Annotated in this window: 58 protein-coding genes and 4 pseudogenes (1 of these 62 running past the window's edge); 2 read left to right on the top strand and 60 right to left on the bottom strand. The window is 46.2% G+C overall.

The window, feature by feature from the left end:
* The 14 genes and pseudogenes from ltrA to BQ2683_RS06980 all read right to left on the bottom strand — a co-directional run.
* Positions 1–1,475: the 5' portion of a group II intron reverse transcriptase/maturase gene (gene ltrA / locus BQ2683_RS07035; protein ID WP_002610947.1), read on the bottom strand. It extends 343 nt beyond the left edge of the window; only the first 1,475 of its 1,818 coding nucleotides appear in the window; the start codon lies at positions 1,473–1,475; its stop codon lies off the left edge, out of view.
* A gap of 171 nt (positions 1,476–1,646) precedes the next feature.
* Positions 1,647–1,904: a hypothetical protein gene (locus tag BQ2683_RS13215; RefSeq protein WP_147625741.1), complete on the bottom strand. Its 258-nt coding sequence runs from the start codon at positions 1,902–1,904 to the stop codon at positions 1,647–1,649.
* 124 nt (positions 1,905–2,028) lie between these two features.
* A pseudogene (locus BQ2683_RS07030) lies at positions 2,029–2,409 on the bottom strand (relaxase/mobilization nuclease domain-containing protein); the annotation flags it as partial.
* A gap of 74 nt (positions 2,410–2,483) precedes the next feature.
* On the bottom strand, positions 2,484–2,882 hold the full coding sequence (locus BQ2683_RS07025; RefSeq protein ID WP_069988303.1) for a hypothetical protein: 399 nt from the start codon (positions 2,880–2,882) through the stop codon (positions 2,484–2,486).
* Between the two features lie 80 nt (positions 2,883–2,962).
* Positions 2,963–3,307 carry a plasmid mobilization protein gene (locus BQ2683_RS07020; RefSeq protein ID WP_069988302.1) on the bottom strand — a complete coding sequence of 115 codons (345 nt, stop codon included), beginning with the start codon at positions 3,305–3,307 and terminating at the stop codon, positions 2,963–2,965.
* Complete coding sequence (locus tag BQ2683_RS07015) at positions 3,304–4,011, bottom strand: hypothetical protein (protein ID WP_069988301.1); 708 nt, start codon at positions 4,009–4,011, stop codon at positions 3,304–3,306. Before BQ2683_RS07015 ends, BQ2683_RS07020 begins: the two co-directional genes overlap by 4 nt.
* A gap of 3 nt (positions 4,012–4,014) precedes the next feature.
* Positions 4,015–4,944 (bottom strand): DUF4316 domain-containing protein, encoded by a 930-nt coding sequence (locus tag BQ2683_RS07010; RefSeq protein ID WP_069988300.1) that lies wholly within the window; start codon positions 4,942–4,944, stop codon positions 4,015–4,017.
* 13 nt (positions 4,945–4,957) lie between these two features.
* Positions 4,958–5,584 (bottom strand): hypothetical protein, encoded by a 627-nt coding sequence (locus tag BQ2683_RS07005; RefSeq protein WP_069988299.1) that lies wholly within the window; start codon positions 5,582–5,584, stop codon positions 4,958–4,960.
* Between the two features lie 148 nt (positions 5,585–5,732).
* Positions 5,733–6,107 carry a cysteine-rich VLP protein gene (locus tag BQ2683_RS07000; protein ID WP_069988298.1) on the bottom strand — a complete coding sequence of 125 codons (375 nt, stop codon included), beginning with the start codon at positions 6,105–6,107 and terminating at the stop codon, positions 5,733–5,735.
* Positions 6,104–8,212 (bottom strand): DNA topoisomerase 3, encoded by a 2,109-nt coding sequence (locus tag BQ2683_RS06995; RefSeq protein WP_069988297.1) that lies wholly within the window; start codon positions 8,210–8,212, stop codon positions 6,104–6,106. Before BQ2683_RS06995 ends, BQ2683_RS07000 begins: the two co-directional genes overlap by 4 nt.
* The gene (locus BQ2683_RS12895; RefSeq protein ID WP_076939141.1) at positions 8,209–8,343 is read right to left on the bottom strand and encodes a DUF3789 domain-containing protein; all 135 of its coding nucleotides are present in this window, start codon (positions 8,341–8,343) and stop codon (positions 8,209–8,211) included. Before BQ2683_RS12895 ends, BQ2683_RS06995 begins: the two co-directional genes overlap by 4 nt.
* A gap of 152 nt (positions 8,344–8,495) precedes the next feature.
* Positions 8,496–8,702 carry a glycine zipper 2TM domain-containing protein gene (locus tag BQ2683_RS06990; protein WP_069988296.1) on the bottom strand — a complete coding sequence of 69 codons (207 nt, stop codon included), beginning with the start codon at positions 8,700–8,702 and terminating at the stop codon, positions 8,496–8,498.
* 34 nt (positions 8,703–8,736) lie between these two features.
* On the bottom strand, positions 8,737–9,654 hold the full coding sequence (locus BQ2683_RS06985) for a BRO family protein (RefSeq protein WP_069988295.1): 918 nt from the start codon (positions 9,652–9,654) through the stop codon (positions 8,737–8,739).
* 153 nt (positions 9,655–9,807) lie between these two features.
* Complete coding sequence (locus BQ2683_RS06980) at positions 9,808–10,284, bottom strand: SLOG family protein (protein ID WP_235843898.1); 477 nt, start codon at positions 10,282–10,284, stop codon at positions 9,808–9,810.
* A gap of 146 nt (positions 10,285–10,430) precedes the next feature.
* Here BQ2683_RS06980 and BQ2683_RS06975 point away from each other — a divergent pair, with 146 nt between their 5' ends.
* Positions 10,431–10,745 (top strand): helix-turn-helix domain-containing protein, encoded by a 315-nt coding sequence (locus tag BQ2683_RS06975; protein ID WP_069989474.1) that lies wholly within the window; start codon positions 10,431–10,433, stop codon positions 10,743–10,745.
* Between the two features lie 70 nt (positions 10,746–10,815).
* Here BQ2683_RS06975 and BQ2683_RS06970 read toward each other — a convergent pair whose 3' ends face one another.
* The 46 genes and pseudogenes from BQ2683_RS06970 to BQ2683_RS06755 form a co-directional block, all read right to left on the bottom strand.
* Positions 10,816–11,235, bottom strand: a complete 420-nt coding sequence (locus BQ2683_RS06970; RefSeq protein WP_476703388.1) for a dUTP diphosphatase — start codon at positions 11,233–11,235, stop codon at positions 10,816–10,818.
* Positions 11,226–11,954, bottom strand: coding sequence for an FAD-dependent thymidylate synthase (locus tag BQ2683_RS06965; RefSeq protein ID WP_476703387.1), 729 nt, complete (start codon positions 11,952–11,954; stop codon positions 11,226–11,228). Before BQ2683_RS06965 ends, BQ2683_RS06970 begins: the two co-directional genes overlap by 10 nt.
* Positions 11,955–11,979: 25 nt before the next feature.
* Positions 11,980–12,315: a hypothetical protein gene (locus BQ2683_RS06960; RefSeq protein WP_235843897.1), complete on the bottom strand. Its 336-nt coding sequence runs from the start codon at positions 12,313–12,315 to the stop codon at positions 11,980–11,982.
* Positions 12,316–12,386: 71 nt separating this feature from the next.
* On the bottom strand, positions 12,387–12,599 hold the full coding sequence (locus BQ2683_RS06955; RefSeq protein ID WP_069988292.1) for a DUF3791 domain-containing protein: 213 nt from the start codon (positions 12,597–12,599) through the stop codon (positions 12,387–12,389).
* Positions 12,600–12,601: 2 nt separating this feature from the next.
* Complete coding sequence (locus BQ2683_RS06950; protein WP_069988291.1) at positions 12,602–12,841, bottom strand: hypothetical protein; 240 nt, start codon at positions 12,839–12,841, stop codon at positions 12,602–12,604.
* Positions 12,841–13,332 (bottom strand): DUF3990 domain-containing protein, encoded by a 492-nt coding sequence (locus BQ2683_RS06945; protein WP_069988290.1) that lies wholly within the window; start codon positions 13,330–13,332, stop codon positions 12,841–12,843. Before BQ2683_RS06945 ends, BQ2683_RS06950 begins: the two co-directional genes overlap by 1 nt.
* Positions 13,329–13,631, bottom strand: a complete 303-nt coding sequence (locus BQ2683_RS06940; protein WP_069988289.1) for a DUF6788 family protein — start codon at positions 13,629–13,631, stop codon at positions 13,329–13,331. Before BQ2683_RS06940 ends, BQ2683_RS06945 begins: the two co-directional genes overlap by 4 nt.
* Before the next feature lie 110 nt (positions 13,632–13,741).
* Positions 13,742–14,224 carry a hypothetical protein gene (locus BQ2683_RS06935; RefSeq protein ID WP_069988288.1) on the bottom strand — a complete coding sequence of 161 codons (483 nt, stop codon included), beginning with the start codon at positions 14,222–14,224 and terminating at the stop codon, positions 13,742–13,744.
* Positions 14,225–14,285: 61 nt separating this feature from the next.
* A complete protein-coding gene (srtB, locus tag BQ2683_RS06930; protein ID WP_069988287.1) occupies positions 14,286–19,142 on the bottom strand; it encodes a class B sortase in 4,857 nt (1,618 codons plus the stop codon).
* A 50-nt stretch (positions 19,143–19,192) separates the two neighbouring features.
* The gene (locus BQ2683_RS06925) at positions 19,193–20,323 is read right to left on the bottom strand and encodes a DUF4366 domain-containing protein (protein ID WP_069988286.1); all 1,131 of its coding nucleotides are present in this window, start codon (positions 20,321–20,323) and stop codon (positions 19,193–19,195) included.
* Entirely contained in the window at positions 20,313–20,570 is a 258-nt protein-coding gene (locus tag BQ2683_RS06920; RefSeq protein ID WP_069988285.1) for a DUF4315 family protein, read from the bottom strand. The genes BQ2683_RS06925 and BQ2683_RS06920 overlap by 11 nt, the downstream gene beginning before the upstream one ends.
* 20 nt (positions 20,571–20,590) lie before the next feature.
* A complete protein-coding gene (locus tag BQ2683_RS06915; RefSeq protein ID WP_476703386.1) occupies positions 20,591–23,089 on the bottom strand; it encodes a CD1108 family mobile element protein in 2,499 nt (832 codons plus the stop codon).
* 33 nt (positions 23,090–23,122) lie between these two features.
* On the bottom strand, positions 23,123–25,600 hold the full coding sequence (locus BQ2683_RS06910) for a VirB4-like conjugal transfer ATPase, CD1110 family (RefSeq protein WP_187118736.1): 2,478 nt from the start codon (positions 25,598–25,600) through the stop codon (positions 23,123–23,125).
* Complete coding sequence (locus tag BQ2683_RS12890) at positions 25,503–25,934, bottom strand: PrgI family protein (protein WP_076939139.1); 432 nt, start codon at positions 25,932–25,934, stop codon at positions 25,503–25,505. The genes BQ2683_RS06910 and BQ2683_RS12890 overlap by 98 nt, the downstream gene beginning before the upstream one ends.
* A 98-nt stretch (positions 25,935–26,032) precedes the next feature.
* On the bottom strand, positions 26,033–26,617 hold the full coding sequence (locus tag BQ2683_RS06905; RefSeq protein ID WP_069988283.1) for an MT-A70 family methyltransferase: 585 nt from the start codon (positions 26,615–26,617) through the stop codon (positions 26,033–26,035).
* Positions 26,617–27,060, bottom strand: coding sequence for a SpoVG family protein (locus tag BQ2683_RS06900; RefSeq protein WP_069988282.1), 444 nt, complete (start codon positions 27,058–27,060; stop codon positions 26,617–26,619). Before BQ2683_RS06900 ends, BQ2683_RS06905 begins: the two co-directional genes overlap by 1 nt.
* Positions 27,061–27,099: 39 nt before the next feature.
* The gene (locus BQ2683_RS06895) at positions 27,100–27,963 is read right to left on the bottom strand and encodes a VirB6/TrbL-like conjugal transfer protein, CD1112 family (protein ID WP_069988281.1); all 864 of its coding nucleotides are present in this window, start codon (positions 27,961–27,963) and stop codon (positions 27,100–27,102) included.
* Positions 27,964–27,969: 6 nt separating this feature from the next.
* Positions 27,970–28,059, bottom strand: a pseudogene (locus BQ2683_RS13810) (Maff2 family mobile element protein); the annotation flags it as partial.
* Positions 28,060–28,148: 89 nt separating this feature from the next.
* Positions 28,149–29,768: a recombinase family protein gene (locus BQ2683_RS06890; protein ID WP_069988280.1), complete on the bottom strand. Its 1,620-nt coding sequence runs from the start codon at positions 29,766–29,768 to the stop codon at positions 28,149–28,151.
* A gap of 111 nt (positions 29,769–29,879) precedes the next feature.
* Positions 29,880–30,068: a transposon-encoded TnpW family protein gene (locus BQ2683_RS06885; RefSeq protein ID WP_069988279.1), complete on the bottom strand. Its 189-nt coding sequence runs from the start codon at positions 30,066–30,068 to the stop codon at positions 29,880–29,882.
* Between the two features lie 14 nt (positions 30,069–30,082).
* On the bottom strand, positions 30,083–30,925 hold the full coding sequence (locus tag BQ2683_RS06880) for an ATP-binding protein (RefSeq protein WP_069988278.1): 843 nt from the start codon (positions 30,923–30,925) through the stop codon (positions 30,083–30,085).
* On the bottom strand, positions 30,922–31,773 hold the full coding sequence (locus BQ2683_RS06875; protein ID WP_476703385.1) for a replication initiator protein A: 852 nt from the start codon (positions 31,771–31,773) through the stop codon (positions 30,922–30,924). Before BQ2683_RS06875 ends, BQ2683_RS06880 begins: the two co-directional genes overlap by 4 nt.
* 15 nt (positions 31,774–31,788) lie before the next feature.
* Positions 31,789–32,154 carry a cysteine-rich VLP domain-containing protein gene (locus BQ2683_RS12880; RefSeq protein ID WP_476703391.1) on the bottom strand — a complete coding sequence of 122 codons (366 nt, stop codon included), beginning with the start codon at positions 32,152–32,154 and terminating at the stop codon, positions 31,789–31,791.
* A gap of 10 nt (positions 32,155–32,164) precedes the next feature.
* Positions 32,165–33,790: a relaxase/mobilization nuclease domain-containing protein gene (locus BQ2683_RS06865; RefSeq protein ID WP_002596230.1), complete on the bottom strand. Its 1,626-nt coding sequence runs from the start codon at positions 33,788–33,790 to the stop codon at positions 32,165–32,167.
* Positions 33,762–34,160, bottom strand: a complete 399-nt coding sequence (locus BQ2683_RS06860; RefSeq protein ID WP_069988275.1) for a plasmid mobilization protein — start codon at positions 34,158–34,160, stop codon at positions 33,762–33,764. Before BQ2683_RS06860 ends, BQ2683_RS06865 begins: the two co-directional genes overlap by 29 nt.
* A 582-nt stretch (positions 34,161–34,742) precedes the next feature.
* The gene (locus BQ2683_RS06850) at positions 34,743–34,955 is read right to left on the bottom strand and encodes a helix-turn-helix domain-containing protein (protein ID WP_002586615.1); all 213 of its coding nucleotides are present in this window, start codon (positions 34,953–34,955) and stop codon (positions 34,743–34,745) included.
* Positions 34,948–35,229, bottom strand: a complete 282-nt coding sequence (locus BQ2683_RS06845; RefSeq protein WP_069988273.1) for a sigma factor-like helix-turn-helix DNA-binding protein — start codon at positions 35,227–35,229, stop codon at positions 34,948–34,950. The genes BQ2683_RS06850 and BQ2683_RS06845 overlap by 8 nt, the downstream gene beginning before the upstream one ends.
* A gap of 421 nt (positions 35,230–35,650) precedes the next feature.
* A pseudogene (tet(40), locus tag BQ2683_RS06840) lies at positions 35,651–36,872 on the bottom strand (tetracycline efflux MFS transporter Tet(40)).
* A gap of 50 nt (positions 36,873–36,922) precedes the next feature.
* Positions 36,923–38,842, bottom strand: a complete 1,920-nt coding sequence (tet(W), locus tag BQ2683_RS06835) for a tetracycline resistance ribosomal protection protein Tet(W) (protein ID WP_069988272.1) — start codon at positions 38,840–38,842, stop codon at positions 36,923–36,925.
* 652 nt (positions 38,843–39,494) lie between these two features.
* Positions 39,495–39,623: pseudogene (locus BQ2683_RS12855) on the bottom strand (Maff2 family mobile element protein); the annotation flags it as partial.
* A gap of 318 nt (positions 39,624–39,941) precedes the next feature.
* Positions 39,942–41,144, bottom strand: coding sequence for an IS110 family RNA-guided transposase (locus BQ2683_RS06830; RefSeq protein WP_069986768.1), 1,203 nt, complete (start codon positions 41,142–41,144; stop codon positions 39,942–39,944).
* Between the two features lie 372 nt (positions 41,145–41,516).
* A complete protein-coding gene (locus BQ2683_RS06825; protein ID WP_069988271.1) occupies positions 41,517–41,897 on the bottom strand; it encodes a hypothetical protein in 381 nt (126 codons plus the stop codon).
* A gap of 79 nt (positions 41,898–41,976) precedes the next feature.
* Entirely contained in the window at positions 41,977–43,818 is a 1,842-nt protein-coding gene (locus BQ2683_RS06820; RefSeq protein ID WP_069988270.1) for a VirD4-like conjugal transfer protein, CD1115 family, read from the bottom strand.
* Positions 43,815–44,285 (bottom strand): PcfB family protein, encoded by a 471-nt coding sequence (locus tag BQ2683_RS06815; protein ID WP_069988269.1) that lies wholly within the window; start codon positions 44,283–44,285, stop codon positions 43,815–43,817. The genes BQ2683_RS06820 and BQ2683_RS06815 overlap by 4 nt, the downstream gene beginning before the upstream one ends.
* 34 nt (positions 44,286–44,319) lie before the next feature.
* On the bottom strand, positions 44,320–45,138 hold the full coding sequence (locus tag BQ2683_RS06810) for a hypothetical protein (RefSeq protein ID WP_069988268.1): 819 nt from the start codon (positions 45,136–45,138) through the stop codon (positions 44,320–44,322).
* A 5-nt stretch (positions 45,139–45,143) separates the two neighbouring features.
* Positions 45,144–46,211, bottom strand: a complete 1,068-nt coding sequence (locus BQ2683_RS06805; RefSeq protein WP_069988267.1) for a DUF3846 domain-containing protein — start codon at positions 46,209–46,211, stop codon at positions 45,144–45,146.
* Positions 46,208–47,017 (bottom strand): hypothetical protein, encoded by an 810-nt coding sequence (locus tag BQ2683_RS06800; RefSeq protein WP_069988266.1) that lies wholly within the window; start codon positions 47,015–47,017, stop codon positions 46,208–46,210. Before BQ2683_RS06800 ends, BQ2683_RS06805 begins: the two co-directional genes overlap by 4 nt.
* Positions 47,018–47,031: 14 nt before the next feature.
* Positions 47,032–47,526: a hypothetical protein gene (locus tag BQ2683_RS06795; RefSeq protein ID WP_069988265.1), complete on the bottom strand. Its 495-nt coding sequence runs from the start codon at positions 47,524–47,526 to the stop codon at positions 47,032–47,034.
* Positions 47,527–47,540: 14 nt separating this feature from the next.
* Positions 47,541–49,508: an LPD1 domain-containing protein gene (locus tag BQ2683_RS06790; RefSeq protein WP_338061263.1), complete on the bottom strand. Its 1,968-nt coding sequence runs from the start codon at positions 49,506–49,508 to the stop codon at positions 47,541–47,543.
* Between the two features lie 105 nt (positions 49,509–49,613).
* Entirely contained in the window at positions 49,614–49,844 is a 231-nt protein-coding gene (locus BQ2683_RS06785; RefSeq protein WP_069988263.1) for a hypothetical protein, read from the bottom strand.
* Between the two features lie 6 nt (positions 49,845–49,850).
* Positions 49,851–50,780, bottom strand: a complete 930-nt coding sequence (locus BQ2683_RS06780) for a hypothetical protein (RefSeq protein WP_069988262.1) — start codon at positions 50,778–50,780, stop codon at positions 49,851–49,853.
* 29 nt (positions 50,781–50,809) lie between these two features.
* The gene (locus tag BQ2683_RS06775; protein WP_083256407.1) at positions 50,810–51,586 is read right to left on the bottom strand and encodes a DUF6674 family protein; all 777 of its coding nucleotides are present in this window, start codon (positions 51,584–51,586) and stop codon (positions 50,810–50,812) included.
* Positions 51,587–51,588: 2 nt separating this feature from the next.
* Entirely contained in the window at positions 51,589–51,867 is a 279-nt protein-coding gene (locus tag BQ2683_RS06770) for a helix-turn-helix domain-containing protein (RefSeq protein ID WP_069988260.1), read from the bottom strand.
* Between the two features lie 11 nt (positions 51,868–51,878).
* Positions 51,879–52,853: a toprim domain-containing protein gene (locus BQ2683_RS06765; protein ID WP_069988259.1), complete on the bottom strand. Its 975-nt coding sequence runs from the start codon at positions 52,851–52,853 to the stop codon at positions 51,879–51,881.
* A gap of 45 nt (positions 52,854–52,898) precedes the next feature.
* The gene (locus tag BQ2683_RS06760; protein ID WP_069988258.1) at positions 52,899–53,789 is read right to left on the bottom strand and encodes a DUF6017 domain-containing protein; all 891 of its coding nucleotides are present in this window, start codon (positions 53,787–53,789) and stop codon (positions 52,899–52,901) included.
* Between the two features lie 38 nt (positions 53,790–53,827).
* On the bottom strand, positions 53,828–54,349 hold the full coding sequence (locus BQ2683_RS06755; RefSeq protein ID WP_069988257.1) for a DUF5720 family protein: 522 nt from the start codon (positions 54,347–54,349) through the stop codon (positions 53,828–53,830).
* 648 nt (positions 54,350–54,997) lie between these two features.
* Between BQ2683_RS06755 and BQ2683_RS06750 the strand changes: the two genes are divergently transcribed.
* Positions 54,998–57,598, top strand: coding sequence for a vWA domain-containing protein (locus BQ2683_RS06750; RefSeq protein WP_069988256.1), 2,601 nt, complete (start codon positions 54,998–55,000; stop codon positions 57,596–57,598).
* Positions 57,599–57,671 lie beyond the last annotated feature (73 nt).

Below are 57,671 nucleotides of genomic sequence, written 5' to 3'. Positions count from 1 at the left end.
TTGCCGATACGATACTGAACAATGATTTTGCGCTTTGTTGTGCGGTATTTACAGGCCAGAGTTTTGTAAAAGCTGTACTCCATGATATAGCGGAACTTGTGTAGCTTGGAGCGATTGTTTGCAATCGCATAATAGTTACAGAATCCTCGTATCTCGCCGTTGTACTGGTCAAGAATACTCAGGTCCGTTCGCCCGACAAGTTTTCCGCGATGGGTGGGCTGCCAAATCTCTGTTCCATTGCGAACATCGATTCTCATGGCTCCCAGTTCCAGCAGCTTCTTCTGAATGGCGGAAGTTGGGACTTCCAGCATGACATGGCCGCTGTAATTTCTGGCCGTAGAACCACTTTTGGTTTTCTTGGTGTGATTGCTCTGCGGTGTAACCCTGATTTCAAATCCTAAGAATTTTGCCCGGTCTGTCGCTTTGGTTACCAGCGTCTTTTCGTCCGACAGTTCCAATTTCAACTGTCCGGCGATATATGTGCCGATTTCCTGTTTCACAGCCTGTGCATCCTCTTTGGCTCCGATGATACCGATAAGAAAGTCATCAGCGTAGCGGACATATTGCAGTCTGCGGAAGTTTTCGTCCATAGGGTCTTTACAGGGGATGGACTTGTGAACCTTGTCCAGTTCCCAGATGCTTTCCAGTAAGGACTGCTTTTCTTCCTCAGTTTTTGCCTTTGCCAGCTTTCTTTTGAGTCGGATTCTCTTATCGCTCAGCTTGCGGTATTCCACATTGACGGCTCGCTTGTTCCCACGGTCAAACCGTTTCTTAAACTCTGCCATATATTTGTCGAACTGGTCGAGATAGATATTGGCGAGAATAGGACTAATGATGCCGCCCTGTGGCGTGCCGCTGTAGCTTTGATGCACTTGGTTATCTTCCATATATCCCGCATTAAGAAATTTACGGATAAGGCGCAGGAAGCGTTCATCTTTGATTCTCTTGCGGAGGATGCCAATCATGACATTATGGTCGATATTGTCAAAGAAGCCTTTAATGTCTCCCTCCACAAACCATTTGCACCGTGTAAAGCGATTTTGAATCATTCTCAAGGCTGTGTGACAGCTTTTATTGGGTCGAAAGCCGTGGGAGGTGTCCTCAAAGCTGTTTTCATAGATGGATTCCAACAGCATACGGACAACTTCCTGTACCAGCTTGTCGTCAATGGACGGGATGCCCAGAGGACGGAGTTTTCCATTCTTTTTGGGAATATATGTCCGTCTGGACGGCTTGGGCTGGTAAGATTCGTCTTTCAGGGCTGCAATAAGCCTGTCAACTCTTTCAAGGCTCATTGCGTCAATGGTTTTCCCGTCTGTGCCTGCGGTCATGTTTCCCTGACTGGCATAGATATTTTGATACGCCTGTAAGAAAAATTCCCGGTTGAACAGATTGCGGTACAATCTGTCATAGACATAGCCGGATTGAGCTGAATGCTCTTGCAGACTGTTCAATACATTTTCTGGATTTCTCATAGTGCCTCACGCACCTTCCTTTCTTTTGCATTGAATCGAATGAACTGCCGCCCTTCGCCATGTGCGTGCCATTAACACGCTCGGACTACTACGGCGGCTCCGTTGCCATATTGGATTTTCAGGGCCTGCACCCATAGCTCTTGCGAGCATTCCAACTTAGGCAATCCCCATTTAGTAACAGAGTAAAAAGCTGTGTTCATTGTCGGATACGGTTTTCGTCCTTTTATGCTGATACATACGGGCTGCACATCGGTTTCGCTCCTGCCAGTCATCTTTTCTGGCGGAGATGCACAGCGCAGCGGATATAGCTGTCTTCCGCTGCGACCACCACAAATGTCCCTCGGACTGCCGTTCAACCAGTGTAGGCTTTATCCTCATATGAACTTTGGTCTTGCTGCTCAGTCGTGGCATGACAACTTGCCAACTCACAGCGTTACGGTCGTGCTATTGTCCCCTTTGGGTTTCCCCATCCAGGTTAGCCGTTGACCACAGGCATGAAACCTCACGCCTGCCGCTTGCTAAGCGGATTTACTCTGCCCCTTATGGGCGCACTAATGATGTGATTATGGACATGGTGCTTATCTATATGTGTACAGACCAGGAAAGCATTGTTTCCTTTTGTCAGTTTCATAGCGAGTTCACGCCCGATCTGATTCGCTTTTTCCGGTGTAACCTCTCCGGGTTTAAATGCCTGTCTCAAATGATAAGCAATCACATCATCGAAACCGCGATTTCTTCCGGTCAAACGGGAATACTGCTGTTTGGACAGAACAAACTCCGCGTCAACAGTACGGGTATCACATTCATATCCGTAAATAAACTTCCCATAGTCGGTTTTCTGCGGATTCTCGGTATAGTCAATAATATCAGCAATCGCAGTAGATACCGTTCTGCCTTTTCCGATATGCAAAGGCATAAGTCTGGTAGTCGCCATCATTCATCACCTCGCTTTCCAAGATACAAAAAAAGAAGGTCCACCTTAAAACGGTGGACCGCAAAATCTGTTCTTTATGCTGTTTTATCCCGCGCCCACAAGTGCAGTCCCAAAACCAAAGCAGCGCCAAGCGCCCATACCGCATAAGTCCAAGCCATATTCTTATCGGTAAATTCATAAGCCATCGTAGCAAAAACGAATCCCCAAAAGACTGACAAAGTAAGACCAATGATCCAGAACCCCGGACGGGTATGCTGTAAAAAGAGAAGCACGATCAGAAGGATAATTCCAATCCCGACAGCCATTGCCGGGTGGACACCAAGGAGACCTTGCGAAAGGAATCCTGCTAAAACGGCCAGCGCAATACTGTCAAATACAATGATATTTCCAAAAAACAATCCGATGATCGTAACAATCAAACCGATAATGATACCGATCAGCAGTTCAAGCCCGACGGCTAGCAAAACACTCATACATCCGCCTCCTTAAAAATATTTTCTATATATGAATTGTACCGTGCCGGTATAGGAAAAAGCAACGGCATTTTTTTAATTTATGGAATGTTTGTAAGTCCGTCCAGCAGCAGGTCGGCAACTTTCCAAAGTTCTTCCAACCGCTCATGGAGATCCTCAATATCCGCCGCATAGATATTTCCTGTTTCGTGGGCTTTTCTCGTGTATTGGTTCAAGTTATTGGAACAGGCCCGCAGCAGTTTTATCAGCTCCCGTACATCGGAAAGATCCAGATTTAAAATATAACCGTCCAATGCCATTTTACGGAGATAAACAGAAAGATTGCTTATGCCGGTCTGCTCCATACGCTCTTTCAGCAGACACAGTTCCCGATCGGATACCAAAAAGTGAAGTTGGATCGTTTTCTTTTCCTTTGGCGGTTTCATCGGTCCGGCTGCTCCTTTATCGCAGATTTGGAAGAAGGGGAACGGACAGCAGGAGCAGTTTCCTTTAAGTACCTGGTAAGAGAAATTTTTTCTCCCGTCATTATTTTATCAGCATGTTTTTCAAAATCTCCCGTTATAAATTTCTGCCTGTTCATTTTCTCTTTTTGAAGAATATCCTTTAACAGCAGCGGATCTTCCGGCTCCAGGCGGAAAGTTTCTGCCTTGCCGAATCTTGCATGTATGGAAAGGCTGTTATTTTTATAATCCGTATAAGAAAATTTCATCGGTTCACTTTGGCCTTCAAAACGGATCGAGACAGAAGCGGCATTTTGCGCGGCACATTCCAAATGCTTTGTAACTTCGCGGTAATCCTGCGTATAGAGGTTTCCCATAATATGACCTTCCGCTGACATACCGGTGATCTCCACCGCATAGGAAAGGATCGTATCACGGCTGTCCTTATAATACTGCCAGGTGTGAAAGGCTTGCGAATCACGGATAAAAAGATCCCGCTCCATGAAACACCATGTACCGGAAGGTCGCGACATCCAGTAGAGAACCGGCTTATTTGCAGCCGGCGCCTGGGCGATATGCTGAAAGGTTCCTACATCAAAATCAAAATCTGATTGATAGTGCTTCGTGTTTTTCTCCATTACAGAGCGCAGACATTTTTCTATATCGACATTTTCAAATTTTAGGTCCAACTGTTAAAACCCCCTTTCCGGTGGATCGGGCTGAAAAAGAGAACTTCTTTTTTCTGTTTTCGCCTCTTTTAATTTTTCCATAATGGACGGCTTTTGATTACTCAACGTTTCCGGCGCCAGTTCTTTGATTTCTTCATAGGTCTGTCCGTCTGTCAGATCCGCACGGGCAGGAGGAGCATTGTTCACAATGCCATCAATCATATTATAGTTTCCCTTTTCGCCTTCCAAGTCCAGTTCCGCATTGCGAAGATAATTTTCCGGGTTCTGAAACGGTTTCCCGGCAAACAGGATTTCCCTGGATATATCGAATTGCTTCAATACACCGTCCTTTAAACAGGCAAATTCCTGATATTGCTCCATCGTAAGACCTCTGCTTAGCATATCTTCCTGAGAATGAGCCCACCCCTCACCATAGAGAAAATAATACATATCCGTCCGGTCAGTGATGAAATACAGGGAACTATCCCGGTTATCGTAGTATCCGATCTGATTGGACTGCTCATAGTAATTTTCTTCCTTACCAAGATAGATCCTGTTATCGGCTCCCAACATTGCGATCATTCCGGCATAATTGCTATGGACAGCAGAACGGATCTCTACCAGCGGATCCGGTTCGGAGGCAATCTGTCTGCCGGTAATTTCATTCTGTTTTTCCGCCGCGTCATTTCGCGGGGTATGATCCGCATGAGCAAGGGCGTCCATATCCGGCTGTTTGGAGACCATTTTTACAGCATTGGGTTCCGGTTCTTTTTCTTTGGCATAGTAATGGGTATTCATTGTGGCAAATATTCTATTTAGTTTCTCCGCATAATTTTTGGCATCCAGCAAGGTTTCAAACTCCAATGGCCTGCCGTTATCTTTACACCATGCCTGATCGGCGCCAAAAATGGACGATGCACTTCGCACGGCCCATACACCATACACTTTTTCCATTTGTATTTCCTCCTTACCGTTCCTGTTGTTTGCAGGGTTTTTCAGCCTTTTCCGGCTGTTCTTTTGGTTTGCTTTTCAACTGCTGCCGTACAGAAGCAGCCGGTTCCTTTACCTGCTCTGTTGAAGTGATATTGACATATTCTCCGATAATGCAGAGCGCTTCCTGGTAACTGCCTGAATCATATACACGTTCACACATTTCTTTTGCCTGTTTCTGCATCCCATGACTTTTTAATGTCCGGGAAGCAATACCGGTCAGATTGAAGATATTTCCGTCCTGACCGATCAAAGGGCAGTCCGGCTTCCTGTTTTCTTCTAAGAACCCTCCAAGCCGGTTCGGAACAAAATCAGACAGCCATGTTCCGCCAAAAATATGATGTGTCTGTAAACGCCACATAGCAAATCGCCCTATTTCCAGCTTTACATCATCAAAAGGGAATAAAAGACATTCCAGATCACCATAAGAAAAAGAGAAAACCTCATTAAACTTTGTTCCTTCCAGCAAAATGTCGCTTTGTGTGAGCAGATCATTCATCCCGTCCACCCATTCCTCCGGTTTACCGCCGCACCCTTGCAGCACAAGACCTTCCTTTTCACACATCCCGCGAAGATCATCCGTTGTAATACGCTTTATTTCCAAATTTTAACCTCCTTCATTCCAGTTGATTTTGTCCGCAACTTATCCGTAGTTTCGTAAGCAGACATAGAAATATATAGCCTACATTCAAACTGACTCCCCAAAGCCTTATAAAACAAGGCCCTGTTTGGATAAGTTGCAGACATATCAGCTATTTTTTTTGCCGTATCCTGCGCTTGCGCATTTTATCTGCTTCCCGCCTGGCCCACGACCGGCAGCTCTCCGAACAATATGCCTGGCTGGTCTTAGGAAGATAAAATTTCCCACAGACAGGACACTGTTTCTGACGCTGAGAAGTATCATTTCCGGTCAGTCTTGCTTCCAGCGATATATCTATGGGAAGGACAGCTTTAGCGAAATAACAGCACAGAGAACCGGTCCACCATTTCTGCAGCATATAACAGGGGCAGTCCAAAGGAAGGCACAGTTTTTCCCGTTCGTCATAATTGGCGCAAAACTTTGTTACCAGCCTTCGGATCGAAGCACGTTCGGATCTTGTCAGTTCACGGGCACATGCCCGGCTCATTTTGATTTCCTCCGCGTCTTAGAAAACTCCAGCTTGAAATTCACATACTTATCTCCGGTATCCTCCATAATTACCATTGCATCATAAGTTTTTCCGGTTTTTTCACTGTAAAGCCCGGAAATAAAAATACGGCCCTCCTTTAAGAGTGCCGCTGCAACCGTCTTTGTGATTGATTTTTTCTTCGTAGTGAAAAAGTGATTGTCTTTCCAAAGCGCAAAAGAGCAGGATGGATTCTCACAGAAAAATCCTTTTTTCCCTTCATAAACAGGATTTCCACAGCGGGGACAAAGCCCGATAACTTTGCGCTCAGCCGATCCGCTTTTTACAAATAAGGAAGCATAAGCCGGATCCGCAGTATGATTTTGTTTTACAAGTTCTTTCGTCAGAGAAAAAATACCGTCCATAAAAGAATCTGCGGATAACTCGCCGCGCTCTACCTGCTTTAGTTTGGATTCCCATTCCGCAGTAAGAGCGGGGGATTTGATTACATCAGGAAGCACCGCGATCAGATGAAAACCTTTCTCAGAAGGCAAAAGCTGTTTTTTCTTACGTTCTGCAAAACCGGAAGCAACCAGTTTTTCTAAAATCGCTGCACGGGTGGCAGAAGTACCAAGACCTTTGCGCTCTGCGTCCTCCGGCATATCCTCTGAACCGGCTGTTTCCATTGCCGCAAGAAGGGAATCCTCTGTATAGTGTTTTGGGGGAGAAGTCTTTCCCTCCCGGATACCTGCAGTAACAGAAGAAAACACCTGTCCTTCTTTTAATTCCGGCAAGCATACGGCAGAATCTTCATCCTCCTGTGTATCTTTCTGTTTCAGACCTGAACGAAAAGCACGTTCAATGCCTTTCCATCCATCCTGCAAAACCGTTTTTCCTTTTGCGGTAAATACATGAGATTCTGATTCCAAAGTAGCTGTGACTGCTTCAAAACAATGAGGCTGAGCAGTAGCGCACAGCAGACGGGCAGCAAGAAGAAGCAGCACGTCTTTTTCTCCGGCCGGAAGGGAAGAAAGGTCTGTATGAGCAATCTCCACGGTTGGAAGTATTGCATGGTGGTCTGTAACCTTGCTGTTATTGATGATCCGTTCCAGTTCCGGCGCCGTATTGCTGCCATCTGAAAACGGCATATTCTGCCACAGCCAAAGAGTGAGAGAACCGACGGTTGCCTGCATATCTTCGGTAATGTACTGGCTGTCCGTTCTCGGATAGGTTGCCAGCTTTTTCTCATACAGACTTTGCAGATAATCAAGTGTCTGCTGCGCGGTAAATCCATACAGACGGTTACATTCCCTTTGTAAAGTCGTCAGGTCATATAAGCGGGGAGGATATACGGTCTTTTTTTGATGTTCCACCTTTTTCACCACAGCAGATTTTCCGTCACAATCTTTCTGTACCTCCTGTGCCTTTTGTATCTCACTGAATTTTTCACCGGAAGCGGTAAAGCCGCCGCAGGTAATTTCCGGGATATAGAAAGGGGTACTCTGAAATGACTTTATATCCAATTCACGCTGAACCAAAAGGGCGAGCGTAGGCGTCATTACACGCCCGACATTTAAAGTGCCTCCATAAAGAACGGAAAAAAGCCGCGTCGCATTGATCCCCACGATCCAATCCGCCCCGGCTCTGCATAAAGCCGAAGCATAAAGCAAGTCATAATCTTCACCCGGCCGCAGGTGCTCAAAGCCATCCCGGATAGCGGCATCCTCCATAGAGCTGATCCAAAGCCTGTAAATCGGCTTTTTACACTTTGCATAGTTATAGACCAATCGGAAGATTAACTCACCTTCACGCCCAGCATCCGTAGCGCATACCACAGCTTCAATGTTGGAATCATTCATCAGTTCCCGAAGAATACGGAATTGCTTTTTCTTATCGCTGCTGATTTCATATTTCCATACTGCCGGGAGAATAGGAAGATCCTCATATCGCCATTTGGCATACTGTTCCCCATAGGATTCCGGCTGAGCCAACTCAATCAAATGACCGACACACCAGGAAACAAGCCAGCCGTTCCCGGATAAATAACCGTCCTTTCGTTCTGTCGCCCCTAAAACCGCAGCCAAAGACTGGGCGACACTGGGCTTTTCAGCAATTACTAATTTCATTCATCTGCACCCCTTTCTATTTCTGAAAAATCTTTATCCGCCTGCTTACCAGCCTGTAACAGACACATGATCGTGACGCCGGTTATCGCCCCAAGCGAGAAAGTTAAAAAATGTGTTACAGCATTCCACATAAGATCGCCTCCTTTTTAAATTTGGGTATCAAAAAAACACGAAAGACGAAATCTCTCGTGTTTATCTGCAAAAGAAAAGCCGCAGACAAACATCTGCGACTTTAAAACATAGTATTTATTTTTACAAACTGTTATTTAACTAACAAACAAACTCATTTTTTGCTCATTAAACACTTTTTAAATATCCAACTTACAGTAGCTCCAATAAGCAAACCTATAATTGCTGTTGTTGAATTACCATTTAAAGTGCCTACCGCAAATCCTACAACAGCACCTACATACCAAGTACTAACAAGCTTAGCTAATGTTAAAGAATCTTCTTCGTCATTTTTATTTTCATTATGATGTTCTTTGTTCACTTATTCGTCACCTCATCTGAAAATTCCAATTTGTCTAATTCTTATTATTTTCTTCCGTATCAACAGAATCAGGTACTTCAACTTCCTGTTTTGATTGTTCCGATACTTCCGCGACTCCTTCAATCATATCCACTACGACAGAATTAAGCTCCGCAGCATTTCTAGAGGTAATGACTGCTTTGCCGGTTTCCGCTTCAAGGGCTTGTCTGGCAATCCCTGCGATCTTACCGCCACGCTTCGCCACTTTCTGATTTTCCGCAAATGTCTCCGGTTTTTCCACCTTGGAAATATCCGTAGTAGAAGTTTCTGCCAGCATATTCAAAACAAGTTCTGTAGTCGTCATATTATCACGAAGATTTTCTTTGGTTAACCCTTTCAGCCTTTTATACTGACGGGTAGTCATGCCGGACCATGCACGGGTAATTTCATCTGTCAGAATCGCAAATTCAATCCCTGCCTGAACGCCCCTGTCTTTCCATTCATCTGTCAGCTCTTTACGAACCTGGATTGCCTGTAAGCGCTGGTTGATCCACTCGCGGGTATATCCTTTTTTTGCATAAGTTTCTAATGCCCGTTCAATCGTCAGTTCAGGATCGATTGTTTCCTCGACACGCTCCCTGCCGACTTCGGCAAGCCACATTTTCAAAGGTTCCGCCTTTGGGGAAGGAATTGACTGTATGATACGGAAAAGCTGCTCCAGATTTGCAACATCGGTCATACGTCGTTTGCCGTCCGCAGCCACCATCTTCAAACCGTGACAATTTGTCACGGTTTCATTTCCTTCCTCTTTCAGACGTTGTTTTAACTTACGCCAGTAGGCAGAAGCATCTTTACTTTCTGTCAGTACCGATACCACATCCACAATGGAAAAATACCATTCTTCCTGTTCTTCATCCCATGCGGTACGGATCTTTTTATCTTCAAATATCTGGACTGCATTATCTTTATCCATATGTATCTTCCTTTCCTTACCGTATCATTTGATAAAAAGGGATTCCTTCAGCATAAATCCCGATTCCGAATGTCTGTCTTATAAGGAAATTTTATCACAAAGATATGAACATATCTACCGACAATCTTCCAGAACCATCCAAGAAAAGGACCATTACTGTATCATAAGACCGACCGGAATTTCCCTCAATTCTTTCCGTTTGCTGTGTGCCAGCCGGATCGTTGCTACTGTGCCGCCGGTTTCCCGTCCGTCATAGACTGCGATCACGCGATTGGACCGATCCACCATGTAGCGGTTGCGCTTCATATAAACATTGGAAGCCAGCTTTTCACTGACAATCTCTACATGACAGCAATTTTCCAGCATGGCTTTTGTATCCTCTGCCTTCATCAGCTTTATATACCGGTTGCGGTATGGAATCGCCGCCTCCAACTGTACTGCCTCATGTTCTTTCTGTTTCTCCAAAACGATCTCTGCAAATAAAAGGTCTGTTCCTTCCGCAAAGCCGGATATGAAATAGGTAAAACCATCCCGGATTGCTTTTTCCACTTCCCGTATAAGACCCTGCCGCACTTGTTCAGTCAGGGATTCGGGTATGTCACGATGACCGGTTACACAACAAATTTTCACGATTTCCACCTCATTGCTAAATTAAAACTATCATATTTCTAATTTTAAAAGCTACAATTCTTTAAGTCAAGCAAAACACCCTTTTAAACCTTTCGGATAGAAAATATCTGTAAGGTACAATCTATTACAGAAGGGTGGTGTGCATGATGTATGAAGATTTTTTCCCACAAAGACTGGCACAGCTTAGAATGAAAAAGGGTATCTCCGCAAGAGATATGTCGTTATCCATCGGACAGGCAAACAATTACATCAATTCCATAGAGAATAAGAAAACCATGCCTTCCATGCAGTCCTTTTTCTATATCTGTGAGTTTTTAAATATCACGCCGCAGGAATTTTTTGATGAAGAAAATAAGAACCCCGAAGAACTCAAAGCGTTCATCGAGGAAGCAAAAAAACTGGACGATACATCATTGAACTATATCCTGGGTATTATGAAAAAAATCAATGATAAGAAGTAGAGCGGTCAGCCGATTGAAGCTGGCCGCTTTAATCTTTTATCAGTATTCCCCAAAAGGATAGAGATTACCCTTATTTTCCCGTACTGCCAAAAGCGCCGGTTCCTCTGGCTTCTCCAAATTCAAGGACAAACTCGGCAATAATTACCGGCATAATGACAAGCTGGCCGATCCGGGAGCCTTTGGAAAGCTGCTGTTTTTGGCTGCCTACATTGCTGACGATTGCATGGATCTGTCCGCGATACCCGGAATCAACAGGCGGCAGTTCGCATACGATCCCCTTAGCCGCAAGGCTGCTTCTTGGGAAAATATATCCCGCATACCCGTCCGGTAGTTCCAGACCAAAGCCTAAAGGGATTTTGGCGACTTCTCCGGGATTTACGGTACAGTCAAAAGGCAGATACACATCAGCGCCCGCGTCATTATCATGGGAGCGGAAGGGAAGATGTTCCTTAGGCAGTCCAAAATCAAGAATCTTTATCTTCAAGGGCATCCTCCTTTCCCAATTCCGGGAAAGTCCTGCAAAAGAAGCTCTGACGGCAGCATATCTTTTGGAACAGGCTGCGTGCAGGACATCTTTTTTTCTTTGCAGCAATCCCTCTGACAGAAAGGACCGGTCTGCTCCGGTGAAAATAGCTGAGGACTCAAATGATACAGGTCATCCCATATTTTTAAGAGTACATACCGGGTTTCCTCTGTATTGCGCCTGCATACCCGCTGTCCGATCATGTGTTTCCACTGATAGGGCGTTGCACTGATAATCAGGATATTGCGAAGGCTCTGCAATGCCAGATAACCGGCTGAATCATTGGAAATCCCCATTGTTTCCAGCTTTTCATAAGCGCTCATTGCTTCCCGGCAGCTTTTCAGATAGAAGTCACGGATTGACGGATCGGCTGTTAAAACCTCATAGGGAACCACAAAGTCCGCATGACCGGCATAATCACTGTACTGCAAAGACGCGCTCATAAATTTAGTCTCATTTTGGTGCCGGGTAATCTGTGCCAGGAAACGTCTGCTGGCGCCGACCACAGCTACGGTGATAACCGCAAATTTCTGTACGGCAGGGTGTGGAAGGGAGCTGATAGTTCTAACCGTTTCCCCGGTATAAGATTTTTGATATAACTCCATAAGATCCTTCATTGACTGGATCTTATGCCCCCGCTGTGTCAGTCTGGCAGTAAATACCATATTTTTTTCTGCTTCCTCCACAGCATAACAGTTTAATACACATGTTTCAATTCGATTGATGGTCGTTTTCCTCCTTTACAATAGCTTTTAATAAAAATAAGTAGTTCAAAGTATCTGTGATTTTTTCATTCCAGACCTCCGTTTCAAAAGAAGCCTCCTGCGAAAAACACATATCATAAATAGAAATGATATGCTTTGCCATCATACCGGCAAGTGCCCGCTGTGGGGTGCTTCCCTGAATGACCGCAGCCGTCTTAAAAGCGCTGAGGCGGTCCGGGTTATCCCCGGTATATTCTTTTGCCTTGCGGTTTAACAGGCGGTCACATTCTCTGACCTGCTCCTGAAAAATGCGATGAAATTCTTTTTGATCGATATACGACACCTCCTTTTAGACATAGAAAAACCCGCTTGTTTAAAACAAACGGGTTAAATAAGCGGATATTGTAATCTGTTTTATGCCATTGCCTGCTGACGTGCCTCAATATACAGGTCAATATCTTCTACGATATAATGATCTCCGGTCGTATGCAGCGCCTCAAAACAAGAGTAAATATAATCCCATACATTGTACTTGGAAAACAGCTCACTGACTTGTTTTCCGGTCAGGTGTTTCGCGGATTTATATTTTTCAATACAGTACGCTAAAAAATTTCCTTCTTTGCTCATAATCATACCTCCTCCGGGATTGTGAAATCTCCGGTCCTTTTTTCCTCGTCAAACATATTGAATAAGGTCAAAGGGCTGAAATGCCACAGTTTTGTATCTTCCTGCTCCAACAGGGCATAAACCTTTGAAGCATAAAACTCTTTATATGCCGTAACTTCATCATAAGGGTAGTTTTCCGTAATCAAATTTACGGTCTTTGGCACGATCAAGGTCAGCATAGCTTCAAATTTCTTTTCATCCATCACCATTCCACCTCCGGTAAAGTTCCTGCAAATTTGAGATAACCCAACGCCTTTTCAGAACCTACGACCAACTGATTATACAGCTTCTTGATCTTTAACGCTTCCAATGTCTGTTCCTTTGTCAGAACACCGGATGTATAGAGGGTAAAGGTTGTATAAACGTCATCGTTTGCAACAGGGCCATAAACAAAATCATATTCCGGGCCTTCATAATTGCCGGATCTGTTATCCGATACAAAATCCAGCCACGATTCATCTGCGGATTCAAAGCGGAGCACCGAACATTCCGAAAAGGCTTTCTGTTCGTCAATCTCATAGACATTGACGATCTTTCCGCCTTCCTTGCGTCTGCGGTACACCTTTTCCGCAAAAGAGACCGCCTGTTTTTTATTGGTAGTCGTATAGAAGCCAAACCCAAAATCCAGAAAGCGGTTCTGCTTAATCAGTTTCGGCTCGGAAACCACCACATTACTTCCGTGATATAAGATCATATCTTTCCCTCCAATACTTTTTTTGCAAGTTTCTGTTCTTCTGTCAGGGATTGGATCATTGCCTCCACATGACGCCGCTTTTCAATCTGTCCGCGTATGGATTCAACATCATTTTTCCCAATATATTTTGACACTACTTTTTTGCCATCCCGGTATTTTAAGTAGCAGTAGGTATTCCCGTTGACTTTCTTTTCAGAGATCGTACCTTTGGGAAGTCCTGCCAGCATTTCCCGGTATTTTTCCAGCATATAATCGATCCGCTGTTTTTCTTTTTTTACGGTACTGATAATTAAGCTCATTGTTCTCACCCATCTATATTATACCCAACATTTCAAGAAATATCAACATAGTGTGGGGTAAGGTGAGAAAAATATATCCCGTACCTTATGTATGATTTCAGACTGACTCTTTAGGCACTCGGCAGATAGATCCAGTCACGCATTAAGCATACGCTCGGTTCATCTTCCTTTGGAACAAGATGGTAGGTACACGCACTGTAAACAGTACGTTTATCTTCAATCTCCATACCATACGCTTTAAAGAAGCGGTATTCCAGATTGCCGATCACACAGCACAGCATTTGCAGAGCTTCCCGCTGAGCAGTAATGATACATTCCCGGTCAATACTTCTTTTTAAAGAGAGCAGCGCTTTGTAAAGCTGTACTTCTGTGCGGTAAGGGCGTTCACAGCGGTGGTCCAGCCACCCGCAGAAGGCCACAGGACCGCTTTCCACCACATGGACCTCCGGGTGATGAAAGCCGTAACTGTCCAGATTTGCAGTATTTAAAAGATAGAGCATTTCCTTTAGCTTAGCGCTCGGCATATCATAAAACCGCAGCATGGAACGGTACAAATGAACATAGCCGGAAATAGGAACAATTCGATTTACCATATATATCCTCCATAAGATAAGGCACGGAAGTTGTAAGCCTCCGTGCCTGTGTTTTTGTTATTTATTCAGTTTCAATCAGTTTCCCCATTACCAGAAAACGGTCGGCGCCGTTATTGGTGCAGGTAGAGAGCGTCAACACCCGGTCGCTGGAAGTGACGGAAGCCTCCGTTTTAACAAGAGATCGTTCCTGCATGGCAGAAAGCCATGTGGTATAAGCTCCGTCATCTTTCCAGGAAAGTTCCCAGGGGGAGGTCTTGTTTCCTGATTCGCCGGGGCTTGCAACAAAGGCAGAGAAAATCTCCATCACATAATTTTTCTTTGGCGTCATCAGGTACATGACCGGGTGTGCGTCATAGTACCCTTGGTCTGCATATTCCCGCAAGGTAGAGAACATGGATCCGTCGCGCATATTATGACCGTAAATAATGTTGTTGCGGTCTGTAAACTCCGGCTTGTTCTCATAATCAAGGAATATACTGCCGGTCTTGTTTGCCGTTCCGTCGTACAAGTGTTTCAGATAATAGTCATTGTCTTTTCCCTGGACGACTGGATAATTGATCGAAGTATCGGGAAGGGCAAGCCACGCCTTTACGTCCGGTCCTTTTTGCAGAAGTTCTTCAAAGTTTACCGAAGGCAGCCTGCTGTCGGAAGCATCTGCGGATTCTTCCGGGCTGCTTTTCGTTTCTGAAACGGCCTCTACATACTGGTGCAGCTCGTTATACGCCTCTTTGCTTTTCTCATACTGGCTGATCTCCCCGGAGAGAAGGAAGGCACTGCCTATGGTTCCGGCGGCAAAAGCCAGAAGAACACTTCCGGCAGCAATGCGGTATTTTTTCCCTTTCCCTTTGCGGACACAGCAGAAAAAGGAAACACCGGTACCGATCATTGCAAGGGCAAATAAGCCGCTCCACAGATACAGGTTGTAATCATCGCCGGTCTGAGGCACTGGTTTTTTCGGTGTGTCAGGGGTGTGCGGTTTGTCCGGTGTATCAGGAGTATCCGGTTCCTCCGGTTTTTCGTTAAAGAACTGTACCACAGCGGTTTCTCCGGTCTTGATCTCTACCGTAGCCCCGTCAGGAATGATATAGTCCTCACTGGCCTTGTTTCGGATCTCCGTTACCGTATAAACGCCGATACGCAAACCGGTAATTTCAATGATTCCGTTTTCAGGAGTGGTAAAGGTCTCACAATAAGTACCGTCTTTACTCTTTACCTCAAAGGCAAAACCGTCTTTTCGCCCGTCACTGGAATCTTTGACGATCTTTAAGTTTCCGCGGTAGGCTTCATTGACAAAGCCGTAACCTGTTTCTCCGTTTTCAATCACAACCACCTGTCCATCTTCGGTGATAGAGAAGTAATAAGCGTTTGGATCGATCTCAAATCCTTCCGGCGCTTTCTTTTCTTTCACAAAATATCCCTTTGCCAGAAGCCCGCTCATTTCATGGAATCCTGCGTCTGTTTCTTCCAGTTCACCGATCAGCTTATCATTTTCGGTCAGTTCCTTATCACCGTCCGTATCCTCATAAAGTTCAAAGACAGCTCCGGCAAGACGGTGCATAAACGGATTGCCGCTTTCTTTTTCTGCCGATTCATCTTCCGTAGTTTTGGAAGGATCCACCGCCTCGGTCTTGATGACCTGCACGGTTCCGTGGATCAAAGTGTTGTCAATCTGAATTTCAATGACCTGACCGTCTGTTCCCACATATACATGGTGCTGTTCCTCACTAATGGAATACAAGCCGGACGGACTGGCAATCTCCGCAATGATCCAATGACCGAACGGTACATTTTCAAAGGAGAAAGTACCGTTTTCCCCGGAAGTAACCGTCATAAGAGCATTTTCTTCGTTAAATTCCTCTGTGTCAGGAGCAAACAGACCAATGACAGCGCCTTCTAAGGTCAGGTCATCACCGCCATCCGGGTTTTCTCCGTATTTGATCCCGTCAATACGGCCTCGGATCAGCTCATTGGCAATCGCATTTCCTTCATTGACTTTGATCGACACAAGCCCGGTTTCCTGTCCGGCGTATTCAAAGACAACCGGATATTTCTGATCGGAGATCACATAGGCATCATTGGTTGTGCGTTCCTGCACATAGAAGCTGCCAAACGGAAGATCCGTCATAAATCCTGCTGAAAACTGCCCCGGTACATCTTCCATAGGAGAGACACCGACAACTTCCAACAGACCGCCTTCAGGAATCACACTACCGTCAAGAGCGGTGATGTCCTCGGAAGCATAGAGGCCAAAGGTAATATCCTTATATTCTTCCCCTAAGCCAAGACCAAAGGTTTCATCTGTTTCCAATCCTTTTAACAGTTCCACGGCCGCTTTCTGCCGTTCGTCATACACACCGACAGCAGCCTGTGTGATCTCTGTTTCCTGTCCGGCATAAGTCAGTTCTGTATAAATCGGTTCGGGATCCAGCACCATGCCATCCGGCGCCTTTCGTTCTTCCAGACGATAGCATCCAAGATAAAGCGGATCGCTTACTGCAGTTCCGTCGTCTCCGGTCGTAAGCGTAGCAACAACGGTATCTTTTGCCACTCTTAACGTACCGTCTCCGGTGTAAATATCTTCATCTGCAATCAGGTCATAGACAGCGCCGGGAAGCCCCATCACTTCATAAACCGGCAGATAGAAGCCGTCATTTTCCTGAACGCTTGCAAAGACTTCACCGGTTTTGGAAATGGTGATCTGTCCTTTCTGCGGTTTGTTATGCTGTACCACCGTTACCACGGCCTCGCTGCCATCCACGGTAAACGGCACCGGTTCTTTAGAAAGAACATAGCCTTCCGGCGCAGCCACCTCATGGAGTTCGTAATTTCCGGTCTTTAAAGGTTCCGGCAGCATCAGCCAGCCTTCATCAGAAGTGTAGAAAATATCAATGGTTTCCGGGTTCGGATAGTAAATTTCCTGGCTGATAAATTCACCGGTCTCCAGATCCTTGATACGGAAGCCCGTACCCGGAATCGGAATGATCTGGTCGGTTTCCGCATCCCTTTTTTCTACACGTACTCTGGAAGTGATCGTTGTGTTATTCAGGATATAAGAATAGGTGTGTCCATCTTCATTGATATAAACGGTAAAATCCGGTACAAAGGCTTTTCCGTCCTCACCTTCGATCTGGTGGACCGTATAACGTCCATACGGAAGCATTTTGGAAGCAGCAAATCCGTCAGAGTCCGTTGTCAGAAGGTCGCGTTCGCTTTCTTTGGCTTCCTCATAGCTGCCGGAATTTGTGAGATAGACTTCAAATACAGCGCCTTCCTCCGGCTTTTCAATGATCCCGGCATTGGCGTCGTCGCTGTGTTCGGAATCGTCCACATCAGGATCCTTTTCATCCGTATGCTTCACGATCTGGATATTTCCGTAGATCACTTTTTCCGTAACATTATTTTCTGTCGTGTTCAGTTCCACTTCATAAAGGGAAGGAGAAGCGCCTACCTCATGGACCGTTTCATCTAACAAGTACCCATTGCTCGGTTCAATCTCACGAAGCGTCCAGTCATCCCCGCAGACATAATATCCGGTCATAAAACTTCCGTCCGGTCCGGTCGTAAAGGTGTCGATCAGCTCGCCGCCTTTATAAAGTCCGTATTTTGCACCGGCCAGGGAAGCGTCTCCCTGTGCTGTTCCGGTATCCGCATCGGCTTTATGTACCAGTACACGGAACTTTTTCAGGATATTGGAAAACTGCACACTGGAAGTCTGGCCGCTTTCAATGGTGACATACTGAGAAGCCGGAGTGACATAGCGGTCCACCGGTTTTTCTGTCACAAGATAGGTACCAGGAAGAAGGTCTTTGCTGATTGTACCGTCTTTTCCGGTCACAACGGTTTCGTCCACGCCGTTCCCTGTGATCTGGAAAGAAATGCCTTCCACGATACCGTCCTCACTGGTCTTGACGATTTTAGCTTTTCCATAGGTTTCCGTTTTGATCTGCATATAGAAAGAAACCGGATCTTTCGCGCCGGTCATCATGGTCTGCCAGCCGGAACGCCCCCAGATCAGCATATTTTCTCCGATCGGAACATTTTTTCTATATTGAACCGCAATCGGTGACACAATCATTTTCTTGCTGGTAAAGGTGTATTTGTTTCCGTTTCTTGTAACGGAAATCCCGCTGTCAGAAAGAGCCTGCAAGTCGATATTCAGGTTATTGGTATCCGTCAGCGTCAGGGTATAGATTTTTTTCTCCGTATCCCATTTCAATTCCTGGACAGGTGCGTTCTGTGCGCTGGTTCCTGTAAAAGAAGGAATTGTAGAGTGGGAAGCTATCTGATCCAGGATCCAGTTATAGGCTTTTTCTGCAGGCCGCCCCTGGACAATGCGGTAAAAAGTGTTTCCTGCAACTTTACCGTGATCGTGACGGCTGTGGGGATCGCTGCGAAGCTGTTGCTGGTATTCCCAAATGATACACTGAGCCGCCATATACCAGTCATCCGCATTGATCCCGCTGATCGGAAGCGGTGCGCCCGGCTGCCATCCATAAAGGGAAGCCATCATAATGCCGCGCTGTGCAGTTGCGGGAAGCTGGTTAAAATAACGGCTGTTTTCCGTATGTTCCGAATAGTAGCCGTCATCCGAATCCCCAAAGCGGATCCCGCTTTCAATACAGTACACCCATCGGAAAGCGCCTCCGTTTTCAGAGAGTACAAAGTGCTGATAGACAACATTGCCGTTGTGGTAAGAATAGCTGTTCGTTCCATCGCTGTGATAGGTCATGGTGTAATAACCGGAAGGGGAGCGGTATGGCTTTCCGTCCGATCCCATCACCGTATCCCCATAAGCAGAACTGGCACGCTGCCCTTCGGAAGCTGCAAATACGCTTGTAGGGAGCATCCCCAATGCAATCAGGACGCAAAGGAACGCTGACAGTATGCGGCTGACGCCGCGCTTGCGAAATGTTTTCATATTCACGCTGTATTCCTCACTTTCATTATTTTTTCAAAAGGAAAGACGGCTTATCTGCCGTCCTCCGTAGTTTCATCCTCGTCCAGATCATCCGGCAAGGTTTCGTGATATTCAGAATCCGGTTCAAATCCTTCCCCATAACCTTCATCCTCATATTCGTCATCCATTGCCGCCTGCTGCTTTGGACGGACGATCTTGAAGTAATATCCAAGACCTCCGGCTGCGGCAAGAGCAAACAGCACAAAGAAGATCATGCCGGTATTGGATTTCTTTTCTTCTTTCGGATCCTGCTGTGAAGCCTCGTCCTGCGCCGGTGCTTCGTCAGACTTTCCTAAGCAGCCGGACATCTTGTTTTTGCAGACCGGACAGTCTGTGTTGACGTTTCCGGCTTCGCATTTTTCAGAACAGTTGCAGATTTCCGTTTCAGGAATTGCACCGGAAGTACCCTGGTCTTTTTCTGCAAGAGCCATCAGATCCGACTCTGTAACACCGTTCAGAAAATACACATTTTCAGAACCGCGCTTGCCGTCGATCACAAGATAGAACACATTTCCTGCCTCTGTCTTAATGGTGTAGAACTGTTTATCATCTTCCTGCTCCGTAGCAGAATCCAGGATCGTTCCGGTACCGTCCGGTGTAAGTGCGCCCTCCGGCAGAGCGCTTTCCGTTTCTTCTTCCTGTGCCGGTGTTTCTGGCTGGTTAGAAGAAGCTCCTGACTGCGGCTTTTTATCACTGCTTTCCTGTGTGCTTCCCGCAGTATTTCCATCGGAAGGAGCAGGGGAAGGAGTATCCGTGCTGGAAGCTGTCTGCTTTCCGGCATCCGGCTCGGTTTTCTGCGGTTCCTTATAATAAGGATTATCCAGCTTGACCGTCTCGGACTGGTTGCCGGAATAATCCACCGCATAAACGCTGACCTGCTTTTCATTCCCCGCATAATCTTTTAAAAGGACAGAACCTTTTCCGTCTGAAAGACTATTAACACGGGTTTTATCCACAAAGACAGCCTCTACACCGGACAGATCATCACTTGCGGTAATGGAAAGTGTATCTTTCTCCAGTTTCACGCTGACCGTAGGCGGCGTGGTATCCGCACCGCCGGAAGCATAAGCAGAGATAGGAAATACAAAAGCGCCCATGCCAAGCATAAGCGCCGTCATCAAAGGCAGTAGTTTATTCTTCATGGCATACCTCCTGTGTTTTCGTCGGCAGACCGCCGCTGTTTGGAAGGACCGCGCCTTGTTTCTGCAGTTTCAAAAATTCCGCCAGCTCTTTCGGTGAGATATTAAAGCTGCGGGCAACCTCGCCGTAATCCAGGTTCTCCAGCTCGGTTTTCTGTTTTTTCAGATCCGCAAGTTTATCCTGCAGCTCTGCAATCTTGTTTTCAGTTTTCTGAATCTCCTTTGCGAGTTTTTCAATTTTAGGATTCAATCTATTACCTCCAATCATAATTAGTTCAGTCGTCCAAATGCGTAAAAATGCTGCTGCCAGTAGGACGTATCAATGCTGGCATACTGGACGGGATCTCCGGCATGGATCATCTGTCCGTTTCCGATATAAATGCCGATATGTGTAACCGGCGTGCCTGCGGAATAGGTTCCGGTAAAGAAGATCAGATCTCCCGGACGGGCATTTTCCCTGGACACCGGCGTGGACATGTTATATAGCCCCTGTGCGGTCGTACGCCCCACATTGGCAACACCGCTTTGATTGAATACATAGCAGACAAAGCCGGAGCAATCAAAGCTGTTCGGACCGGAAGCGCCAAATACATAAGGTTTCCCAAGATGTTTCTGTGCTTCGGCAATCAAAGCCGCATAACTTCCGTCACCCATCGGTTCCCCCGGATAAGCCGGAATTTCAGGACCGCCCGGTGTTCCCGGCGCCATTGTTCCTGCGGTATGGTTTCCTGTATCCGTAAAGTAAAGCGGATTGAAGTATTGTCCGTCCACCAGCACTTCCAAATGTAAGTGCGGTCCGGTGGAGTTTCCGGTACTTCCTACCTTTGCGATCACATCCCCTTGTTTTACCGTTTGTCCGGGAGTGACAAGAAGCTGGGAGCAATGTGCGTATTTTGTTGTCAGCGTCCGGCCGTCTTTCATCGTACCTTCGATCACTACGACCAGACCATAACTGCCGGATTCACCGGCCTGTGTCACCGTTCCGTCGTGGCCTGCTAAAATCTCCGTTCCCAAAGGCATCCCAATATCCACCGCTTTGTGATAATCTTTCCCGCCGCTGATCGGATGGACGCGGTATCCGTAATAACTTGTCACATAAGGAAGCCAGTCAGTATCGCCGAAAATATTAGCGACATACTGCCGGTTGCCTTTTGACATCATCAGGATATTAAAAAGTTCTTTCTGCCCGTTATCCATACGCCCGGCAATCACGTCGGTGAAAGAATTTGCGGTGAGCCTGATATTCAGGATATGCCACTCATAGGGTACTTCTTCTTCGGTGGTTTCTCCGGTAACAGGATCCACACGGGTTTCCGTACGGTAACGGATCTCTGTTTCCGGGATAAATTCAAGGCGGTACTGTTCAGAGAAGATTTCCCTTAACACCGCTTCGATCTGTTCATAGGTAAAGCCGTGATAAGAAGCAGTCAGAAATCCCATCAGCTCAAAAGGGTTATGCCCCACATTGCCGACCTGATAGCGGTATTCGTCATATCCCGGATGTTGTGCTTCGGCATCTTGAATCTGGATCTGCAGGTCCGTTTCCCATTCCGTATAGGAAAGCTCCGCCTGGTTGATGTCCTGATCCTCGGCCACATAGCTTGATGCGGCAACGATTCCAAGACCGCCGGTTCCCATACTGGAACAGGAAGTAAAGACCGAAGAAATCAGAAAGAACAGCAGAAGAAGCAGAGTTGCGATCCCGAAAATAATCGGGTGGCGTTTGACAAAGAACGCCACGCGTCCGGCTATCTTTTCTGTTGTGACCGCTGTTTTCTTTGCGGTCTGTCCTGCACGTCTGGCTTCTCTTGCAGCTTTGGCATACTGCCTTTTGATTTTCTGTTTCTGCCACATCCGTGCAAGCAGATTGCTCTTTAACTTCGGGTTCTCATGGAGTACCTGCTGATAGGCAGCTTTGGCACTGGCTCTTGACGCCTTCTTTTGGAGACGGGAGACTTTACGGTAAGGTGCTGACTTTCGGCGGTGGTTTAGAGCACGCAGACCACCTTCCGCAACAAGCTCGCTGCGGTGCGCCGCCTCGATCCCGATATTCTCATGCTCATTTTCATAAATCTTCTTATGCGCATATCCAATGGCGGCATTAGCGCCTTTTTTCACCGGACGCAGCGGTTTGGCACCTTTCATATGATCCCGCTGTGAAACAACCTCTTTTTCAAATTTCAAGCGCCGTTTTGCCTTACCGGTTTCAACATCCGACTCCACGCTCAAACGAAGTTTGCGCCTTGCAGGAAGATTCTGCTGTGCGGTTTCTAACTTCTGAGAAGTACGTTCCGCCTTACGCCTCGCATTTGTCAGCTTTTTCCCCGGTTCCTGAGGTACTTCATCGGCGGTAAACTGCAGTTTGGATTCTTTCTTTGGAAGTTCCGGTTCTGCAGGTTTGAGATCAGAGGACTCCTGCTCAGTAAATCTCTGCTGATACCTGATACCATGCTGTATCTCTTTTTCTTTCACAGCTTCCGGTTCCTGCGCATATATCTCCGGTTCCTGAGAAGAAACAGCTTCCGGCTGTTGTTCTAAAGAAGCTGCTTCCTGTACCGGTGGTAGCTGTTTCCTTTTGCGACGTGTTTCAGAAGAAAGATCCCGGTTATCCTGCGGCGGCAAATCCTGTGACCGGCGCAGGTCAAAATCTTTTTCCCGCTCACTGATACGGGTTTCCTCTTTGGTTCTGGCATTTTGTTCCACAAGACCATCTTTCGTCATCTTCTGAAATGTCTTATCCCTGGCACGAAATTCACGATCCTTTGGCAAGCACATCACCTCCCAATGCCGTCAGGATCCTGCTTAGGAAGCTGTTTCCGCGACTTCCTCCGGTCTGGTCGTCATAATACGGTACAGGCTGGTATCTTTCGGGAAGTGATCTACGAATGGGATAATGACATTCCCAAAAAACAAAAGCCCTTCACCCGGACCGCTGTGTGTAACATAGGATAACTGGTGAGGACTGATACCAAGCTGTTTTGCCAAAATCTGACGGTCGCCCTGTGCCTGGTTGAGCATATAGATAAAGTCGCTGTTCTCAAAAATATTTTCAATTTCTCTGGATGCCAGAAGGTCCTTTACGTTCTGTGTCAGTCCGCTCGGAATCCCGCCCCATTTACGGAACCTTTTCCAGATCTCCACAGAGAAAGCTCCGGTCTGGCCCTTTAAAAGAAGGTGAAATTCGTCGATATAGAACCAAGTCGTCTTATGTTTTTCACGGTTGGCCGTAACACGGTTCCATACCGCATCCTGCATGATAAGAAGCCCGATCTCTTTGAGCGCCTTTCCGAGAGATTTTAACTGGAAGCACAGAACACGGTGGCTGTCCATATCGATGTTGGAACGGTGATTAAATACATTCAGACTTCCGTTTACATAGATTTCCAAAGCTGTAGCGATATTTTGTGCCTCCGGTTCGCTCTGATTTCGGAGCAGGTCATACAGGTCTCCTAAGATCGGCATATTTTCCGGTTTCGGATCCTGCAGGTATTTGCGGTATACCAGACGGGTACAGCGGTCAATAATAGTTTTCTCAATGGGAGAAAGACCGTCTTTTCCGCCGATAATCAGGTCGCACAAAGAAAGTACAAAATCACTTTTCAGCGTAACCGGATTTTCATCGTCCGAGTAATCCAGGTTAATATCCAGCGGATTGATATAGTTGGAAGAATTAGGGGATAGATCAATGACCTGTCCCTGCTCCCCGAACCTTCGGATCAGAGGACCATATTCATTTTCAGGATCCGCGATGATAATGGAATCGTCGGTCAGAAGAAAGACATTGACGATCTCACGCTTTGCACTGAAAGATTTTCCGCTTCCCGGTGTTCCGAGGAATAAGCCGTTGGGGTTTTTAAGCTGCTTTCGGTCTGCCATAATCAGGTTGTTGGAAAGAGCGTTCAGACCATAGTAGAGCGCCTGCCCCTGCTGGAACAGTTCGCAGGTCGTAAACGGCACAAAGATCGCCGTGCTGCTTGTGGTAAGTCCGCGCTGAATTTCAATCTGGTTGCGCCCCAGGGCAAGAGAGGACATAAGCCCCTGTTCCTGCTGATAGTCCAGACGTTTGAGCGCACAGTTATACTTCTGAGCAATACCGGAAGCAGCGAAAATATCCGTAAACAGTTTTTGACGCTTTGGCGCAATGTTCTGAACCAAAACCGTTACCAAAAACATCCTTTCATTTCTGGATTGAAGATCTTGAAGAAGGCTCTGTGCTTCCTCTCCGTAAGTGGCAAGGTCGGTCGGAATGATGTCCATGTCATATCCTGCGCGGACCGCTTTTTTCTGTTCCTCAATTTTCATTTTCTGCAAATCGCTCATTTTGCGTTTGATGTTGCGGATCGCCTGCGCCTGGTCGATAGATTGGATATGCAGGTTAAGCGTAATCGCATCGTCCAAATCTAAAAGGTCGGCAAGCAGACGGTCCGTAAGCTCCGGCGCCAAAATTTGAAGAAAAGACATTGCACCGGAATATTCTCCGATACGGAAGGTCTTGCCATCCCTTGAAAAAGAAAAACTGGTAGGAGCGATAAAATCTTTTGTGGAAAGTCCTGTTTTGGCAAGATCTGTCCATGCAAAGTGTAATTTCTCCTGACCGTCCGGGTGAAGCTGACCGTGAAGAAGCTCCAGGCGCTCTAATCCGTTTAATGGCAAAGCCTGTACGCCCAAGGTTTTAAAGTTATTTAGAACATCCGTTTCGATTCGTTCCAGACGCATCTTAGCGGAACGAAGGTTGTCAGCTTCGATCCCAAAAGTAATGAACTTTCTTTTTGTGAGACCGTTGTTTCCTTTTTCAAGCTGGCTTTTCAGCATATCCGCATATTCCCGGCGAATATCGTCATATTCATCCCCACGGGACGGGATTGCGATACTTTTTGAAAAATCCTGCATATTGGCACGCTGATTGATAAAGGTAAGCTGCACAGAGATCGTTGAATCAAAGTAATTGAGAAAATCACAGTAACTTTCAAAAATCTGTGCCTTATCATCCGCCTGTGCAAGCTGATAATTTATGTCAAAGAACTGCACCGTTTTGGTGTAGAACCTGTCCGTTACCCGGCAGATCCCATCCCGGTACATTTCTTTATAGGGGATACTCTGCTGAGCGGTCTGCGGAGCATCCTTTTTCATTCCAAGAAAAAAACCGCCCTTCCTGGACGGCTTTGCACTGGACACAGTTTTTTTATCGGCACCCTTTACCTCGGCCCGACTTTTCTTTGCCTGTCTGATGTTTCTTTGCAGACGTTTTTCCTGTGCCTCCTGCTGTTTGTTTTTTGGCAATATGTGATACCTCCTTTTGCGAAATGATCTGATAGAAATTCTGTGTTTTATATGGACGATGTTCCGGCCACATACGGTGACGCAGCATATTTTTCAATATCTTTTCTGCAGGCTGTCCGTCACGTTCATACATTGCCAGAAAGAAAAAGGGCATCATAAGCCCGATCATCAAAAGAACCGCAGCCGTATTTCCGATCACGTTATGGGTAAGGAAATAGACCGGTACGCCGATCACAGCCGCAATACTGAAAAATATAAGCTGTCGTTTTGTAAGATTGAAGGCAACCTTTGTCTTTACCTTTGTGAGATCTTTTGGTACAGGTACATATGGCAATCTATCACCCCTTTCAAAAGTTCTCCCCGCTGCTGTACTTTAAGAGCGGGGAGAGGATTTTCCTGAATTTCAATTTAATTGCCGGAATAGCTTTTGTTTTACTTCATATTAGATAGCGTTGTTTCTCCTTTCATATCAGGCGAGAGAGAAATGTCGCAATCCACCTCATTGCCCCAGGAATCCCATCCGGGTATTTTCTGTCGGGCAAAAAGTTCCACACGGGGAAGATCTCCCATAAGCTGAACGATCTTATCCCGTACAACATCCGGTTTCTTGCTGTGCTGTTCGATATGAGAGATCACAAACTGGTGAATCCCGGCACTTTGACGTTTCGGGTGCCCGCGGGTAGCCAAGAGACAGACTTCGGCATTAGATCTGGTCCAGAATCCCATCCCATAAAACCAGGTATCCGCTTTTCGATTCTGCTTTAACCATAAGAAAGCAAGCGTCTTATATCGGAATCCCCATGCTTCGATCACACGGAAGGCTTCTTTTAGCTGCGGAAATGTCGCCCATAGAAAAAGCGCACTGTCCTTTGCTGCAAGATCGGCAACCGGAAGTGCGCATATTTCCTCTATGCTCATAGTGGGATAATGATTTTCTGCGACGCCTTGCCCTCGTTTCATATCATAACGCCATGGCGGATCCGCATAGATGATCCCGTATTTTTTGGTTTCTGACATTAAAGTTCCGGCTCTTTCTTCGCTGCCGGAGCTTTGGAAGGCTGACTCTTAACCTTACCGGCATTTTCTTTCAGCGCACCGGTAAGGGAAGGCTTTTCCGCCGCGCCTTTTGTGGCTTCAAGCGTTGCCTGCAGGTTTTCGATTGCCTGCCCGTATCCTTCAATCAGCGCATCACAAAGCTGTTTACGAAAATCTGCTGTAACCGGCCAGCACACATCACGCCAGCCGCCTTTTCCGTCCTGTGTGGAAGGCATATTGACATACAGCCCTTTTTCACTGGAACAGATACGGAACCCATCTACCTTAAAGCAGCCGCCAATCGTCACATTGGCATAGGCAAGAAGGTTCCCCATCGGGGCGATCGGGCGAACCCTTACATCCAGTTTCAAAGGTGCAGCTTCCATGTTTTCAGGAACCGTAGTATTTGTATTGTTATTGCTCATAAATAAATCCTCCTTTTATGTGTTTAAAATGATTGCGCACTAATGCGCATTAAAGATACTTTTTGATAACGAACTGGTCTTAAACAAAGCAAAGGCAAGCAGTACCGTATATCCCGCTGTACCCCAGATTGCGCCGTGTATGTCGCTGTTTGACGGAATGGATTGTACCAATACCGCATAAATAGCAACACAGATCAGGATAAGGAAACCCTGAAATCCAAGAGCGAACAGGGAGCGAAAGTAGTTGGTTCCCATCACTCCCCATTCACGATTTACCATCGTGGAAAACGGAATCGGTGCAACGCTCACGGTCAAATAGATTTCAATCATTCTGCCGTAAACAATTACAAAAATCACAATGGACAAGATCCACATACACAGGTAAATAATATTGGTCTCCAGCCAGAGCCCCATCAGTTCCCATACACCCATTGCTTCAAGCTGCGTCTGTAAGTCGTCAAGAGAAGCTGCCACATCCAGATTGCCGTTGATAACTCCGGCGCTGTTTGAAATAGTATGCTGTGCCACATCAAACACCGCCATGACAATCGTGAAACAGTTTGTCAGAAGATAGGTGGCAACAAAAGTCTTGAAAATCCACTTGAAAATATTGAATGTATCGAAGTCGTGCATGTTGTTCTTTTCCAAAATCATCTGAATCAGTTCATACACCAATACGAACGTCAGGATAATTCCGGCAATCGGCAGCACAACCGTTTCCGATAAAGTCTGGATCATTTGGAAAACCCCGCCATTCCAGCCTTGCGGGGTTTGTCCGACCTGACCTGCGACATCATTGACCTGGCTGTTTACTGATTCAAATATACCTGTGTATTGTCCTGTGATAGCGTCAATAAGGCCCTGTTTAATCCAATCCGATATCCAATCAACCAGCCAATCCATAGGTTATTAGAACAAACCAGCCAATAGCGGGATCAGCGTCATACCAACTAATGCGATACCTCCGCCAGCCATAAGCTGTTTCATACCTTGTGATTTTGTTTGTGTGTGATAAAGAAGCATTAGAGGTGTAAAAAATTTTGCCGTTCCTATCCGGCACTTGGCCATTGTGTCGGATAGGTCGGGCGTTAGGCTTCGGGCAAGTCAATCTTGCCGACAAAGCTGTAATAAATCTCAATGTCCTGCCTGCGGATGCCGTTCTCGTCATAGCTGCACTCATGCACGACGATTTTCTCAATCATCTCCCGCAAGAGGGTGGGGGTCAATTCCTCAAAGGCAAGGTGCTTTCGGACGATACCCATAAACTTTTCCGCATTGACGGTGGCGGCCTGCGACTTGGAAAGTTCCTCCTGCAAAGCGGCGGCGCGGTCTTTCAGTTCCCGCTGTTCCTGCTCATAGTCTGCCGACAGTTCCATGAAACGCTCGTCGCTGATTTTGCCGTTCACATTGTCCTCATACAGCCGCTTGATAATGCGGCTCACTTCGGAAATGCGCTCCTGCGCCTGTTCAAGCTGCTTGGTGGCTGCGGCGGTCTTTCTCTTGCCGCCGATCTCGTTCTGCTGGATAAGCAGCTTCACAAAGCGGCTCTCATGCTTGGCGGCATATTCCGTCACTTGCCGGAGATTGGAGAGGACACCGGCGGTCAACAGGTCGGTGCGGATAAAGTGCGCCGTACAGTCACGGGTGCGCTTCTTGTAGCTGCCGCAGATGTAACAGTCCTGCTTACGGGTCTTGTTCTGATACCGCTGCTGGTACATCACATGGCCGCAGTCGGCGCAGAACAGCATACCGGAGAACAGCCCCACTTCATCATAGCGGTTCGGGCGTTTGCGCTGCTTGCGTAACTCCTGCACGCGCTCCCATGTTTCCCGGTCTATGATAGGCTCATGGTGGTTCTCAAAAATGGCCTGCTTCTCGATGGGGTTCTCTACGCTGTGCTTGGTCTTGTAAGAGGGCTTCTCCGTCTTGAAGTTTACCAGACAGCCGGTGTACTCCCGGTTTTCCAACAGGTGGACAACGGTATTTGTCGCCCATTTGCACTCATAGCCGGGGTGGTAGCGGCGGGTGCTGCCCGTCCTGCGGTATTCCAGCGTCCCCGGCGTGGGGATTTGCTGCTCCGTAAGCATACGGGCAATCTTGGTCGGGCCGTTCCCGGCAAGGCAAAGCTGGTATATCTGCCGGACTACCGGCGCGGTTTCCTCGTCAACGATATAATTCTCGTCCTCGTCCATGAGGTAGCCGTACACCGGCTTGCTGGTAACGGGCTTGCCGCTCATGCCTTTTGCTCTCTTAACTGCCTTGATTTTCTTGCTCGTATCTCTCACCAGCCATTCGTTGAACAGATTTCGCAGAGGGGTAAAATCGTTGTCCATGCCGCCGTTTGCGCTGTCCACATTGTCGTTGACAGCGATAAAACGCACGCCCTTTTGAGGGAACAGCATTTCCGTGTAAAACCCTACCTGCAAGTAGTTTCGCCCTAACCGGCTCATGTCCTTGACGATAACTGTACCCACTTTCCCAGCTTCAATGTCTGCAAGCATGGCTTGAAAACCGGGCCTTTGAAAGTTCGCGCCGGAATAGCCGTCGTCGGTGTACCAGCGCAGGTTGGTAAAGCCATTCTGTTTTGCAAAGGCTTCGAGTATCCTTTTTTGATTCGATATGGAATTACTCTCACCTTGCAATTCGTCCTCATGGGACAATCTCGGATAAAGGGCGGTAATGAGGTTTTGGGTGGCTTGTCTTAACATAAAATCCTCCGTTTCCGACAGCCAGCCCCACTATTCCGTGGTTTCATTGTACCACGGAATAGGGCTGGTTGTATAGCGGCAAAAGTGTCAAATCTGCTTCTTTACAGCTTGTCAAATCGCCGGTTTTTGTGTAGCAGCGGCTTCCGCTTCCAGTACCCGCGCCATTTTGTCGGCGGCTGTGGTTGTGGTGTCTTTCTTGAAATAGCCGGACACGACAAGGACGGAATTGCCCATGCGGATTTCCGTCACGCAGTCGGGGCGGCGAGTGGTGCGGTGGTCGTGCTGCTTGTTATCTGCCATAGGCAATACTCCTTTCAGTCGGTAATCAGTTTCTTCATGTTCTCCATTTTCCGCTGCGCGGCTTCCTGCCGGAAGTTGTCGCCGGTAAAGCGCACCGGGACGCACATGGAAAGCAGCCGGTCATAAATCCGGGAATGGGCGGTGTCCTCCGGGTTCCGCAGGTCGTCCAGCGTGAGGTTGGTCGTGACGATCAGCGGCTTGCCGCTGCGGTAACGGCTGTCAATCACATTGAAAACCTGTTCCAGCCCGTATTCCGTCCCGCGCTCCATACCGAAGTCGTCAAGGATAAGCAGCGGATAGCGGCAAAGGCGGGAAATGTACTCGTTGCGCCCCTCAAAGCTGGCGGCAAGGTCGTTGAGGATAAGGGCAAAGTTCGTCATGTGGACGGGGATTTCTTTCTCCATAAGGGCGTTTGCGATACAGCCCGCAAGGTAGCTTTTCCCGGTTCCCACGCCGCCCCAGAACAGGCAGCCGATATTGTCGGTTCGCATATCCTCCCAATGCTCCACATACCGGCGGGCAATCCCGGTCTGCGGGTTCCTGCCGTTGTCGTTCTCAAAAGTCCAGTCCCGCATGGTGGGGTCGGTAAAGCCCCGGCGTTTCAGTTCTTCCACGGTATCAAGGTGCCTGCGCCGCTTCTCGGCGGCCTCCCGTTCCTCACGGGCGGCTCTCTGGCAGTCGCACTCTGCCGGGTGGCGGTCACGGCCAAAGATAGCGGCCTTATCCGGCGCAAAATAGGCTTCTTTCGGCTTGCGGCATTTGCCGCAGTACAGTAAACCGTCCTCGCCGGTGTAGTCCTCCGGCTCCGGGGTGGCAGCCGTCATATTTTCCAAAACAGCGTTGATTTCGTTCTTCATAAACTCTCGCCCTCCTTGCATGAGTAGTCAGGGATGCCCTTTTTCGGGGCGCCCTTTTTGTCGTTCCCCGCCCATATCCGCAGGGCGGCGGCATAATTCTGGTAGCTTTTCCCGCTGGCGGCAAGGTAGCGGCTCATTTCCTCGATGAACCGTTCCAGCCTGTCGGGGTAATCCTCTTTCAGTTCGGCGTATTCTGCTTCTGACAGGAAAATATTCCGGTATCGGCCATAGGGCGCGGGCGGCTCCCCACTCGCTCCCATTGTTTGGCTCTCTGTAAGTTTGTTTATAGTAGTTTGGTTAGGGGACGGTTTTCCGACCATCATAAGGTCGGTTTTCTGACCATCAGTTGGTCGGTTTTCCGGCTCTGTGAGGGTCGGTTTTCCGGCCATCAGTTGGTCGGAAAACTGTACCTGTGGCACACGCGGCACTTTCACATATAGCCGGTTCGGTACGGAGAAGCCGCCCCGTTCCCGTTCCAAAAGCCCCGCCATGTCCAGTTCATTGAGCGCCCCCTTTATGGTGGTGCTGCCTTTATCCAGTATTTCGGCTATCTCCGCGATGGGATAGATAATATAAATCCTGCCCTTGTCGTCCTGCCACTTGTTTTTCTGTGAAAGGGTGGAGCGGTCTAACAGCAGCGAATACAGCAGCTTGGCGGTCTGGGAAATCTCCATTTTCAGCAGAAAACGGGGATAAGGCAGAAAGAAAGGCAGCGGCGTGTCTGCCATGATATAATCAGCGATAATATCACCTCCCTGTGTTCGGGTTGATTTTGGCGGTTTGTCACGCATTAGGACGGCGTTTCCGGGGGAAAAGGATAAATGTATCGCGCACCCTTTGACACCCACGAAAAAAGCCTTGATTTATGCGGGTTTGAAAGGCTCTAAAGCGTGACATTTATGCCTTTGTTTCCGCTTTCGCTCGGCAGCTTTGATTTTCTTTATGCGTCCGGCGCAGTCGGGGCAGTATTTTCCCCGGTTGGATTTGGGGACAAAGGCCGCGCCGCAGACGGCACACCGTTTCCGGCTCCCCCGGTACAAGAGGGCTGCGGCCAGCTCCCCGTCAAGGGGCAGGACAGCCACACGGAACCACCGGCACATGAGGGAAAGGGAAATGCTCTGGACGCACACGCAAGGCTCCCCGTCGTCTAACAGCAGGCAGTTTCCCTCGTCGTAGTTACAGCACTCATGTACCAGCCGCCGCGCCCGCCGGTGCTGGCGGTAGTCCATGTGGGGCAGGTTATCGCTCATGGCTCTGCTCCTTTCTGCGGTGCGGCTCGTCCCGGCGCAAAATCTGGTCGATGTTCCGCTTGACGGTCTGCAACTCCTTGAACCGCTGTTTCTGTTCGTGATAGGTGTTATACAGGCCGTCTTTCTCGGAGATAAGCTGCTCGATCTCGGCCTGCAACGCTTTCCGGGCGGGCAGCTTGGTAATGCCATGCGCCTTGAAATACCGGGCTGCTGCGTCGGCTATGATAAAATCGCTCTCATGGGCCTGCCGGTATGCGGCGCGGGCTTTCTCGGATTTCTGTGCCCGCAGCCCGTCGCGGGCGGCCTTGGTCTGGGCGTAGGCCAACACCTGCCGCTGCAACTTCTTTTTCCCTTGCAGCTTCGTTTCCAGTGCTTTCAGTTCGCCGCTGGTCTGGCGCATTTTCTGATAGGCGGTGTCAACGGCGGCTTCTAACTGCTCCGGGGAAGTAAAGCCGTATTGCTGGTAGACGGACAGCGTTTTGGCGGCCTGCTTCAGATTGTGTATCTTCGCCCAGCGTTCATAGCCCCGGCCTTTGCCCTCGGCCATTTTCTGCTCAATGTCCACAAGCCGCTGCACTCCGTCCTGTTTCGGGGCGGCTATCTCGGCTCTGGCAACCTGCAAGCGGTCTTTTATGGTGCGTGGGGGATCGGGGGATCTGGCTGGCGCTTCGGCTGCTCTGGCGGCGTTTTGCTCTAAAACGGCAAAGACAGCGGCGCGGTCAAAATCGTCGCCCAGCTTCCGGGCGGTAATTGGCTTTGTCCTGTCCGGCGTGAGGTAGGAAAGCCGCCCCCGGCTCTCCTTGACGGTCACACCCTCCTGCAGCAACAGAGAGGAAAACTCGTCAAAGCTGGCGGCGGTGGCAAGGGCTTTCCGTAGGGTCTGCCGCAGCTTCTCCTTGTTCGTTTCAAACTTGGTCTGCCGGGGCGTGATACTATCGGCAATCATGGGGGCGTTCTGCTTGTCCAGCGCGGCCTGTCCCTTTTTCTGCGCCCAATACTCCCGGTCGGTGACGCGGTTCTTGCTGCCGTTCAAGAGGTCGATTTGATAAAGCCCCTCCCGGTGGCACATCTCCATGACTTCGGATTTGAAGTAGCGCAGGGCAGCGTCGGTACATCGGTGCTTGCAGCCGACTTTCGTATCGGCCGGCCTGTCCATGTAGGGCAGGAACGGCACTTCCTCAATCCGCAGGCTGTTTATGACGATATGCACATGAATGTTGCCGCTGTGGTTATGCCCGTCCGGGTGGGTGCAGACAAGGGCCTGGTGGCCGGGAAAATGCTCTTTACAGAATTGTTCCCCCAACGCCTGCGCCCGGTCTACGGTCAGGCCGTTGTCCGGCCCGTCCCGCGGGTCAAAGCTGATGATGTAGTGGTGGCTTTTCACATCTTCCCGCCGCTGGTTTTTCTGATAGCGGAGATTGGCCCGCATACACGCAACGGCAAAATCCTCCCCGTCGCAGTTCAGCGTGGACAGCCGGTAGTCCTCGCGGGGGATAAGCCTGCCGGTTTCATCAAGGACGGGCTTCATGGTAAACTCGTCATGCTCAAAGAGAAGATATTGCTCGGCGGCTCCGTAGTCGGCGTTTTTAGAGTTGATATGCTTGAGTGTTGCCAACCGCGTCACCTACTTTCTTGAGGACTTCATACTTGAGGACGGCAAGGTCGGATATGGCGGCGCGTACCTCGCCGGAAAGGGTGTTGTAGGGTACGCCGTATTCGTTCAGATACCGGGCAATCTGATTGAGGTTGCCGCCGATCCTGCCGTACTCGGCGGCCAGCTTTCCAACAGCGGAAAGCAGTTCATCATTGACCGCTGACACATGGATAACGGGGCGTATGGTCGTGCGCCGTATCGCCTGCCGGAGAAATTCCGACTGGCTGATACCATAGGGCGCAAGCCGCGCTGTGAAGTCGGCGTATTCATCTTCGGACAGCCGGGTTTTCACAACGCGGCTGCGGTGGGGTGTGTTGTATCGCTTCGGCATGGGCTGTAAACCTCCTTTCACTTATCACAAAAAATAGGCTGGTCTGTTAGGTATTTCCGGGGCAGTTCTCGCAAAAAAATGGCCTGCCGGACGGAAATATTTTTGCGGCGCAAGCCGCATAGCAGGGTTTGGGGAAGGCACTCCCCAACAAGTTTCCCGCGAGGGGCAAAACCACAGAATTGCGGATTTTGGCACCGTGGTAGAAACTTGCTCTCCGTGACTGCAAACTTTCTCTCACTTCCGTCCGCCACTTTTTTGGAAAACTGCAACCACAAAAGTTTGTTTCTCTTTTTCTGCTACTACTAATCCTGTAAAGGGCATTCCTGCCCGCTTTCGCTAAAATGACACCGGACGCAGTGGTTTCTACCCGGTGTTGGAGAAATCCTTTCTCTTTGCCCTCTACTACGGGTAAATGCTCCAAATGCCAAACACCAGGGCAGAAAAATTCCCTCCTCGCTTACTACTACAACCGGCAGGGGGCAAAATGGCCGGGAGCGGAGCCGGACAACAAAAAAAGCAGTAAATCTTTTTCAAGACTTACTGCTTTCGCTGGCCGCGTCGGTGGCGGCTGGTATTCAGTTTTTATGACTTGTCCGGTGGTTCGTCAAGCCGGAACTTGAATTGACAGTCAATTAACCGCTGCTTTACATAGTCCTCCACCTCGGCGTTGACCTGCCCGTTCACTTTTGAGAAATAGCGGATATATCCGGCGTAGTGGAGCAGGACAGCGTTCACGGCTTCTGGGTCGCCCTCACGGGCTTTGAGGATTGTTTCATAGGGGAGAAGTCTACTCATACCGGCTCACCCCCATTTCTTCGCGTAGCCGCTGCAAGGCAAGCTGGATATGCCGCCCCGCTGTGCTGCGTGACCGGCCAATACACGCGCCGATCACGCGCTGCGGCTGGCGCAGAAAGTAATAGCGCAGGATTTCTTCCCGCGTCTGCTCCGGCAAAACAGAGATCGCGTCGGCAAGGGCGGCGTTGCAGAGCAGGACGGTCTGACCGCAGACGGTAAATGGGTATTCCTCGTCCGGCTCCGACGCGGCAAACTGGACAAACTTCTCGTTCATCAGATAGTCAAGGGAAACTTGCCGTTTTCAAAAGCTGGTAGGTGTCTTTGCTCCATGCCACCGTTTCTTCCCGGACTTCTCCAGCAAATGTCTTTCCTTTCTCCGGCACATGCAAGCCCTGTTCCCAGCTCTGCTCGTTGCACCGTTCCTTTAAGTCTTTAAGGTCGTGCTTACTCAGAGGGTAATTTAGGGTATAACAAAATAACCCACCCGAATATCGTTTTTTTTATTTGGTGAGTTTGTTCTTTCAAATACGAAACAAATGCTCATGTACGGTAAAGTATCACAAGAAAATTATGTCGAATTGACAGCCGCCTCCGCTATACCGAATAAGGAAATAAAGAGTCCTCAAATTTTGCGCTACTAAATGAAGACGAGCGGAAGTAATCTCCCGCTCGTCAGTAAACTTAACTATGCCATATCAATCCCGCTTCTTTCCCGCCACCGGCACTAAGAACAGCGCGGGCAACAGCAGGAAAGCGGTACAGACCAGCCCCCAGGGTATGGACACCTGCTGGGCTACCAGCCCCACAATAGGCCCGCCGATGATCTGCCCGAAAGAGTCCAGCTGTCCGCTGGTGGAAAAGACTGTGGCGCGCATTTTCTCATCCACATGGTCGTTCATCCAGGCGGCCAGCACAGGCTCCTTGATGGTGCGCATAAGCCCCGCCAGCAGGAACACCAACAACATGAACCAAAAGCTCCGCCCCACCGCGAAGAGAACCAGGCACAGGATATACCCGGCGCTGGTGGACATGACCACACTGGTTCGGCTGACAGTCCCTTTTTTCTCCATGCGGGCGATGAGCAACTGAGAAGCCAGAATACCTAAGCCGCTGCCGATAAGACTGATAACACCGAACCAAGTGACGCTGTTCAGCGGCCCGATAACGGGTATTACCGTGTCATCCAGAAAATGAGCGGTGGAGAGCCGGTCAAAGCCTTCACTGGCAAGTCCCCCGCATAGTGTGATTGCTAAGAGCGCCAGCAACACAGGTGCGCCTTTCACAAAGCCCAGGTTGAGCTTGAACAGGCAGACAAAGTCTTTAAGCAAGCCCTGCCGTTCCTCAATAGCAGGGGAGAAGTTGGTTTCTGGCATGATGCGACCCAACACCAGCCCCAACAACAAGCACAAACTGCCCCCCCAAGATGAGAGGCATTTGCAGGTTTATGTTTCCCAGCAGTGTGCCCAGCACCACGCCCAGAACGCCGCCGATTTGCCCCATTTGACTGCCCCGCAGGAACACCTTGTCTATGGGTTTGTCCTCTTCCTCCGAGGCAATCCACGCCTCCAGAGCGCCGGTGATGAAGGTATCACCGCAACCCCAGACAACCTGGGCCAGCAGAACCGGCGCGAACCACGGTAGCGCACCCTCCATCAGAAAGCCCAGGCCGTAGAGGAACATTCCAATCAGCACCGAGCGCCGACGGCTATACAAATCCGCCACCACACCGGTGGGCATCTCGAACAGAAAGCAGGAGGTCTCCAGAACCGTCCCTACCAGGACAAGCTGGAAAGCATCCAGCTGCACCACCTCCAGGTGGTACACGATGGAAAGCACTGTGGACATAGAAACCGCCAGGGAACAGACAAATCGGAACAGCAGGTAGACAGAATATGCCTTTGAATTTTTAGCAAACATGAAGTTACATTCTCCTTTCAAATCTCATTTTATATGACTTTTGCAAGCTGTTAAGCTAACTTGTGGAACATATGCCGAACCTTATCTATACGGCTATTCGGACGGCGGGGCTGGATGACCGGCTGACCGACAGCGGCCTGATATCCTTTCAGCTCTGTAAGGCATACGCTCCGCCCGTTGGTGTAAAAGGCCAGATCAGTACGGTATGCCTGTATACAGCGGGCGGGAATCTCGCCAGTAAAGACAACTTCATCCTTTTTTACCTGGGCCGTTTCGATGGTGGCACAGTATTTCGGTGCATCATGATAAGCCCTGGAAAGGTATTCCTGGGGCGCATAGAGGATGAAGGAGAGATAAGGTTCCAGCAGCTGCGTCCCCGATTCCTTCAATGCCTGTTCCAATACAATCGGGGCCAATGAGCGGAAGTCCGCCGGCGTGCTGACCGGACTGTAATAAAGCCCGTATTCAAAGCAAATCTTACAGTCCGTTACGTTCCAGCCGAACAAGCCCTGCTCCAGCCCGTAACGGATACCATCCCTGACAGCGTTTTGAAAACTCTGGTTCAAGTATCCCAGCGAAACCCGGCTCTCGTATTGTACACCGGAGCCAAGCGAGAGTGGTGTAACAGACAGTCCTATGGATGCCCAAAACGGGTTGGGCGGCACCTCGATATGGATGGTGTGGCTGGCTGCTTTGAGCGGCCGCTCCATATAAATGACGGAGGGTTCCTTTACCACTGTTTCAAGCTTGTATTTTTCCGACAGCAAAGCGGAAACAACCTCCAACTGCACCCGGCCCAAAAAAGAAAGAATGATCTCATGGGTGATGGAATCCACTTCGCAACGCAAAAGCGGGTCAGTATCCGCAAGTTGCGTAAGAGCGTCCAGCAGCCGTTCTCTTTGCGCTGCCGTTTTCGGCGCAATCGTCGTCCGCAGCATGGGGAGGGGGTCCTCGCGCCACCTTTTACGAGGGAGCCGGGTTTGGTCCCCTAATACATCGTTTAACCTCACGCTGTCGCTGGGAAGGATAACAATTTCACCCTGATAAGCGGTGTCTGTCCGAACAATTTCCCCTTTGGATGGAATACGCATCTCTGTGATTTTCAGCTTTTCTCTCCCGGCCAGGGCCACCGTATCCCGCAGGCGCAGCGTTCCGCTGTATAACCGTAGATAGACACGCCGCTGGCCGCAATCGGTGTACTCAACCTTGAAAACGCTGCCGCATAGGGCGGCGCCCCCCTGTTCCCCAATCGGTTGGAACAGCCCTGTCACCGCATCCATCAACGGTTGAATGCCAAGGCCATTTTTGGCGCTGCCATGATAGACTGGGAACAGGGAGGCGTCTTGAACCCGCTGCTGTTCCTCCCGCGCAAGTTTTTCCCGGCTGATTGGTTCTCCTGCGATATACTTTTCCAATAATTCATCGTTATTTTCGATGACCGCATCCCATGCTTCTATGTCGGTATTTTCCTCCAGGACTATTTCCGGGGACAGCGACACCGTCTGCTTGATGATAATATCGGCGGAGAGCTTATCCCGAACAGACTGAACCACGCTCTGCAAATCAACGCCAGCCTGGTCGATCTTGTTGATAAAGATAACGGTGGGAATGTTCATTTTCCGCAGGGCATGGAACAGAATACGGGTCTGGGCCTGCACGCCATCTTTAGCGGAGATCACCAAGATGGCCCCATCTAAAACAGCCAAAGAGCGGTACACCTCCGCCAAAAAATCCATGTGGCCGGGCGTATCCACAATGTTAACTTTACATCTGTGCCACTGGAAGGAAGTGACTGCCGCTTGAATGGTAATCCCACGCTGCCGCTCCAAAAACATGGTGTCCGTCCTCGTTGTCCCTTTTTCGACGCTCCCCGGTTCTGAAATGGCTCCGCTGGCATATAGCAGGCTCTCCGTCAAGGTCGTCTTTCCAGCGTCTACATGGGCAAGAATTCCAATATTGATTATTTTCATGTGATTGTCCTCCCTTTACAGCCCCAAAGGGCATAAAAATCCCCAGCAGTAAAATACTTTTACCACTGGGGATTATAATTTGCGGACATACACATATACAGCATACACCTGTTTGTGATTGCTGTTTTTCGGATATGTCAAAATTGATAAGGCAAAAGTATTCTTAAATTGGGTACAAAAAACCAAGCCCCCACAAAAGGGACTATCATAATCCTTTGTTCCCACTATTTGATTATAGTTTTATTTAAGAATACCTTGCCGCATATTTTTTACTCCTTTTTTGGAATGATGCTATTATATCACATTAGTTTTAGGAAAGCAAGTACCTAAAAGAAATTTTTCTTCCCCTTATATGTAACAATCATACCGGCTTCCTAGCGTTCAGAATGTTTTCTGCTGTCTGCTGTGGTGTTTGGTTGGAATTGTCCAACCAAAAGCCGATCCGTGGTGTTGTCTGCATTTTACTAAATACAAATTCAATGTATACAGAAAGATATAAGGAGTGGGAAGGATTCCGCCGTAGTCGGCATTGTAGGAAAATCCAAAAGTTTAGATTTTCCCACAATGCTTATCTTTTGGTCTTTGGTTCGGAATAGTGTAGTGCTGGCGGTCTATCTCTTGTTTTCGGTTGCTTGCTTCCTTACCGTACATGAGCATTTGCACCCGGATTGTCGTTTCCGTAACCTTCCAAAAGATTGATAACACCCCAGGCACCAAGACCGGCACCCAAAGCAACAACAAGAATCTGCAATGTATCAATAGCAGAAGCAAAAAAATCCATAAATGACCTCCTTTAATGTATTGTTTAAAATATCCGGTCGTACTTCCGGCCGGAAACAAAGAAAGCCCGCAGTCCTTACAAGATAACTGCGGGCAGTAGGGAGCAGAAATATTTCTGCAATCCGTTTATGAAATTGAAACTGTAGGATCACGGATCCTTACCAAGTACATACCTCCTTTAAAAAAGGGAATAAAAACCTGCTAACAAAAGTCAAGTACTTTTAGGCAGGTTTTAAAAATTACTTCATCAATCTATTTTTGTGTACAACAAAAAGGCTGGCGTTGTTTCCAGCCTGTATAATCACGTAAGATTTTTGCCTTATTGGTAAATTTCCGTTACCCTTGCATAATAAATCCGCAGAAATTTATTCAAACCAGCAATCTTTGCATGTTTCTTACTTTTACCCTCACTTTCCTTTTTCAAAATGTAGTTATACACAGCATCATCTTTCGGCGCGGGATGACTCTTTAGGACTCGCATCACCTCATATCCGACCTTCCTCAGCGTTGAAGACCCTCGTTTCGTTATCTTGCGTTTTGATCCAATAAACTGCCCCGATTCATACGGTGGTGGATCTATTCCAGCCCATGCTATGAGGGCCTTTGCACTGTGCAGCCTTCTCACATCGCCAATCTCTGCAATCAATTTGACTGCAAGGACATCACCAACTCCGCCCATTTCCCTGACCGTTGAATATTCAGGAAGGGACTTCGCAAGCGTCTGCATTCGTGTTAAAATGAGAGACAGAGAACTATCTACAGTTCTCAATGTTGATACTGCTTCCTGTACTAACATTTTGGTCGATGGGGTACCGGACGACAGTGTGGGAATGCCACTTGAAGATAATTCATAGACTGCCTCAGCCTTGGATCTGCTTCGGTGGTATTTCTTTTCTTCTGCCCAGGCAATATATTCCTCTGTGAATTTTTCAAGGCTCATAGATGTAATTAGATCAAAGTGCCAGAATCTTTCCACAAAGTCGCTGAGTTTGTCCTTTCCATTAGCTTCATTCCAACTGTTAAACATCTTCTTGATACCTGGCATCACATAATCTAGGAGATGCGTCAACTCCTGCAAGGCTTTCACATGAAGATCCATATAGTAGCGGTATCTGCGACCCAGAAGTTTAAGTTCCGCATAGGTTTCTTCAGCGCCCTCATATTTTTGTAACTTAAACCATTTCTCGATTCCGTAGTTCGCAATCATCATGGAATCAAGCTTATCGGTTTTTGCCCCTCTGATACTGTTGTCTTTCGCATATTTTTTCATTGCAAATGGATTAACAACAGATACGAAATATCCTTTGTCATGAAGGAATGTCAAAATAGGAAGATGGTAAATTCCAGTAGCCTCCATTACAATTCGTATCTCTCCATCCAATCTTTGAAGCAAACCATGAAATGCTTCCAAATCCTTCTCTACATGCTGCATTTCAAAAGGTCGGCACACTATTTCTCCGTATGGCTTAAGTATGCAGATAGTGCTTTTCCCTTTCGATATATCAATTCCTACACTTATCATCTTGAACCTCCTATAACTGTTTTTCGTAATTGTTCCAGCCGCACTTATTACCATCCAGTTTAGTTGGTTACGCGGGAGCGAATCCCTACCTGCTTAATCGAATGCTTATAATAAGGGGGTTGGTTAACGGTTTTTATGACGGATGCAATGACCCAAATAAGCCCACGTCAGACCAATTACTCCCCTTATTATAAAATAAGTGCAGATGTCAGAGTTAATTACTCTCTAACAACTACACTTTTATGGTACTAAATAAGCCTGCTAAGATGAAAAAATCAAATCAGCAGACTTAAATTAGTCTAATTTCTTATTTAAAATTTCGTTCAACAAACTGGGATTTGGTTGAAGCATATGGTTTTTCCCAATACAATATTATCGCAAGTTCTTTCTAAATAGCATAATCCCATTATAAATAGTAAAGGGAATTACTCCAATTACTCCTGCTAATGTATAAAATGGAAATGTAATGATTCCCATAAAAATTTTAGGAGCAATAGGTGTTAACCATTTTTTAGATATATTCAAATAAAAAATAATTCCTGTAGCTATTCCAGAGAAAAGCCAACCGAATAACGTAATACTCATTGTAATGTCTACGGGTTCTGGAACAGGCATATTATGACTGGCTAAAAGTGCAATAAAATCAGGGTTCTTAAACTGATTTATTTGATTAACAGCGAAAAAATAACCAATTACACAACCAATGATTAAAAAGGCACAAATAAATAAGATTTGTCTTAATTCTTTTTTCATAACTGCCCTCCTCTGCAAATTCCAATTTGTTGTTCTTCTATATTGATATTATACTACATTAAACTCTCCAATGAAATGACTAAGCAATTTCTTCCGCAAGTTCCTTTTGGGAAATCTCATAGTTCAGGAACATTTCATCAGGATTGACCTGCAGGTTGGTGGAAAGATATTTTTCAATATCAAATGTATTCTTTTCGCTGTAATCAGAAAGATACTTATAGTTCGGATGTTTGGTAATGTCATATTTCCGGGAGAGGAAAGGGCGTACCCCGCGTACTTGAAGCAGACATTTTCCGCCGTCCATAACTGCCAGTTCATCCACAGACATCAGCTCTTTACCGAGCTTTTGAAAGTTCTGACCGTGGCTTTCCTGATTACCTTTGGTAATACTGGTGTTATACATATCAATCGTTTCTTTTCCTAACAGAGAGCTCCAGCTTTTAAGGGTTGTTTCTTCCTTACCACCTAAAAATAAGCTGCTGTCACAATTCCCGATAATTGTGTCCATGTTATCTTTATAGAGCGCTTTGAGCTGACTCTGCGCCTGCAGCACGAGACAAGCTGAAATTTCCCTGGAACGGATCGTTGCCATCAGCTTTTCCAGGTTTGGAATCTGACCGATATTTGCCGCTTCGTCAATCAGACAGCGCACATGCACCGGCAGCCGTCCTCCATACTGATCGTCTGCACGCTCACAAAGAAGATTGAATAACTGTGTGTACGCCATACTGACAAGGAAGTTAAAGGTTGCGTCCGTATCTGAGATAATGAAGAAAAGCGCAGTTTTCCGGTCGCCGACCATATCCAGCTCCAGCTCGTCATACATTGTGATCTCACGTACTTCCCGAATATCAAACGGAGCAAGACGGGCGCCGCAGGAAATGAGGATTGATTTTGCCGTCTTTCCGGCAGCTAACTTATATTTCTTATACTGGCGTACCGCAAAGTGATCGGGATCTTTCTGTTCCAGAGCGTCAAAAAGGAGATCCACGGCATTTTTAAAGGTTTCATCATCTTCGCGGACCTCCATTGCATTTATCATTTCCACAAGAGTTGTGAAGTTCTGCTCATTCTTCGGCGCTTCATAATAGATATATCCGATCAAAGCGGTATAGAGCAAAGTTTCCGCCTTCACCCAAAAGTCATCCCCGGCTTTTCCTTCGCCTTTCGTGTTTGCAATCAAAACCGTTACCAGCTTTAAAATATCCTTTTCACAATGAATATAGGCAAAAGGGTTATAGTGCATAGACTTCTTGAAGTTAATAGTGTTGAAAACCTTAATGCGGTACGGTTCGCATACGATTTTTCCTTTTTTATTCCTGACAGGTTTTCCGTCCTTCCCGATTTTAGGAGCACCGCGGGAAAGCAACTTTCCACATTCCACAAGGACAGTTCCTTTCGGATCTGTGACGACGTAGCTGCTGTGAAGCTGCATTAAATTGGGTTTTATAAAAAATCTCGTCTTACCGCTTCCTGAACCACCCACAACAAGGACATTCTTATTGCGGGCATAAGCGGGATTCTTTGGACGGCCGGACATCATCAAGCCCTCGGTCTGCGTCAGAATGATATTGTTTTCCGGTTTGGGATCCATAAAAGGAGCAATATCGGCTTTCGTTCCCCATCGGGCTGAACCATATTCTACATTTTTACGATACTTCTTTGCATTTTTCCCTTTCACATAAACAACAAGCCGGATCAGGACAGCACCGCATAATCCGATCAGATAGTCCATAGCAGCTCCCGGCATAAAAGACTGGAAAGCAACAGAAAATCCCTGAGAAAGTCCAAGCAGCTTCGTGGAAGCATCATATCCTGGGGCAAGACGTACCGCCTCACCGATCTTTGCAAAGATCCATAAGAACATCAGATAGGGGAGGTTCGGCAAAATATATTTTTTCAGCACATCAACAGGCTTCATCGTTCCGGTCCTCCATGCTCTTTGTTCTTGACCTTATCCTTACCAAGAATCTGTGCCAGTTCTTTAAACTTCGCAAGCTGCGACAGTAGAGACGGTCTGTTTTCACGTTTCAGATCCTTGCGGGTATATTCTTTGAACGCCGCTGTAAGGGCATCTGCCTGATTTGCTTTAAAATACACGGTCCACTTTGGAGGATCGGTACTGATATCTTTGGTAATGTGATAACGTACCTGATGTTTTTTAGCACACCGCTCAAAAGACCGGATCCGTCCGTCAACGGTTATGGTATTGGCTCCGCCGTCTCTGGCTGTTAGACGCTTCATACTGTTTCGGCCGACTTTGGGAGTAGTACGTTCCTTTTCAATTTTATGTAACAGCGCGGCAACCGCTGACCGCATGACACGGCCGGTCAGCTTTGTTGCCTGTATTGTAAATGAAATTGATTTTCGTTCAAGTTCTTCCTGCAAATAATTCCTCCTTCCTCAAATTCTGAAAAATCCTTTATCGTGATTCTGTCTGGATAACCTGCTGACGGGAAGCACGCTGGTGATTTTTTGCAGCCTGATCCACCTGGATCTTTGCGTGCTGCAAAAGAGTTTTGATGATCGTGGCAGGATGTTCCTGGTCCTCCAGATGTTCCACCATATCCTTACATTCCTCCGGCAGATAAAACATAATATTTTTCTTTACCTCGTCCAAAGTTCCGATAAATCCCCAGCAGCTATCGGACAGCTCACCATTTTTATACAGTTCATAGCCATAGCACTCGCCGCGAAGATAGGCGTCATAAACTGTGACTTCACTGCGCATAAGATCTTCCGCTTTTTTCCGAATCGCTCCTGTCATACGGTCGCTGTCAAATTCCTTTAGCACATCTTCTTTGGAAACATAGATCCAGCCGACTTGTCCGCTGTCCCATTCTGCATGGAGCGCCTTTCCGACAAAGCTTTCGGTACTCATTGCAAGACCGGAATGATCGTAAAGATAGAGGGGAAGCATAAGATATTTTTCTGAAATCACTTTCTGCATAGCTTCATCGACTGCCCGTTCTTCTGGCTTTGGTCCATGCCGGAAACGGCTGCTTACGATGTTTACCATCCGCTCATAGCGTTTCATACCGGCTTCATCATGTCCTACGGTATCCAGATACATTTCCCTCAAAAAATCATCTTTATCCACATAGTTATGGGAATCACCAAGCGCATAGCGTGGGTGAAAGCAGACCATCGTTCCGAAATGTTCATCTACCTCACGAGGGGAAACAAGAATATCGTCCGGCTGTACCATCAGCGTATAGGGTTCTTTTACTGCCATCAGCATATTTCTCAACTCCTTTCCGGTGTGCGGTGTTTCTTATCTGTGGCTTTCGGCTCGGTCTGTGAGGCCTGTTCTTTTGCCTGCTGTATCTGTTCACGCATAGAAACATTCCTGTCTATTTTCTGAGATTTCCTATCTTCTAAAAAATTCGGCAGCTCACGAAAACCAATGCTGTCCACATAATAAGCGGTATCCTTGCCTTTTTCATGCAGGACTACAACATCCGAAACCGAAAGAGAATGACCTTTGAATCCGTCCGGGTGGTACAAATTCAGATCTTGAAAAATCGTATCCAGCGTATCAGCAGGCGTAAGTTCCGCTGAATAAACCATTTGATAGTTACTGCGCTCCACGGACAGTTCCTTTTTTTCCAGCCAGTCATAAGACATAAAACGGTAAATATCGGTACTGTCAGAAAGGGATAGCTGATAAACGGAATAACTGCTGATACCGTATGCCTTTTCATAGGAAGAAATCTGTTCGAGTAATTTTACTTCTTCATCTTCCAAATGCGCATCCTGAGCAACAGCAGCAAGACACATACGCGATTTCCAAGTGTTTCCTGCAAGCAGTTCCTTTGTCATCTGTTCTCGTTTCTCTTTCATATCCGGGAACATATCTTCATATCCGGTGTCACTGTTTCTGAAAAAATTGTCCAGCTTATCAGCAAGATCCGAGGATTTCGTTATACGGTCGGTGTCCTGTTCTTTTGGCAAAAGTTGTTTGATGCTCACAAATCTTCCGGCTATATGTAGAATGGTTTCCGGGTAGAAAAATTTCTCTTTATATTTCGCCATCAAATCAGGAGATAGATCAGAAAAACTTTCTTCTCCCAAACCGGCAATTAGAAATTTTCCTGCGAGAATGTCATAGATATTTCCATCTTCATCTTTAAGCGCCCGGTTCATTGGAAGTCCGATCAGCTTTCCTTCTTCATTACGGATCACCGCTACCGGATCTTCATAAGGATAAACAGCTTCAACACTTCCTCCAACAGCTTTTTGCAAAGATTCAAGCCCATCTTCGATTTCTGTTTCATAGGGAACCTTGCCGGGTTCTACTGCTAATACCTTCATCGTTCGACCTCCTTTTTATGTTCTGTAACAACAGAAGTTGTTTGCTTTTGGCTCTTTGCTGCTGACAGTTGTTCCAAAACCGAAGTCTTTTTATTTTCCGGCACAGAAATACCGCCCTCCGAAACCTCGGCGGCGGTATCCTTCACAGCTTCCTGGCCCTCCACCACATAACCAGGAAGCAGAGTGCCATGTACCATAAAATGATCCCTATATTCTTTTGGAATCGACGGGGAAAGCTCGCTAAACAGATTTGCGTATGCCTTTTTTCTGCCTTCCATATATTTAATGGCAGCCGCTTTGTCAGTATAGCGCTTATTTCTCTGCCCTGCGAGATGTACGTTATGACCTTGCAGCGGAGAATTTAAGTACACATTCCAGGAAACATACCAGGCGACCGGAATCCTTTCTTTTGTATCACTGTTGTATTTGGTATCCTCCCATATGTCATAATTCATCTTGTAGACACGGTTACTGATCTGTTCACCGTCTCGATGTGGGTTATCTTCCCATTGATTATTGGTATGTTCGACCTGCGGTGTACGAAGGTATTGTAAAGCCATATCAAAAAGCTGCGTGACCGCTGCCTGCTGTTCCCATTGCTCCGCAGCGGCAACCACAATAGCATAGGCCTTATTTTCGGCACTGATACTGTCCTGACGCATAGCTTCCAGTTCCTCCTTGCTCTTTGTAATCAAGGAAGAAATATCGGGCTGATTACTGGAAATACTATGCTCGATTTGTAACATATATCCGGGCCTAAGCTCGTCTCCATACCGGAAAGCCCGATAACTGTTATTTTTTATCAATCTTTTCCCTCCCATCAAATTTGCTGTTCATAAGTTTTATTGGAAACCGGCTGTTGTTCCGCCTTCATCCTGGCATCGGCAAGCTGCGCCAGAACAGAAGATTTTTCCGAAAGATATTCCTCTTTTATGGACTCTAAGGTTGCGCTGCCATAACGGTATTGTTCCATTTTTTCCATAACAGCAGCTTTTTCTTCCTCGCTGAGCGGATAATAGTATTCCGTTTCAGAACGGTCGTACACTACTTTGACGATCTCCAGCATATCGCAGACGCATCCAAGATCCAGGTCATAGTTGGCATAAACATTGATGTAGCCGTCCTCATTTTTTAACAGAGGTTTTTCTCCGAAAACTTCCGCTATGTCAAAATAAAGCGGCATATAGAAGTTCAGCCGGTTTCCGATAACCATCATTTCATCTTCAAAGCTGATTTCTTCCGGTTTCAGTCTGCGGCTGCCGGAAACAATATCCGAATCCAAAATAATAGGCTGCATAGTTTGTGTTGTATTCATTTTCCATCATCCTCCTACAATTCAGGGGTATCCTTTTTCTTTGCCGGTATTTTTTGCTCCGGTCTGCCGGCATGTTCCTTTCCTGCTGAAAGCTGCTGTAAAACAGAAGGCTTCTCATTACCAAAAAGCGTGATCTGTTCATAACCTGTAATCACCGGCATGGCTTCCTCTTTTACAGAATGAACCGTCCTTACAGGCCTGATTTCCTCTAAAGTCTGCGGACGGTCCGAGTGGGTAAGGATATTCTGCCTTTTCAAATCCTGAACGATTTCATCAAAGACGGCGTTGATCGCTTTTCGTTCTTCTCCCTGAGGAAAAGCAACGACAAGGTGAGATTCCCCGTTTTTATCAAAAGCAATGGTGCAGGCGCTTTCTGCATGACCGGCCAGATAATCAGAGCGGTACGGCAGCTTGTCCTTGATATAAGTTGCAAAGGCTCTGGCTGTCATTTCCACATCGCTTTCCCAATAGCCGCCGTCTTTTTCACATTCACGGCCCATTTCTTTTGAATTGCGGTAATAGTCTGTTTCAGTACGTCCGATCACAGGCTCGGTATTTTCAGCGGCAGAGTGGAGAAGCCTTTCATATGTCTGTAAGGTATCCCGGTCCGCCTTTGGGATCACATGACCGGACAGCGATTTTTTAAAAGCGCTGAGTTTTTCGACAACCTCTGTCTTTCCGGCAAGGAACTCTGATTTTAAGGATTCAAATTCCTGCATGGACGCTTCATTTCCATACCGGCGCACAGCAGGAAGTACCGCAGAATCAATCCACGAAGCCGCATTTTTACGCAGGCGTTCATTGCTCTTTTCCATAGCTTCCGCAGCCTGCTCCGGTGTCTGCGGTTTATACTTCATCGTATCGATCAGTTTTTGAAATAAAGGATATGTTCGGGGGTGTTCAGAAAGATAGCCCTTCACACCCATTTTTACGCCCAGATAGTCATCCAGCCCATGCCACCATTCATGCGCCAGGGAACCGGCGCCGCGCATTTTCGTCAGGTTGATTACCTTTCGCAGCGGTTCATAATGAGCGACCGCATTGCCGCTTCCACGAGCACCGAAAGCGATAGACAAAGTTCCCTGATAAGCAATATCTTTTTCACTGATCTTGAGCGCGTCTGCCAGATCCTTTAAGGCGTCAAAGCCCATATTCAGGGAAGCGCGCCGGTCATTCTGAGACATCCAGTTTCCAAACTCACCGCCGCGGAATCCAAAGGCGTCAAGATAATCCTGACCGACAATATCCCGGCCATTGCGGTAGTCCGGTCCGGTGCGTCTGACACTGGCAAGCTGTTCCGGCACAAAACGTTTCTTTCCATTGCCTCCACGCTGTTTCTGAAAATCCTGCACCCATTTCAAGGCTTCCTCACGGCTGGATAAATTTTTCTTGATTATGGAATATCCTTTCGTCACATAGTAGGTATCCGGTTTCCAGTCATTATCTTTTGAAAATGTATGTTTTCCATCGTTATAGTGAATACGATAACCTTTCGGTATTTTTTCTTCTTTGGGAACGCCAAACTGTTCCTTTTTCGCTTTTTCGGTAAAATAATAGGAAAAGTATTTCTCTGACCGCACATACAGAGTCTTTGCCAGTTTATCCGTAATCACAGGATTCTGACGTCCGGCTTCCGTAGCTGTCAGATATGGACCGCTAGCCCAGCCGGTTTCTTGTTTGACATACCCGTTATCAATCAATACAGGAATATAGGCTTCCAGTATGTCATCCAAAGATTGGACCTTTTCAACGACTGACTGCACCTGACGGACCGTTTCAATGTATTCTTTCTGACGTTCCAGACGTTTCTCCGGTGTATCATCGGTACGGTAATAGCGGGGAGAAGCGTTCAGGCTGTCACGTACTTTCTTGATCCAATAGACCACATCCACCGGAATCCCGCTGTCGATCAATGCCTGGTAGTCCGGCTTTTTCCAAATGTTATCCTTTTTCACATACTTATCAGCTTCCCGGCTGTTCATTTCTAAAAGATCCTCGGAATATAAGCCCCGGCTGCTCCATAAATCTTTTTTCGCACCTCCGATCTTCTCACCGAAATCATCATGCTGTATGGTATTTGCCAATCATCACCACCTCCTTATCAGCTTTCGTGTAAATTCCTTTGCTTCCGGCACATCCATAAAAGAACAGGAATCCCCGGAAATATAAGAAAGCGCCTCATTCCATTCACTTACCGGGAATCGGTCATCCTCAATTTCCAGCAGCTTGAACAATGCCAGCAGAGGACAGCAAAGCCGCAGATCAGAAATAAACACTCCTAACTGACCTGCGACGCAATCTAATAAACTCATATTCATATGTCATCACCTGCTTTGCAAAGGTTCGGCCTTTTTATGAGGCTGATGTATTGACCGCATTTTGAGAAGTTCGTCTAGTTCCTTTTGACAGAAATGATCCAGCTTCTTTAAGTCCTCCGGTTTCACAGCAAACTCTCTGTAAGACTGATACCAGAGTCCGGTCTTAACTGCTGAGACAGGAGACAATTTTTCCGCTCCTTCAGGAAGAAGTCTGTAAACAGGTATTTCACCACATAAAAGCAACTGTTTTGCCGTTCCCATTGGGATTCTGAACAAGTCGGGATCTGAATGCTGGGCTTCCAGCATATACTCTGTATTGAGACGTTCTTCCAAATACTCCGAAGTTATAGAAAAAGCGATGTCTTTCCATTCGCTGATTACTTTCGCATAATGGGAACGCATACCGGAAAGTTCCTCCAGATCATATAGAAAGCCCCAACTCTTTAAGGCATCCTTTTCGTAGAGCTCCATATGATACCATGTTTCTAAACTCACTTCTTTATTTCTGCCGTCAGGATATTCCAGATCAACGGTGCGAGGGGAAAGAGTGTGCGTTTTTATATCCTGCCGAAGCGTATCCAAATCCATCATAAGAACATCACCGTATATACGGTTTTTCTCTGTCCTGTCTATGTGGAATAAAAAGGTCCTGGCTTTCAAGTATTCGGTTGTAAGAATCATTTGGTAAAGATTTGCCGAAGTACAGTAAGCAAAGGAAGCATCATCCAGCCACATATGCTGTTTTCCCATGATTGCGATAGAATCCATGCTTGTGTTCGTAAGCAGGGAATGAAGATTAAATTCTCTTTCCCGAAGAAAATCACCGGCAAACATATGCAGCTTATATAGAAACCCGGTCAGGTCCGTATCCTTTATCCAATAAATCTGCGGAAGGGAATCCTTTTCAAAGCCCGCAGACGGTTTGTTTTTATACATCTGTGTACCTCCTTTTTATGATGTAGATATTAAAGTTCCGCCTTATCTGTGCATGGAACAGGATTTTCTTTTTTGACAGGTGGCTGAACCTTATCGCTGTTTTCTTTGATTGCTTTTAAAACAGAAGTTCTCTGCTGGACACGTTCATGTAATTGAGAAAGATTTTCCAGCGCTTTTTCAACATTTTGTTTTGCAGCCAGCATACAGCTCTTATTTGCTTTATAAGGTGCGGCCAACAGCGCCGCAAACTTTCCGGGAGATTTTGCATCCTCTATCACGTCTTTTCCCAGAAAAGTACGGCCCATATTTTTTAAATGTCTGCCAGCCTCGTGATACTCTGAGGAAAGCGCCTGAATTTTTTCGATAACCTTGCTGTCTATCTGAACACTTTTGTCTGCAACTTTTCCTATTTTCTTCAGTATAGGTTCGACACGAAAAAATCTGCCGATCCCATCCAGGGCAGAGACGCCTTGTTCCTTTAATGCAGTTAAGGTGTTTTTGCAGCCTTCCACAATATGAGCTTTTAGTTCTGCCAAATGCTGCCGCATAGAAGATATGTTTGTTTCCATTCCCTTACAGCTTCTTTGCAGTACCGCTTTTAACGTCCGGCTCTGTACTCTCTGCAATTCCTGGCGCATCACTTTTAATTCCTCCACAGCCTCCGCCAGACGGTTTTCCAGTTCACTTACATGCGACACCATTTCCATAAATTCCTTGCTGCTTGGGGAAGGATTCTCTTTCAGTACGGTCAGCAATTCTTTTACATACTGATTTTCCTCCAATCGTGCTTTAGAACGCTTTTTCAATGTCAGATCCTCCTTTCGCCATCCGAAGGCTGACCGGTAATCTTACTGACTACTTCCGGCCCGGATTCATAGATCTGCATCAGCCTTCTTGCGACACCGCAGGGGCGAACTGCACCAGTTACCCAAAGCCGAACCGTTGTAGGGGATACATTCATCAAAAGGGCAAATGCCTTCTCGTTGGTTTCCAGTTTTTTCATCAAAGCTCTTACCATAGACGGATTGTAGTCTGGACAGCGGGCAGCTCCCGCAATGACCTGTATCGCAGTTTTCTTATTATTCATTGATCTTCCTCCTAAATAGAAACAACCGCCTGTTTTTGGCGGTCATGTTGTTGTTCCTCTCTTTTTTTTTGAATCGTATGCAGTAATTTGTCATTATAATCTTTGCCAGTACCAGGCGGGTTTATGGACACTCTGATATGAGAGAATCGGGGATCCTTCTGTAAAAGGACTTTTATCTTTCGGGCATTGGTCCTTCCGGCAAGATCATTGTCAAGATAAAGCGCCACTCGGATGATCTCCGGGTGACGTTCTAAAAAAGCAGTCAGGGCAACCGCAGAAGTACCTCCCAACGAAAGACGGTACCCATTCCATTTCCAGCCTTCCAGTTTTTGAAGGGTGGCATGGGATAAAGCGTCTATGGGAGCTTCAAATACAGCAAGGTGACGGCTGCCGGGATGTTCCGGCGGATAGCAGAAGCTAAAACGTTTGTCACTTCCGATAATGTCTTTTCTCAAAGATCCGGCAATACCACGCACACATGCAAAACGCGCTTTCCCTTTATCATCACGACCGACAAAAACACATACTGGTTCATCGTGATATTTGGATTCATACAGGCTGCCATTTTTCATACACCTGAGAATAATGTCCGAATCAATCCCTCTGCGCTGTAAATAGGAAAACATAAAAGTTGCACACCGTTTTAACCAGGGCAGCTTGAAAGGTTTCTTTTTCTCCGGTTCCGGTTTGGTGCTGACGGTAATTGAACGAGAAGGAATATCCCGAATATTTTTACCTGCCAAAGCCTCCACAGCTTCCACAAAATCATATCCCCGGATTTCCATAAGATAATCCAAAGCGTTGATTGCTTTGCCTCGACTGTTCCAGTACCAATACTTTTTACAATAAACCAGACTGTCATGTTCCTTATGACGGTAAATGCCGGGACCTTCTTTTTTTAAAACTCCGGGTTCGTGAGACTGGATATAGTCGAGAAGGTCAACAGCCCTTGCTTCGGCAATTTGCTCTTTGGTTACTCCACTCATAAGCAGACCGCTTTTTTCTTTGTCATAGCGATTTCCTCCTTTCTCTTAAACACCTCCATACAGATCGTGATTGACTTCCGCACGATAATAACTATCCATAGTGGCTGGGGCATTATATAAAGCCGCAAGCAGATAGGCTTTGATATTCCGTACCTTTGTCGTGTTTTTATCTAAGCAGTCAAATACATACTCGATATGGGAATAATTTACTTTAAGAAAACGGCTCCGCACAATTTCACGCGGATAGTCATCCCCGGCAATACGGATATATGGTCGCTGAGACAACATAGTTTCCAGCATAAGGTCAACCACTTCATCCGCTCGTTCCTGTCCGTAACGTTCTGCCAGATAAGGATACTCAATATTTTCTTTGATAATTTCCTGATATATATTCATCTTATCCATCCTATCCGTATCCATCTTTGAAGCACTGTTTGTTTTTTCCCTTTTTGCCGGATAGATTGATTGATATGTATTTAATAAATCAATATTTGATTTTTCTGTATTTGTTTCTTGTATATTTAATTGGGCTGGATTTTCCTGTTCAGGTTTTACCAATTCAGGGTTTTCCTGTACTGGATTTACCTGTCTTGGATTTTCCCGTTTAGGTGAAAGAGAAACTTCCTTATTTGAAGGGGCTTGTACCGGCTGCTCGTGGATCGTATATTCAATGTCTCCCAGACGTCCATGCCGGTCACGGATACGCTGACGGGTAAGATAACCGTGTTTTTCAAGTTCCTTTAATGCAGCGCTGATGGAATCCACACCGTCTTTACAGATACGGGCAAGCCCTTTGGTTGTGTAATCCCAGTTTTCCGGCAGCGACAGCATAAGGGAGAGCAGTCCTTTGGCTTTTAAAGACAGCGCCACATTCCGCAGGTGATGATTTGACATTACCGTAAAATCTTTTGTTTTCTCAACTCTGAACACTGCCATTTAAAACCCTCCTTTCAATGTTTCAATATAAGACCGTGCTACAACTCACGGTCTTTATGTTCATAGTGAAGATTTCCTCCGGCAACTTTTGCATGATTTCTGATTTTGATAAATCCCTTGTTCTGATTTTCCAATGCTTTCTGGTAGCCTGTTTCTGTCAAAAAAAGACGCATCTTATCGCCTTTGTCTCCAATAAAAGAGTCATAGGAAAGCACATCAAAAACAATCATGTGTTTTACACTCGGATCAAAGCGCTCCAAAGCCATAATGTCATGGCCTTTCAAACATTCGGCAGCGGATTTTCTTCGGGCATCTGCAAGCAGTTCCCCGATAGTCTTAGGACCTCCGGGAATACGATAATTTTTCCGTATATCGTGGATCAGAGAAAGGCACTCCTGAGAGGGCAAAGATTCCAGCTTTTTGATTAAGCTGACAGAAGCCTCTCTTTGTTCTTGATTTTTGATATATGGAAGCTCTGCACGAAGCTCATAGGTAACGGCTACTTTGTCATAGCCGTCTGTCTGGTACAAAATCCTTTTTTCTGTTTCGGATAAATTCATAAATGGTTCCTCCTTAAAAATGGGTATGAAAAAAGGGCGTCCACCAAAAAGATGAAACGCCCACGGCAATCAGCGGTATAGCAAAACACCATACCGCTGCATATATTCAATTTTGTCGTTTATACTTCACATCTCTCCATTCGCACTTATTTTACTGTTTTTCAAAGCTGGAAAAGGAATTGAATAAACAGCGACAAATGCTCTAAACCCTTGAAAATAAAGGCTTTTTCCATTTGTCCTTATTATACCGTAGTGGCATACATTCGCAACAAGGACGATTGAACAGAAAGTAGACGCGAAAAGCCTTAGTGATATATTAGGACACGCAACAGTCAAATTTACATTGGAACGATATGTACACCCTTCTTTTACACAGAAAAAACAGAATATAGAAAAGCTGGAAATATTCTATTAGGGGTCAAAAAAAGGGTCAAAAGAAAGGCAGAAGCCCGAAAACAGAGGGTTTCTGCCTTGTTTTTCGTATAGCTACAAGCTTCACGAAAATAGAAGGGGGGATTTTTCTATTATTATTCTACTATACAACAAAAAATATACAAAAGGGGTTGATGGTAAAAATTTTTAAAAAAACGGTTATTTAATTTTATTTAACTTTACAGGTCAAACGAAAAAATTAAGGAGTGAAAAATTATGCGAAAAAAGACATATAAAATAATTTCTATTTTAACAGTATTATCCATTGTATTTTCAATGTTATTCAGTTTTCCAATACATGCCGCAGGTAACACTACAAGCAAGAGCAACGCTATTGTTTTGGTGTTAGATAGGTCTGGCAGTATGGATAGTTCAATTGAAAGTTTAAAAGAAGCTTCCAGAAAGTTCTGTGAAAAAATCCTTGAGGCAGACGCTAATAATAAAATTGCCATAGTTGATTTTAGCTATTATTTATCAGTACAAAATTTTACAAATAATTATGAAGAGTTATCAAATTATATTTCTAATATTTCTGCCAAAGACGGAACTGATATGACCCCAGCAATTAAAAAAGCTGATGAATTGCTTAAAGATGACTCTTTAAAAGATTATTATAAAAGTATGGTTATCATGGCTGATGGAGAACCAGATAATAGTGACTCTACTAAAGAAGCGGCAACATCATTATTTAATTCTTACAACCTGTATTCTATTGGTTTTGATGTATCAGGTTCAGCGGAAGAACTCATGAAAAGCATACAAAACTCTGGATATTTCCAAGCAAATGATATAGACGAATTAATCGAAAAATTTGTTGAGATGGCTGAAACGATTTTAAATCCGGTTAAATTAGTTTTAAGCCATTCCCAAATTGGCGAAGAAACGGTTGACAGCAATCCAGAAAGCCCATACTTTGGACAACTAATATATTCTTATGATATATCAGTAGAAGTTCAAAATAATAATAAAAGTGAATTAAAAAATATAAAATTAACAATTGATTTAGATAATCCAGCTTTTATAGATACAAATATCAGTACAGAAGAAATTATTATTGATAGCCTGAATCCGGACGAAACTAGAATTGTAAGTTGGGTAATTAAAGTACCTGTTCAAGTTTTTTCTGATGATTTAATCCTTACTTATAAGGTAAACGCTGCTTCTGACAGGACAAATACTGTAAACGCAATCAACAGGATTTATATAGATGGTAGTTCATCAACTAAAGATAACACGCTTGATTTTTCTAAAGATGTATGGAATTTTAAAAATTATGGAGGTCCATTATATTTAAACGACCTTGATTATTTAGCGTTAACGGAAAATTTATCAAAAGCAGATTATAACAGAGTTATTGATGCCATTGAAAGTTTAAAAAACGCCACAGAAACAGAAGGTGGGCATTGCTATGGTATGAGTATATCAACTATTTTAACGAAAGCAGGGCTTATAAATCCTTGCGAACGTCAAACAGGCACACAAAACCTATATGATATAGAATTCCAAGAAAACAGCGATATTGACTCACTACTAAGTTACTATAGCTTAACACAGAAAACTAGAAAAATTATAGATGCGGAGCAAGAATTTGACCAAAAAAGCAATTTAGAAAAGGTACAAGAAATAAAATCTATGGCAGAAAATGTAAAGTATGGTGGAAATCCATTGTATATAGGTTGGACACAATACACTGAAAATAAAGAAGTAGAGTCAGGCTATTCATCTTCATCACATGCTATTGTAGGATATGGATATGAAACTGGAAACTATAACTATGATGGAAAAGAGTTTAACGGCAGAATTTTAATTTATGATTCTAATAGCGTTGAATTTAGGGACGACTGTTGTTTGTACATCAACGACCGGACGGGGGATTGGACTATTCCAGCATACGACGGTTTAAATTCCTATGAAGACAATACATTTCCTTTATTACCGTTTTTAGGAAAAGAACAATTTAGCTATTTAAACATTGGTACTAATGATGTTGACCTTTTAAATGTGTCTGATATGAGCAGTACAATCAGCAATGTATATTCTCAATTCATAGCACAAGGAAAGTTGCCAGAATCTATCATTGTGGCAGGGAAACAATATAACATGAAAGATATAATCAGGGGAAAGTACAGAAGTGAGGGCGTTACACCAACTACATCATTTATAGGAGCGAATAATAATTCTGGAATAGGAGCTGGTTTTTCTTCATCAGATAATTGTACCGTAAAACCTGAAAAACAAAATACAGAATTTGATTACACTATGGATTATTCTGACGCATATATCTGTGCGTCAGGAGATGGCACAGCTCAAGTTGATTTTACAAATCAAGGTAATGTTTCATTAAAAGATAATACAGGCGATTTCCTGCTTTCTTCCACAGTAAATAATAATGGACTTCGATATGCCAATATTAAAGTGAGCGGAAATGAAACAGTAAATCCATCTTTAGTTAGAAATGAACAGGGATATATTTTTAGTGGTGATAATATTTCCAATGTCACTATTACAACAGATGCCTTAAATGTTTATAATAACAGGACAGACAGTATAACAATTACAACTGATGAGGAAGAAGTATTGGTAAAAATGGACGAAGAAGAAATTAAGGCATTAGTAGATACAAATGACGATGGCATTTTTGAAACAGAATTATCAGATACAACTGGTATTGTAAATAATACGACTAATACAGAACCAGTTTCTTCCCCAAGTACAGGTGATAATCAAATATTTGTAGTGGTTGCGTTTAGTGTAACTGTATTATTAGTTGCGGGTGTTCTAATTACATATTTAAGATTTAGAAGAACAAGAATTTAATAAAAACAGCTTGTATTTCCATTAAAAAAAGCTTAACAAAAGTATTCCTTTTAAGGGGGAATACCCTCCCATT

This window comes from Massilioclostridium coli (assembly GCF_900095865.1).
GTDB lineage: Bacteria > Bacillota > Clostridia > Oscillospirales > Ruminococcaceae > Massilioclostridium > Massilioclostridium facile.
Note: the sequence above shows the minus strand (reverse complement) of the source record. Positions and strands in the feature narration are given on the sequence as shown.

Coding starts and splice junctions, on each gene's coding strand:
- BQ2683_RS07025 (WP_069988303.1), bottom strand. CDS start 2,882: ATGAGTGTTTTGCTAGCCGTCGGGCTTGAACTGCTGATCGGTATCATT.
- BQ2683_RS07020 (WP_069988302.1), bottom strand. CDS start 3,307: ATGAAACCGCCAAAGGAAAAGAAAACGATCCAACTTCACTTTTTGGTA.
- BQ2683_RS07010 (WP_069988300.1), bottom strand. CDS start 4,944: ATGGAAAAAGTGTATGGTGTATGGGCCGTGCGAAGTGCATCGTCCATT.
- BQ2683_RS07000 (WP_069988298.1), bottom strand. CDS start 6,107: ATGAGCCGGGCATGTGCCCGTGAACTGACAAGATCCGAACGTGCTTCG.
- BQ2683_RS06995 (WP_069988297.1), bottom strand. CDS start 8,212: ATGAAATTAGTAATTGCTGAAAAGCCCAGTGTCGCCCAGTCTTTGGCT.
- BQ2683_RS12895 (WP_076939141.1), bottom strand. CDS start 8,343: ATGTGGAATGCTGTAACACATTTTTTAACTTTCTCGCTTGGGGCGATA.
- BQ2683_RS06985 (WP_069988295.1), bottom strand. CDS start 9,654: ATGGATAAAGATAATGCAGTCCAGATATTTGAAGATAAAAAGATCCGT.
- BQ2683_RS06975 (WP_069989474.1), top strand. CDS start 10,431: ATGTATGAAGATTTTTTCCCACAAAGACTGGCACAGCTTAGAATGAAA.
- BQ2683_RS06970 (WP_476703388.1), bottom strand. CDS start 11,235: ATGCCCTTGAAGATAAAGATTCTTGATTTTGGACTGCCTAAGGAACAT.
- BQ2683_RS06955 (WP_069988292.1), bottom strand. CDS start 12,599: ATGAGCAAAGAAGGAAATTTTTTAGCGTACTGTATTGAAAAATATAAA.
- BQ2683_RS06950 (WP_069988291.1), bottom strand. CDS start 12,841: ATGGATGAAAAGAAATTTGAAGCTATGCTGACCTTGATCGTGCCAAAG.
- BQ2683_RS06945 (WP_069988290.1), bottom strand. CDS start 13,332: ATGATCTTATATCACGGAAGTAATGTGGTGGTTTCCGAGCCGAAACTG.
- BQ2683_RS06940 (WP_069988289.1), bottom strand. CDS start 13,631: ATGAGCTTAATTATCAGTACCGTAAAAAAAGAAAAACAGCGGATCGAT.
- BQ2683_RS06935 (WP_069988288.1), bottom strand. CDS start 14,224: ATGGTAAATCGAATTGTTCCTATTTCCGGCTATGTTCATTTGTACCGT.
- srtB (WP_069988287.1), bottom strand. CDS start 19,142: ATGAAAACATTTCGCAAGCGCGGCGTCAGCCGCATACTGTCAGCGTTC.
- BQ2683_RS06925 (WP_069988286.1), bottom strand. CDS start 20,323: ATGAAGAATAAACTACTGCCTTTGATGACGGCGCTTATGCTTGGCATG.
- BQ2683_RS06905 (WP_069988283.1), bottom strand. CDS start 26,617: ATGTCAGAAACCAAAAAATACGGGATCATCTATGCGGATCCGCCATGG.
- BQ2683_RS06900 (WP_069988282.1), bottom strand. CDS start 27,060: ATGAGCAATAACAATACAAATACTACGGTTCCTGAAAACATGGAAGCT.
- BQ2683_RS06895 (WP_069988281.1), bottom strand. CDS start 27,963: ATGGATTGGCTGGTTGATTGGATATCGGATTGGATTAAACAGGGCCTT.
- BQ2683_RS06890 (WP_069988280.1), bottom strand. CDS start 29,768: ATGTTAAGACAAGCCACCCAAAACCTCATTACCGCCCTTTATCCGAGA.
- BQ2683_RS06885 (WP_069988279.1), bottom strand. CDS start 30,068: ATGGCAGATAACAAGCAGCACGACCACCGCACCACTCGCCGCCCCGAC.
- BQ2683_RS06880 (WP_069988278.1), bottom strand. CDS start 30,925: ATGAAGAACGAAATCAACGCTGTTTTGGAAAATATGACGGCTGCCACC.
- BQ2683_RS12880 (WP_476703391.1), bottom strand. CDS start 32,154: ATGGACTACCGCCAGCACCGGCGGGCGCGGCGGCTGGTACATGAGTGC.
- BQ2683_RS06860 (WP_069988275.1), bottom strand. CDS start 34,160: ATGCCGAAGCGATACAACACACCCCACCGCAGCCGCGTTGTGAAAACC.
- BQ2683_RS06850 (WP_002586615.1), bottom strand. CDS start 34,955: ATGAGTAGACTTCTCCCCTATGAAACAATCCTCAAAGCCCGTGAGGGC.
- BQ2683_RS06845 (WP_069988273.1), bottom strand. CDS start 35,229: ATGAACGAGAAGTTTGTCCAGTTTGCCGCGTCGGAGCCGGACGAGGAA.
- BQ2683_RS06830 (WP_069986768.1), bottom strand. CDS start 41,144: ATGATAAGTGTAGGAATTGATATATCGAAAGGGAAAAGCACTATCTGC.
- BQ2683_RS06825 (WP_069988271.1), bottom strand. CDS start 41,897: ATGAAAAAAGAATTAAGACAAATCTTATTTATTTGTGCCTTTTTAATC.
- BQ2683_RS06820 (WP_069988270.1), bottom strand. CDS start 43,818: ATGAAGCCTGTTGATGTGCTGAAAAAATATATTTTGCCGAACCTCCCC.
- BQ2683_RS06810 (WP_069988268.1), bottom strand. CDS start 45,138: ATGCTGATGGCAGTAAAAGAACCCTATACGCTGATGGTACAGCCGGAC.
- BQ2683_RS06805 (WP_069988267.1), bottom strand. CDS start 46,211: ATGAAGGTATTAGCAGTAGAACCCGGCAAGGTTCCCTATGAAACAGAA.
- BQ2683_RS06795 (WP_069988265.1), bottom strand. CDS start 47,526: ATGAATACAACACAAACTATGCAGCCTATTATTTTGGATTCGGATATT.
- BQ2683_RS06790 (WP_338061263.1), bottom strand. CDS start 49,508: ATGAACAGCCGGGAAGCTGATAAGTATGTGAAAAAGGATAACATTTGG.
- BQ2683_RS06785 (WP_069988263.1), bottom strand. CDS start 49,844: ATGAATATGAGTTTATTAGATTGCGTCGCAGGTCAGTTAGGAGTGTTT.
- BQ2683_RS06780 (WP_069988262.1), bottom strand. CDS start 50,780: ATGTATAAAAACAAACCGTCTGCGGGCTTTGAAAAGGATTCCCTTCCG.
- BQ2683_RS06770 (WP_069988260.1), bottom strand. CDS start 51,867: ATGAATAATAAGAAAACTGCGATACAGGTCATTGCGGGAGCTGCCCGC.
- BQ2683_RS06765 (WP_069988259.1), bottom strand. CDS start 52,853: ATGAGTGGAGTAACCAAAGAGCAAATTGCCGAAGCAAGGGCTGTTGAC.
- BQ2683_RS06760 (WP_069988258.1), bottom strand. CDS start 53,789: ATGGCAGTGTTCAGAGTTGAGAAAACAAAAGATTTTACGGTAATGTCA.
- BQ2683_RS06755 (WP_069988257.1), bottom strand. CDS start 54,349: ATGAATTTATCCGAAACAGAAAAAAGGATTTTGTACCAGACAGACGGC.
- BQ2683_RS06750 (WP_069988256.1), top strand. CDS start 54,998: ATGCGAAAAAAGACATATAAAATAATTTCTATTTTAACAGTATTATCC.